Origin of the sequence: Paraburkholderia caffeinitolerans, assembly GCF_902859945.1 — a bacterium.
Taxonomy (GTDB): domain Bacteria; phylum Pseudomonadota; class Gammaproteobacteria; order Burkholderiales; family Burkholderiaceae; genus Paraburkholderia; species Paraburkholderia caffeinitolerans.
On the sequence record NZ_CADIKL010000018.1, the window covers coordinates 56,893 to 114,563 of the forward strand.

The 57,671-nt window shown below is 63.6% G+C and carries 47 protein-coding genes and 6 riboswitches (1 of these 53 running past the window's edge); of the genes, 38 read left to right on the forward strand and 9 right to left on the reverse strand.

Annotated elements, in window-relative coordinates; all coding sequences use genetic code 11:
* Both HV773_RS18855 and HV773_RS18860 read left to right on the forward strand, forming a co-directional pair.
* Positions 1-102, forward strand: the final stretch of a protein-coding gene (locus HV773_RS18855; protein ID WP_129564012.1) for a MutS-related protein. It extends 1,434 nt beyond the left edge of the window; 102 of the gene's 1,536 nt are visible here — the last part of the coding sequence; the start codon falls outside the window, past its left edge; its stop codon occupies positions 100-102.
* Positions 99-1,655 carry a MutS-related protein gene (locus tag HV773_RS18860; protein ID WP_129564013.1) on the forward strand — a complete coding sequence of 519 codons (1,557 nt, stop codon included), beginning with the start codon at positions 99-101 and terminating at the stop codon, positions 1,653-1,655. Before HV773_RS18855 ends, HV773_RS18860 begins: the two co-directional genes overlap by 4 nt.
* Before the next feature lie 55 nt (positions 1,656-1,710).
* Here the strand turns inward: HV773_RS18860 and HV773_RS18865 are convergent, their stop codons facing one another.
* Positions 1,711-3,807, reverse strand: coding sequence for a dynamin family protein (locus HV773_RS18865; protein ID WP_160113492.1), 2,097 nt, complete (start codon positions 3,805-3,807; stop codon positions 1,711-1,713).
* A 14-nt stretch (positions 3,808-3,821) separates the two neighbouring features.
* Complete coding sequence (locus tag HV773_RS18870) at positions 3,822-4,538, reverse strand: hypothetical protein (RefSeq protein ID WP_160113493.1); 717 nt, start codon at positions 4,536-4,538, stop codon at positions 3,822-3,824.
* A 76-nt stretch (positions 4,539-4,614) separates the two neighbouring features.
* Positions 4,615-4,682: riboswitch (Fluoride riboswitch) on the reverse strand.
* A gap of 100 nt (positions 4,683-4,782) precedes the next feature.
* Between HV773_RS18870 and HV773_RS18875 the strand changes: the two genes are divergently transcribed.
* Positions 4,783-5,229 carry a hypothetical protein gene (locus HV773_RS18875; RefSeq protein WP_129564016.1) on the forward strand — a complete coding sequence of 149 codons (447 nt, stop codon included), beginning with the start codon at positions 4,783-4,785 and terminating at the stop codon, positions 5,227-5,229.
* A gap of 74 nt (positions 5,230-5,303) precedes the next feature.
* On the opposite strand, the gene HV773_RS18880 is transcribed toward HV773_RS18875, so the two are convergent.
* Positions 5,304-5,774: an HAD family hydrolase gene (locus HV773_RS18880; protein ID WP_129564017.1), complete on the reverse strand. Its 471-nt coding sequence runs from the start codon at positions 5,772-5,774 to the stop codon at positions 5,304-5,306.
* A 121-nt stretch (positions 5,775-5,895) separates the two neighbouring features.
* Positions 5,896-5,962: riboswitch (Fluoride riboswitch) on the reverse strand.
* A 148-nt stretch (positions 5,963-6,110) separates the two neighbouring features.
* Positions 6,111-6,182, forward strand: a riboswitch (Fluoride riboswitch).
* A 172-nt stretch (positions 6,183-6,354) separates the two neighbouring features.
* Between HV773_RS18880 and HV773_RS18885 the strand changes: the two genes are divergently transcribed.
* The 15 genes from HV773_RS18885 (at position 6,355) to HV773_RS18955 (ending at position 23,711) form a co-directional block, all read left to right on the forward strand.
* Complete coding sequence (locus tag HV773_RS18885) at positions 6,355-6,684, forward strand: DUF190 domain-containing protein (protein ID WP_129564018.1); 330 nt, start codon at positions 6,355-6,357, stop codon at positions 6,682-6,684.
* Positions 6,684-7,220: an inorganic diphosphatase gene (ppa, locus tag HV773_RS18890; protein WP_129564019.1), complete on the forward strand. Its 537-nt coding sequence runs from the start codon at positions 6,684-6,686 to the stop codon at positions 7,218-7,220. The genes HV773_RS18885 and ppa overlap by 1 nt, the downstream gene beginning before the upstream one ends.
* An 84-nt stretch (positions 7,221-7,304) precedes the next feature.
* Positions 7,305-8,609, forward strand: coding sequence for a phosphopyruvate hydratase (gene eno, locus HV773_RS18895; RefSeq protein ID WP_129564020.1), 1,305 nt, complete (start codon positions 7,305-7,307; stop codon positions 8,607-8,609).
* Between the two features lie 33 nt (positions 8,610-8,642).
* On the forward strand, positions 8,643-9,935 hold the full coding sequence (gene eno, locus HV773_RS18900) for a phosphopyruvate hydratase (RefSeq protein ID WP_217481923.1): 1,293 nt from the start codon (positions 8,643-8,645) through the stop codon (positions 9,933-9,935).
* 542 nt (positions 9,936-10,477) lie between these two features.
* Positions 10,478-10,846: a DUF190 domain-containing protein gene (locus HV773_RS18905; RefSeq protein WP_129564021.1), complete on the forward strand. Its 369-nt coding sequence runs from the start codon at positions 10,478-10,480 to the stop codon at positions 10,844-10,846.
* Between the two features lie 50 nt (positions 10,847-10,896).
* Positions 10,897-10,969: riboswitch (Fluoride riboswitch) on the forward strand.
* A gap of 232 nt (positions 10,970-11,201) precedes the next feature.
* Positions 11,202-12,149 (forward strand): respiratory chain complex I subunit 1 family protein, encoded by a 948-nt coding sequence (locus tag HV773_RS18910; RefSeq protein WP_129564022.1) that lies wholly within the window; start codon positions 11,202-11,204, stop codon positions 12,147-12,149.
* Positions 12,127-12,834, forward strand: coding sequence for a hydrogenase (locus HV773_RS18915; protein ID WP_227875441.1), 708 nt, complete (start codon positions 12,127-12,129; stop codon positions 12,832-12,834). The genes HV773_RS18910 and HV773_RS18915 overlap by 23 nt, the downstream gene beginning before the upstream one ends.
* 2 nt (positions 12,835-12,836) lie before the next feature.
* A complete protein-coding gene (locus tag HV773_RS18920; RefSeq protein WP_129564470.1) occupies positions 12,837-14,315 on the forward strand; it encodes a proton-conducting transporter transmembrane domain-containing protein in 1,479 nt (492 codons plus the stop codon).
* On the forward strand, positions 14,312-15,799 hold the full coding sequence (locus HV773_RS18925) for a hydrogenase large subunit (RefSeq protein WP_129564023.1): 1,488 nt from the start codon (positions 14,312-14,314) through the stop codon (positions 15,797-15,799). The genes HV773_RS18920 and HV773_RS18925 overlap by 4 nt, the downstream gene beginning before the upstream one ends.
* Positions 15,800-15,829: 30 nt before the next feature.
* Positions 15,830-16,639, forward strand: coding sequence for an NADH-quinone oxidoreductase subunit B family protein (locus HV773_RS18930; protein WP_129564024.1), 810 nt, complete (start codon positions 15,830-15,832; stop codon positions 16,637-16,639).
* Positions 16,629-18,623 (forward strand): proton-conducting transporter transmembrane domain-containing protein, encoded by a 1,995-nt coding sequence (locus tag HV773_RS18935; RefSeq protein WP_227875442.1) that lies wholly within the window; start codon positions 16,629-16,631, stop codon positions 18,621-18,623. The genes HV773_RS18930 and HV773_RS18935 overlap by 11 nt, the downstream gene beginning before the upstream one ends.
* 161 nt (positions 18,624-18,784) lie before the next feature.
* A riboswitch (Fluoride riboswitch) is annotated at positions 18,785-18,855 on the forward strand.
* Between the two features lie 77 nt (positions 18,856-18,932).
* A complete protein-coding gene (locus HV773_RS18940) occupies positions 18,933-20,249 on the forward strand; it encodes a voltage-gated chloride channel family protein (RefSeq protein ID WP_129564025.1) in 1,317 nt (438 codons plus the stop codon).
* A 24-nt stretch (positions 20,250-20,273) separates the two neighbouring features.
* Positions 20,274-20,630, forward strand: a complete 357-nt coding sequence (locus tag HV773_RS18945; RefSeq protein ID WP_129564026.1) for a DUF190 domain-containing protein — start codon at positions 20,274-20,276, stop codon at positions 20,628-20,630.
* A gap of 109 nt (positions 20,631-20,739) precedes the next feature.
* On the forward strand, positions 20,740-21,954 hold the full coding sequence (locus HV773_RS18950) for an MFS transporter (RefSeq protein ID WP_227875443.1): 1,215 nt from the start codon (positions 20,740-20,742) through the stop codon (positions 21,952-21,954).
* 83 nt (positions 21,955-22,037) lie between these two features.
* The gene (locus HV773_RS18955) at positions 22,038-23,711 is read left to right on the forward strand and encodes a dynamin family protein (RefSeq protein WP_129564027.1); all 1,674 of its coding nucleotides are present in this window, start codon (positions 22,038-22,040) and stop codon (positions 23,709-23,711) included.
* Positions 23,712-23,977: 266 nt separating this feature from the next.
* On the opposite strand, the gene crcB is transcribed toward HV773_RS18955, so the two are convergent.
* Positions 23,978-24,370: a fluoride efflux transporter CrcB gene (gene crcB, locus HV773_RS18960; RefSeq protein WP_129564473.1), complete on the reverse strand. Its 393-nt coding sequence runs from the start codon at positions 24,368-24,370 to the stop codon at positions 23,978-23,980.
* A 60-nt stretch (positions 24,371-24,430) separates the two neighbouring features.
* Positions 24,431-24,494, reverse strand: a riboswitch (Fluoride riboswitch).
* Positions 24,495-25,045: 551 nt separating this feature from the next.
* Here crcB and HV773_RS18965 point away from each other — a divergent pair.
* The 3 genes from HV773_RS18965 (at position 25,046) to HV773_RS18975 (ending at position 28,948) form a co-directional block, all read left to right on the forward strand.
* Positions 25,046-26,122, forward strand: coding sequence for a DUF1254 domain-containing protein (locus HV773_RS18965; RefSeq protein ID WP_227875444.1), 1,077 nt, complete (start codon positions 25,046-25,048; stop codon positions 26,120-26,122).
* Positions 26,123-26,184: 62 nt separating this feature from the next.
* Positions 26,185-27,651 carry a DUF1254 domain-containing protein gene (locus tag HV773_RS18970; RefSeq protein ID WP_129564028.1) on the forward strand — a complete coding sequence of 489 codons (1,467 nt, stop codon included), beginning with the start codon at positions 26,185-26,187 and terminating at the stop codon, positions 27,649-27,651.
* Between the two features lie 181 nt (positions 27,652-27,832).
* Entirely contained in the window at positions 27,833-28,948 is a 1,116-nt protein-coding gene (locus tag HV773_RS18975) for a porin (RefSeq protein WP_129564029.1), read from the forward strand.
* Positions 28,949-28,999: 51 nt separating this feature from the next.
* Here the strand turns inward: HV773_RS18975 and HV773_RS18980 are convergent, their stop codons facing one another.
* Complete coding sequence (locus tag HV773_RS18980) at positions 29,000-29,155, reverse strand: hypothetical protein (protein WP_160113494.1); 156 nt, start codon at positions 29,153-29,155, stop codon at positions 29,000-29,002.
* 190 nt (positions 29,156-29,345) lie between these two features.
* Positions 29,346-30,923 (reverse strand): class I adenylate-forming enzyme family protein, encoded by a 1,578-nt coding sequence (locus HV773_RS18985; protein WP_129564030.1) that lies wholly within the window; start codon positions 30,921-30,923, stop codon positions 29,346-29,348.
* Between the two features lie 281 nt (positions 30,924-31,204).
* Between HV773_RS18985 and HV773_RS18990 the strand changes: the two genes are divergently transcribed.
* From HV773_RS18990 to HV773_RS19000, 3 genes are read left to right on the forward strand one after another with little or no spacing between them, the layout of a single operon-like run.
* Positions 31,205-32,341 (forward strand): acyl-CoA dehydrogenase family protein, encoded by a 1,137-nt coding sequence (locus tag HV773_RS18990; RefSeq protein ID WP_129564031.1) that lies wholly within the window; start codon positions 31,205-31,207, stop codon positions 32,339-32,341.
* Between the two features lie 58 nt (positions 32,342-32,399).
* Positions 32,400-32,855, forward strand: a complete 456-nt coding sequence (locus HV773_RS18995; RefSeq protein ID WP_129564032.1) for a MaoC family dehydratase — start codon at positions 32,400-32,402, stop codon at positions 32,853-32,855.
* A 39-nt stretch (positions 32,856-32,894) separates the two neighbouring features.
* Positions 32,895-34,049 carry an acyl-CoA dehydrogenase family protein gene (locus HV773_RS19000; RefSeq protein WP_129564033.1) on the forward strand — a complete coding sequence of 385 codons (1,155 nt, stop codon included), beginning with the start codon at positions 32,895-32,897 and terminating at the stop codon, positions 34,047-34,049.
* A 107-nt stretch (positions 34,050-34,156) separates the two neighbouring features.
* On the opposite strand, the gene HV773_RS19005 is transcribed toward HV773_RS19000, so the two are convergent.
* Positions 34,157-36,877: a winged helix-turn-helix domain-containing protein gene (locus HV773_RS19005; protein WP_129564034.1), complete on the reverse strand. Its 2,721-nt coding sequence runs from the start codon at positions 36,875-36,877 to the stop codon at positions 34,157-34,159.
* A 256-nt stretch (positions 36,878-37,133) separates the two neighbouring features.
* Here HV773_RS19005 and HV773_RS19010 point away from each other — a divergent pair, with 256 nt between their 5' ends.
* The 3 genes from HV773_RS19010 (at position 37,134) to HV773_RS19025 (ending at position 40,103) form a co-directional block, all read left to right on the forward strand.
* Positions 37,134-37,910 (forward strand): enoyl-CoA hydratase/isomerase family protein, encoded by a 777-nt coding sequence (locus HV773_RS19010; protein ID WP_129564035.1) that lies wholly within the window; start codon positions 37,134-37,136, stop codon positions 37,908-37,910.
* Positions 37,911-37,988: 78 nt separating this feature from the next.
* Positions 37,989-39,233: a thiolase family protein gene (locus HV773_RS19015; RefSeq protein ID WP_129564036.1), complete on the forward strand. Its 1,245-nt coding sequence runs from the start codon at positions 37,989-37,991 to the stop codon at positions 39,231-39,233.
* Between the two features lie 198 nt (positions 39,234-39,431).
* Positions 39,432-40,103, forward strand: coding sequence for a TetR/AcrR family transcriptional regulator (locus tag HV773_RS19025; protein WP_129564037.1), 672 nt, complete (start codon positions 39,432-39,434; stop codon positions 40,101-40,103).
* A 35-nt stretch (positions 40,104-40,138) separates the two neighbouring features.
* On the opposite strand, the gene HV773_RS19030 is transcribed toward HV773_RS19025, so the two are convergent.
* Both HV773_RS19030 and HV773_RS19035 read right to left on the reverse strand, forming a co-directional pair.
* A complete protein-coding gene (locus HV773_RS19030) occupies positions 40,139-40,954 on the reverse strand; it encodes an SDR family NAD(P)-dependent oxidoreductase (RefSeq protein ID WP_227875445.1) in 816 nt (271 codons plus the stop codon).
* Positions 40,955-40,982: 28 nt separating this feature from the next.
* Positions 40,983-41,777 carry an enoyl-CoA hydratase/isomerase family protein gene (locus HV773_RS19035; protein ID WP_129564039.1) on the reverse strand — a complete coding sequence of 265 codons (795 nt, stop codon included), beginning with the start codon at positions 41,775-41,777 and terminating at the stop codon, positions 40,983-40,985.
* 320 nt (positions 41,778-42,097) lie between these two features.
* Between HV773_RS19035 and HV773_RS19040 the strand changes: the two genes are divergently transcribed.
* From HV773_RS19040 to HV773_RS19090, 11 genes are all read left to right on the forward strand, one after another.
* On the forward strand, positions 42,098-42,895 hold the full coding sequence (locus tag HV773_RS19040) for an enoyl-CoA hydratase/isomerase family protein (protein WP_129564040.1): 798 nt from the start codon (positions 42,098-42,100) through the stop codon (positions 42,893-42,895).
* Between the two features lie 85 nt (positions 42,896-42,980).
* Positions 42,981-44,162, forward strand: a complete 1,182-nt coding sequence (locus tag HV773_RS19045) for a lipid-transfer protein (protein WP_129564041.1) — start codon at positions 42,981-42,983, stop codon at positions 44,160-44,162.
* 12 nt (positions 44,163-44,174) lie between these two features.
* Positions 44,175-45,383, forward strand: a complete 1,209-nt coding sequence (locus HV773_RS19050; protein WP_129564042.1) for an acyl-CoA dehydrogenase family protein — start codon at positions 44,175-44,177, stop codon at positions 45,381-45,383.
* A gap of 18 nt (positions 45,384-45,401) precedes the next feature.
* Positions 45,402-46,553 (forward strand): CaiB/BaiF CoA transferase family protein, encoded by a 1,152-nt coding sequence (locus HV773_RS19055; RefSeq protein ID WP_129564043.1) that lies wholly within the window; start codon positions 45,402-45,404, stop codon positions 46,551-46,553.
* A gap of 40 nt (positions 46,554-46,593) precedes the next feature.
* Entirely contained in the window at positions 46,594-47,397 is an 804-nt protein-coding gene (locus HV773_RS19060; protein WP_129564044.1) for an enoyl-CoA hydratase/isomerase family protein, read from the forward strand.
* Positions 47,398-47,594: 197 nt separating this feature from the next.
* The gene (locus HV773_RS19065; RefSeq protein WP_129564045.1) at positions 47,595-48,503 is read left to right on the forward strand and encodes an SDR family NAD(P)-dependent oxidoreductase; all 909 of its coding nucleotides are present in this window, start codon (positions 47,595-47,597) and stop codon (positions 48,501-48,503) included.
* Between the two features lie 198 nt (positions 48,504-48,701).
* Positions 48,702-50,270 carry a class I adenylate-forming enzyme family protein gene (locus HV773_RS19070; protein WP_129564046.1) on the forward strand — a complete coding sequence of 523 codons (1,569 nt, stop codon included), beginning with the start codon at positions 48,702-48,704 and terminating at the stop codon, positions 50,268-50,270.
* A 347-nt stretch (positions 50,271-50,617) separates the two neighbouring features.
* Positions 50,618-52,390 (forward strand): DUF1302 domain-containing protein, encoded by a 1,773-nt coding sequence (locus HV773_RS19075; RefSeq protein ID WP_129564047.1) that lies wholly within the window; start codon positions 50,618-50,620, stop codon positions 52,388-52,390.
* Positions 52,391-52,417: 27 nt separating this feature from the next.
* The gene (locus tag HV773_RS19080) at positions 52,418-53,791 is read left to right on the forward strand and encodes a DUF1329 domain-containing protein (RefSeq protein WP_129564048.1); all 1,374 of its coding nucleotides are present in this window, start codon (positions 52,418-52,420) and stop codon (positions 53,789-53,791) included.
* A gap of 99 nt (positions 53,792-53,890) precedes the next feature.
* Positions 53,891-55,051 (forward strand): WD40/YVTN/BNR-like repeat-containing protein, encoded by a 1,161-nt coding sequence (locus HV773_RS19085; protein ID WP_129564049.1) that lies wholly within the window; start codon positions 53,891-53,893, stop codon positions 55,049-55,051.
* A gap of 31 nt (positions 55,052-55,082) precedes the next feature.
* Entirely contained in the window at positions 55,083-57,509 is a 2,427-nt protein-coding gene (locus HV773_RS19090; protein ID WP_129564050.1) for an efflux RND transporter permease subunit, read from the forward strand.
* Positions 57,510-57,671 lie beyond the last annotated feature (162 nt).

Here is a 57,671-nt window from a genome sequence, read left to right on the forward strand (position 1 = left end):
CGTGTTCGCAGGCGCCCGGCCGATGGACGGGCCTATGCGCTTTCCGTCGCCGAACAATATGGCCTTACCTATGAACGCATCAAGGAGCGTCTCGCATCATGAAAGCCTACCTGCTCCATGACGCGAGTGATTTTCCCTGGCGTCGCGACGAATACTGGAACGAACGGACACTCAACCAGGACCTGGAGCTGAACACCCTTTATCGGGCCATGGCGTCCGGAGACGAATATCTCTATGACACGGTCAGGAAAGTCGTTCCCGTTGGCCTGAGCGACGTCGACGAGATCCTGTACCGCCAGACGGTGCTCAAGGACTGTATCGAGCATGAGCCGGTTGTCAGGCAGCTTTACGCGATTGCAGTCGAGGCGCTGGAGGTCGAACGGAAAAGCTTCTACTGGGCAATGAGTGCTTCGGCAAGCAGCGTCCTGCACAGCGCGCGGGATCTGGTTCAGGCAATGCTGGGGGTGCTGGGAAAGCTACGCCGCGTGGCGGACGATAACGTCGGGCAGTTCCAGTCGGCAGGCTTTTGTCGCTTCTACGCAATGGTCAACGAGGAGCTGACAGACGAGTATTTCGCGACGATCACGCGGTGTCTGAAGGAGCTGAAATTCAATCATGGCGTGCTGATCAGCGCGCGTCCAGGAAAGGGGAACAAGGGTGAACACTATGTGCTCAGGAAACCCCATGAAAAAGATCCCAACCTTCTGAGACGCCTGCTTGCGAGGGGAGCCCCATCCCGTACCTTCCGTATTGCAGACAGGGACGAAAATGGCGCGCGGGCGCTCAGCGAGCTCGAGTCACGGGGCATCAACCATGTGGCGAACGCGCTGGCGCAGTCGGCCGACCACATCAAGAGCTTCTTCTTCATGCTTCGGGCGGAACTGGGTTTCTACCTTGGATGCCTGAACTTGCGCAATGAGCTCCTGCGCCGGGAGATGCCCATCTGCTTTCCTGTGCCGCACGCAACTGGTGAGCGGCGTCATCGGTACCAAAAGCTGTATGACGTCAGCCTCGCCCTACGCATGGAGCAGGCACCCGTGGCAAACGACGCGGATGCAAACGGCAAGGACCTCGTGGTGGTCACCGGCGCGAACCAGGGCGGGAAGTCGACCTTCCTGCGAAGCATCGGGATCGCCCAGATCCTGTTACAGGCAGGGATGTTTGTCGGCGCCGGGGAATTCGAGGCCAATGTCGCGCAGGCTATCTTCACGCATTACAAGCGCGAGGAAGACGCGACCATGCATGGCGGCAAGTTCGACGAGGAACTGAAGCGAATGAGTGAGTTGGTAGATCATCTGGTCGAAAACGGCCTGTTCCTTTCGAACGAATCGTTTGCTTCGACCAACGAGCGGGAAGGCTCGGAAATCGGCCGACAGATCGTTGATGCGTTGCTTGAGCATCATGTAAAGGTCTTTCTCGTGACTCACCTTTACTCGCTAGCGAAGGGCCTCCATGACGAGGATTCATACCCGAGGATGTTCCTGCGTGCTGAACGCCGGAATGACGGTGTCCGTACGTTCAGGCTGGTGGAGGCGGAGCCACTGCAGACAAGCTTTGGTCAGGACCTCTATCAGCAGATCTTCGGTGAGCCGCATAGCGAAACGGATGAAGACGTGCTGTCTTCGGGATCCCTGTCCAGGGCGGACGAAACTTGATACCTAGGTAGACATATCGATGCGCCACCATGTTCTCCGGCATCGCCAGGCGGCTTTATTTCCCGGACGAGTCACTGAGTTCCGCGGAGCGAAGACGCGCGATATCATCCCGCAGACATTGTACGGTGTGTTCCATCTCGGCTTCACCAGGGCCATGTTCCCTGTGAAGCCGCTCGATATGGTCCGTGAGTGTTTGAACCAGCGCGACGAGCGTACGCTGCTTCCACGCCTCCAGCAGTTCCAGATAGCTGTTGAGCGACCGTTCAACGACATACATGGAAGCGCTGTCCTCCAGGGCACTGCGTGCACTGAAGTAGAATCCCCAGCGCCCGAATATCCGACCCAATGATCGCGGCAGCACCATTGTCGGCAAGGTTTCGTGAAGGATGAAAGCGGGTGCGACGAAGGAAGCCGGAAGCGGGATGGTGAGTCGAAGCGTTCCCAGCGTGTCAGCCAGATGATGAAGGGCGACGCTCGCTCTTGCATGGAGTGTTTCGACCGTTCGCGTTGCCGCGCCGGAAAAAGAAAGGGCGCGTGCGTTCGCGGCGAGTTCAACGAGCCGCGTGGCGTCGAAGGACATATCGTGGGTTTCCGACCATAGGGCGGCAGCGTTGTGGGCAATTTCACTCATGAGACTGATCATGGTCCGTTCGATCGCTTTTGCAGGGTCTGTTTGCGAACGAATGGTCGCGTCAACCGCATCGCGGCTTGCCAGCAGGGCTCGCAGCGCGTCGTCGATCTGCCCGCTCGCATGGGTTGCCGGCGCATGCCACATCAGGTGAACCTCGAGTGCATCTAGTACGTCGCGACGTAACGTTGCAAGCTGGCGCTGCCGTATTTCAGTTTGTTGTTCGCGGCACTGCGCGAGCGCATCGGCAAAGGGGCCATCGATCCAGGCACGTCGCCACGGCGGGTCTTCCTCCCGTGTGCTGACCAGATAGACGGGAATGTCCAGGTGGGTGCTTTTCCAGAGGCCGCGCACGACATGTTCGTAGATTCGCCACCGGTCGTCTGCGGCCACAAGATCAATCTTCGTGACAAGCACCGCAACGCGTGCGCCGCGGCTGCAGAGCTGACGCACGAGCGCCGCCTCATGCAACGTGAGCGGCGCTGTCGCAGAAATAAGCACAACTGCGATATCGCACCACGGCGCTGTCGGTGGGCTCCCCTTCACAATGTCCCATTCTTCCCAGTCGACGCCCGGAGTGTCGATGAGGGTGATGCCACCGGAAAGCAGAGGAGCCGGGCTCTCGAACGTGATCCTTGTGACAGCCTTGGTGTTCTCGGGATTGGAATGCTCGTCGACAAATTCGGCGATGCGTGCGCGGTCGATGAATTCGATCTTCGTGGTGACGAATTCGACGGTACCCCGCTCCACTCTTCCGTGATGAATCTCGACGGGTATGGCAGTGGTTGGCAGCGCTGTAACAGGAAGCAGCGCGCTGCCCAGCAGGCTGTTAAGCAGAGAGGACTTTCCGGCACTGACGGCCCCGAACAGACCGACGACGATATCGGTCGAGCCGTAATGACGCGCGAAGTCCATGCTACGGCGGTGAAGATCGCCAAGTCCGTGCGACAAGGTAATGCGTTCGAGTTCCGCTACCAGCGGATGCGCAGGGGCGCCGGTTGCGGCCCGTTGCGAGCCGGCGGAAGGGGGCAGGGCTGCCAGCCTTTCTGACGGGGTGCCAATACCGATGTCCCTGGAGAGAGAGTCCTGAAGCGCGTCGAGCAGTCCCATCAGATGACCGACGAGTCGACTGGCATCTTCCTCGATGTCCTCGCTCAGGTGCTGATCGGCTGCCATGCTCGTCGCGCTCGCGGTGCGCGGATCCAGTTCCGATAGCGCGAGCATGGCTTCGCTGATACGGAGTCTGCAGGATTCAATGGCGCTGGTCGTGGGCGCGGGCAAAGAAATATGGTGACGCGCGGTAATGGTCTGCATGGCCGTACGAACCAGTTCCAGCTCATTCAGCATGAGTTGATGCTGGACCGGCTCGGCGTCAGCGAGGCGTATGGGAAACGGTGACTGCTGCACAACCGGATTGAGGTAATGCAAGGCATCGGTGAGGCAGGCATCGATCCGAACGAAAACCTCTCCTGCGCGTCGTGAGTAGGCGGGAGGGAATGTGTCATCTTTATCATTTCGCAACATGGCGATCTCTTCGTTCAGTGGGTGCCCAGCGTTTGCAGGATTTCGCACCAGCCACCGCACCAGCCAATGGCTGCGATGAGTGCGCCGCGATCCTCCGCAGAGTCCGTTCCGCGGCTGTCCCAGCGAAATGAATGCTCGAAGCGCCCGAGATGCACGGAGATACGGGAAACGGTCGCGCCATGGTGGCGCAGGACTGTCGCACCATCGTGCTCCATGGCTGCAATCAGGTGCGCGCGGCAAAGGACGCCGCTGCCATTTCCGGCGCATTGACCGCAGATATAAGGCAGCCATCCGTCGCGATTTTCGCTTGCGAACGCCCGCGCGTTCGCAAGATCCCGGCCGTAGGCAAGCCGCTCCGGTGGAGCGTTTCCTGACGATTCAGGGCCGTAGCCCAGGCTGCACATATGGCATGGGCCGGAAGGACGCAGCCGGTGTCGCGCCACCCCTGCCGGCGCCACGCTGTAAAGACCATGACCGCCCAGCAGGTGATCGGCGTGGTGCATCAGTTCGTTATACAGAATGGTGCTGCCGTGGATCAGATGCGGGCGAAAGGCCGCTTCGACGCAGAAGAAGGCAAGCGCATGTCGCGCGCACATCCCCCAATGCGCATTGAGACGGGCCCGGACGTCCGCGTCCATGATGCTGCCCTGGATAAACCACCACAGAAAATCAACCTCGCCGTCGGATAGTGTCAACGCGGAAGGAGGAGCAAGACCAGAAGGGGCGGGCACGGTGCACTGTCCGGTAAGCCAAACGGGGCGCAAAACCTGGACAGGGGCATTGAGATGACCCAGCAGCTCCCGACCAGGAACCGTAGGCATCATTAGCCGGACAACGCCGGCGGTTTGAGGAGGTATGCCATCTCCCTCAAGCACAGATTCATTTTAATGACGGCATTTCAGATTGGCAACGGTTCCGCCGAATTGATATCTGAGTTGTCCTACACTGTGGCTAGAGACATGGGAGGCGTAAGAAATGGCGGAACCATCGGAGAACACGAGACGGGCGCTGCGAGGACATCTTTGGCATCTCCTTGAACTCCTTGAAAAGGTGCGCGAAATAGGTGGGCCGCAGGAAAATAGCAACGTACGCCTCAATTATCTGCACCGGCCGGATGGCGAAAGGCTGCATGATGTCGAGCGCTTCCTTGAGAGTTTCAACGATGAGGTCAATCGGGCGGCAATCCGGTGGGGAATCGATATCGACAGGGAACAGATTGAAGCGATCCATGCGCTCTCAGTCTCACTGCAGTTCGTCGGCATCGCGCTTGAGGAGATGTCGCCGTCGCGTCTTTCAGGCTTTGGGGTGATTGATCCCGCGTTTGAGAAGGACTATGAAGCGTTTCTCCAGAGACTCCGTGGCCTCCTCGGCACGCTTCAGCGTGCACTCATGTCAAGCATGCCTGATCATCCATCAGCCTGAGCGGCTCGCCTCCTCGCATGCCGGAACCTTGCTGCATGCGCCGATGCCGTTGTAGTCCATCGTGGTTTCCCCCGTTAGCACCGTAGCGTTGCGATCAGCCGTTTCGGGCGCAGCAGAAGTCCCAGGCCGTCGACCGCGTGGCGAACGACGACATCGGCGACCTCCAGCGCGTCGGTGGCAAGCCCTTCAGACCCGAGCACGGCGATGCCCAGCGCTGCCTGTTCGAGCATGAACGCGTCATTGCGTCCATTGCCCATTGCTGCGACCCGGTCCGGGCCGAGGCGTCGTACGTAATCTCCTTTCGCAAGCGCCTGTCCCGTGGCTGGCAGGCAGAGGATTTCCACGGGGCAATTGCGCAGATGGTTGCGCGCATCGCCATAGGTGTTGCCCGTGACAACATGAAGGTCCAGTTCATTGGCGAGCGGCGCCAGACGTGACTCGACGCCGTCGAGAAGTCGCCCATCAACGGCGAGTGTTCCATTGAAGTCGAGAACAAGATGCTCGAGGTTCAGGGTGCGAAACCCTGGAATGTCTATGATGATCATCTGTCTCTCCTTGCGTGCCGCTGCGGGAAATCGGGCCCGCCACATTGCAATCTGCGATTGCACGAGCCATCGGAGCATGGGAAGACAGACGACATGCGCAACAGCGCGACCCGATGTCCGGACGGCTGCAGGCATCATTAGCCGGACGGCACCGGCGGTTGGAGGAGAATGCCATCTCCATCGATCTGTGTTCTCACTCTAGACAATGCCAGGAAGCTGCGCAATCGGGTTTTGAGGTGCGACAGATGGATGTTTCATCCGGATCGGGTATGCGGGGGGAGCCCGGAATGGCCGGCGGTGCGCGCAGTGACAGGTGCGGATTGTGCGTGCTACACTGCCCGAAAAGGAGATGGCATTCCTCCTTAACCAAACCGCCGGCTTTGCCCGGCTAATGATGCCTACGGTCCCTGGGTCAGGAGGTCGTAGGCATTGCCAAGGCGTCCTGCTGCCCAGATTGGTTCACTCTACGAATCTGGTTTTTCATGCGATCAGATCCTTTTCCACGCCGTACCGGGCGCGGTGAGTGCATGCGCTCAATTTCGCTCGATATGGCAGTCCGGTTGTCCTTGCGGAGGCGCCCATGAAGGGAAGCCAGCTTACCCTGTACGCCGCGAACCAGAGCCACCGTGTCAAGCACATGACGGTGGTCGACTGGTTGCTCGACGAAGCCAGACAGGCCGGCATCATCGGCGCTACGGTCGTTGAAATCGCGGAGGGAGTGGATGCCAGGGGCAAATACCATGCCGCGCGCTTCTTCGAACTCGTGGATCAGCCGGTCGCGGTCACGCTGATCGCTGCGGACGAACAGATTGACGCGATGCTCGCCCGGGTCCGCGAGGGAGGCATTCGCCTGTTCTACACGCGCGCGCCGATCGAATTCGATACCGTGGGCACAGAGGGGGACCAGTGATGGATTTCAATGCAATTCCCCCGGGCGACAACGTGCCTGTAGAAGTGAATGCCATCATCGAAATCCCCGCGCAGAGCGAGCCGGTGAAATACGAAGCGGATAAACGCCTCGGACTCCTGAGGGTCGACCGGATCATGAGCGCCGGTATGCGCTATCCAGCGAATTATGGATTTATCCCGAGAACGCTCGCGAGGGATGGCGACCCGCTCGACATCATCGTCATCGCGCCATTTCCCCTTGAGCGACTGTCCCTGATCACCTGTCGCCCCGTCGGCCTGATGAACATGACGGACCAGGCCGGCCCCGACGAAAAGGTGATTGCCGTGCCGACTGATGGCGTCTGTCCTTCGACCCGGGCCATCACGGAGCTGGATCATCTGGGCGAATACACCCTGAACCAGATCCAGTTTTTCTTTGAGCACTACAAAAAGCTCGAACCGGGAAAGTGGGTGCAGTTCGAGGGCTGGGCGAATATCGACGCCGCGTATCAGGCAATCCGCAGTGCGGTCGCCGCATTTCACGACGCGCATCCCTGAATCCGTCTATTTCCGGCATCAAGGGGGCCGCGTGCTGCAAACACCCGGCCACCGTCTGCGAGCGCAGAGGCAACGGGAGTCGCGATGAGCAACCATGCAGTGATTGACACGATACTGGCCGATGAAATTCTCGATTCGCGAGGCAACCCGACGGTCGAGGTCACCGTCACGCTCGGCAACGGGGTCACCGCGAGTGCCGCGGTGCCTTCAGGGGCGTCGACGGGCGAGTTTGAAGCCGTTGAACTGCGGGATGGGGATCCCGGGCGCTACGGCGGCAAGGGCGTGCTCAGCGCAGTCCGGCACGTGAACGAAGAGATCGCATGGGCGCTGACCGGTATGAGAGCGGACGACCAGCGACGTATCGACGAGAAGCTGATCGAGGTCGACGGCTCCGAGACGAAATCCGTACTGGGTGCGAACGCGATCCTGGGCGCCTCACTCGCCTGTGCGAAGGCAGGGGCGATTGCAAGCGGTTTGCCGCTGTTCCGCTATCTCGGCGGGACGAATGCTCATCTGCTGCCGGTTCCCATGTTTAACGTGCTCAATGGCGGCAAGCACGGGCATCAGGGCCCGGACGTCCAGGAGTTCAAGCTTGTGCCGCTTGGCGCGCCGACGTTTCGCGAGGCGCTGCGCTACGGCGCGGAGACGTATCACGCGCTCGGGGCCGTGCTTGCCGATGCCGGCGCGTCGACGAATGTGGGTGACGAAGGCGGCTACGTCCCGCAACTGGCTTCGAATGCAGAGGCGATGGAACTCATCCTGCGGGCGATAGAGCGCGCCGGATACCGGCCAGGGGAGGACATCGCGATCGGTATCGACGCGGCGGCGAGTTCGTTTTGTGAGGACGGCCGCTATCACCTGATCCGGGATAGCCGCGTGCTGACTTCAGCGGAAATGATCGCGTACTGGGCAGACTGGGTGAACCGCTACCCGCTGGTGTCGCTCGAGGATCCGCTTGCGGACAATGACTGGGACGGGTTCGCCGCGTTGACGCATGAGCTGGGTAGCCGAGTGCAGATCGTGGGCGATGACCTGTTCGTGACAAACCGTAAATTCCTGCAGCGAGGCATCGACGAGCACTGCTGTAACAGCATTCTGATCAAGCTCAACCAGATCGGCACGGTGACGGAAACGCTGGACACGGCGCAGCTCGCATTCTCAGCGGGATACACCTGTCTCGTCTCCCACCGTTCCGGGGAAACGGAGGATACGAGCATTGCTGACCTCTCGGTCGCGCTGGGCTGTGGCCAGATCAAGTCAGGCGCTCCGGCGCGCGGAGAGCGGGTGGCGAAGTACAACCGGCTGCTGGCCATCGAGAGAATGCTCGGCGATGACGCCCGTTTCGCGGGTCGTGCCGCGTTTCGTCAGTCCCGGCATGGCCAGATCTGAAACGATAGCCGCTATCAGCAGGAGAACGAAGAGATGGGTGCGTCCGCCTCGATCGCCCGCGTAATGGGGGCGGAGGTCCTGGATTCGCGGGGCAATCCGACCGTGCAGGTGACCGTCGTGCTCGACGACGGATCACTCGCCAGTGCAACGGTGCCTTCGGGCGCCTCGACGGGAGACGCCGAGGCCGTTGAGTTGCGCGATGGCGACCGGCGGCGCTATGGGGGCAAGGGCGTCCTGAACGCGGTCAGGCACGTCAACGAGTTGATTGGCCCCGCGCTCACGGGGCTGCTTGCCGATGACCAGTGGCGTATCGACGCCGTGCTGATCGAGCTCGACGGAACGGATTCCAAGAGTCGATTGGGCGCCAACGCCACACTTGGAGCGTCCCTGGCGTGCGCGCGCGTTGCCGCGCAAGCCTGTCACCTCCCGCTTTGCCGTTATCTCGGCGGCGATGCAGCGCATATTCTGCCCACGCCGATGCTCAACGTACTGGACGGCGGCATCCACGGGAACGGTGGTCCCGATCTGCAGGAATTCATGCTGGTGCCGCTTGGCGCACCGACGTTTCGGGAGGCGCTCAGATATGGTGTGGAAACTTACCATGCACTGCGTGAGCTGCTGGTCGAGCGCCGCACTGTGACCAATGTGGGCGACGAGGGGGGCTTCGTGCCCGTGCTCTCATCTAACGGAGCCGCGCTCGATCTGATGATGCAGGCCATCGAGCGTGCCGGATACCGGCCCGGGGAGGACATCTCGCTGGCCCTCGACTTTGCGGCGACAAGCCTGTGGCATGACGGCCGTTACCGGCTGGAGCGGGAAGGGCGCAGCCTGTCTGCGCAGGAAATGACCGGATTGTGTCGCGAGTGGGGCGAGCGGTATCCGCTTGTTTCTGTCGAAGACCCCCTGATGGACAACGACTGGGATGGCTACGCCGAGCTTACGCGTGAGCTCGGTGACCGGATGCAGATAGCGGGCGATGACCTGTTCGTCAGCAACCGGTCCTTTCTTGTGAAGGGCATCGCGCAGCGGTGCTGCAACTGCGTCGTCATCAAACCCAATCAGGTCGGCACCGTCACGGAAACCCTGAACACCGCGCGCATGGCACTCGCCGCAGGCTATTCGTGCATGGTGGCACACCGCTCCGGTGAGACGGAGGACACCAGCATTGCGGATCTGGCCGTCGCGCTGAACTGTGGCCAGATCAAGGCCGGGGCACCCGCCAGAGGTGAGCGCGTTGCCAAATACAACCGCCTGTTGACGATCGAGGGCAGTCTTGGCGAAGGCGCACACTTTGCCGGGCGCGCGGCATTCCAGCGCAAACGCTAACCGGCGGCGCGCCGTGTTTGGACAACGGAGAAGGGCGTGGACAGCAGGCCCAGGCTACTCCTTGAAAGGGATCTTTTCGAGGCGCTACTGCTGCGCGTCAGGGCGCTCGACGATGCGAGCTGCGAAGGGGCAGTCTACCCGGTGGTTTTTCATTGACCGTCGGGTCGTTTTCTGTGTGTACGGGAGTGGTATAGGGATCAGGCTGCCAGCGAACGACGCGTAGCTCCTCGTCGAGCGTGGAGAAGCCGTTTACTTTCTGCCATATGAACAGACGGTCATGCGTGAATGGGTGGAGATGCGTGTTGCCCGCGACCGGCTGCAGGAAATCACACCCGTGCTGGGCGAAGCGATTCGCTTTGTGAGGGCGCTTGAAGGTAGTGCCTGACGAGGTCTGGCGTCCGTTAGTCTGTGCCCGCATGTTTCGCCGCGCCGCAGCATGCGTCGGGCCTGTCGTCATGCACTAGAATGGCTTTGAGGGGCCGCCGGTCCCTGGAGCAGTCATCCTCGTGACGGCATCCTGGTGTCGTTTGACGGAGGCGGACATGAACGGCTACCAGCTCACTTTCTATACCGAACAGAATCGGCGCCACGGTCATCATACGGTCACCGAATGGTTGCTTCATGAGGCGAAGCAACTCGGCATTCACGGCGCCACGGTCATCAATTGCGCAGAGGGAACGGGGCATGCAGGCGCGCATCACGTCGCGCATATGCTTATGCTCACCGATCAACCGGTCCAGATTATCCTGGCGGTTACGGAAGACGAGGCTGACCGGATGCTTGACGCGGTGAAAGCCGGGCACGTGCACGTTTTCTATACCCGTTCGCCGGTGGAGTTTGGAGTGCTTGGCGACGATGGCCACGAAAGCGCCACGAAGCATTTTTCTCTCTTTCACCGGCGGGCGCACTAGCAGAAGTTTGCGGGCTTGCATGTACCGGGGTGTCTCCTATACTCGATACTGTTGTTTGCGGAGATGGCATCCTCCCTTAACCGCCGCGTCCTCCTCCTCGCGGCTAATGATGCCTGCCAGTCCCCGGTAGCCGGGGCCGGCAGGCATGTTTGGCCGGCTCGCATTCACGAGCATCCCGGGCATATCAATGCCAGAAAAAAGCGAAGAACATGGGATGCACCGGCGAGTTTTCATGGCGAATTCCCTTCGGCGTTGATCTTTGCAACTCCCTGCGTGCCAGGCATCCGTTGTTGGCGTATGGGCGTGGCATGCTGAAGATCGACGTATATGACCCTGGCTGGGCGGGAGCGCGGCCATGAGTGCGCGCGACGTCCTTCTGCAGATCGCACAGGTGGTCGCCGTGCTCGTCCTGTCGCCGTTGCTGCAGGGGGTGATCCTGCAATGGGAGGAGCGCATCCAGCGCGGGCGCGGGCCGGGGATATTCCAGCCCTACCGGGATCTGCGCAAATTTTTCCATAAGCAGATGGTTGTGCCCGACACCGCGTCGTGGATCTTCTGGTGCGCGCCAATTGTGGCGTTCACCTGCATGATGACCGTGCCCATCCTGATTCCAGTCCTCACCGATTTCCCGCTGCCGCTGTCCGATATGGGCGACATTCTGGGCGGCGGGCTCATTCTCACACTGGGTTCCTTTGCAATCGTTCTGGCGGGCCTCGACTCGGGAAGCGCCTATGGCGGCATCGGGTCGAGCCGTTCAGTGATGCTCGGCATCCTGGCCGAGCCGACGTTGATCCTCGTGCTCGTGGGCATCACGTTGCTCGCCAAGTCGATGCTGCCGTTCGTGGTCAATCACCTGCTCGTTCAGCAGCCCTCGGTGTACTGGAGTCCGGCGCATCTCTTTCTCGTTTTCGCTTTCTTCGTGCTCCTGCTTGTCGAAACCGACCGTCTGCCCATCCATTCGAGCACGCATATCGAGGTGTACATGATCGAGGAGGCGCGCATCCTCGAATATTCGGGTCCACTCCTGGCACTGCTGAAGTGGGCGTCGATGATGAAGCAGTTCATCCTGTTCACGATCTTCTGCAACGTACTCACCTTGCCATGGGGACTTTCGCAGCACGGTACGGCGATCGGGGCGCTTGGCGCCGCAGCGGGGTTGTTCGCCCGGATGCTCGTCGTGGTGCTGGCGATCGTGCTCGTTGAGACGGCGCAGTCGCGTCTGCGCTTTTTCCGCTACCAGGAGCCGCTCGCCGCATCGTTCATGCTCGCGGTGCTGGCGATTGCTGCAAACCAGCTACGGTGACCCGATGCTCCTTGCCCACCTGAGTCCTCTGGCGGCTTCCCTGTTCAGCCTTCTGGCAATCGGCAGTCTGTTGCTCGCGTTCGTCATGCTCGGCTCCCGCTGGCTCAAGGATTACCTGCTGGCCTTCACGGCGCAATCGTGGCTGATCGCGATTTTGTCCGGCACGGTCGGCTACTACGGCAACTACCACGAACTCTACCTCGTAGCCGTGCTCACTGCGCTCTTTCGTGGGCTTGTCCTGCCGTACCTGGTCTGGCGGATCATCGCGCGCCTGTCCGTTGAACGGGAACTGCACCTCACCCTGCAACCGAGTTCGTGCCTTGTGCTCGGCGCGCTGCTGGTGCTCTTCGCCTTTGTCGTCTCGAATCATCTGGGCAACGCACTGGGTCTGGGTGGAACCGTCGTCGTGCTTGCGCTGACGGTCATGCTGTCGATGAAGCTCATTGGCTTTCTGATGCTTGCAGTACGACAGGAGGCGATCAGCCAGGTGCTGGGCCTGCTGGTCCTTGAAAACGGGATTTTCCTCGGCTCGCAGATTCTGGTTCCTGGAATGCCGCTCCTGATCGAACTCGTTCTGCTGTTCGATCTGCTCGTCATTGTGGTGAGCTTTGGTGTGCTCGTTCGTTATCTTGTTGCCCACGTGGGTAGCACGAGCAGCCGTGAGCTCCGGCGCCTTGTGGGGTGATCATGGTCGAAGCGTGGCTCGTTATCGTTGTGCTCGCACCCGTGCTGTCCGCCGTGATTGCCGGCGCGAGCCAGCATGGGCGCGTCGCCGAGCATGCCAACCTCGCGGCGGCCATCGTGTGCCTCATTGCGTCCCTTTGGTTGGTGACCCATGTGGACGGTGTCAGGACCTTTATCAACGGTTACGTGCTGTTCGATGCGCTCGGTGCCTGGACTCTCGTGTGTACGTGCGTGGTCTATTGTCTTGCCTCGATCTACGCCGTCGGTTACATGCGCCTGCTCCGGGAGGAGGCAGCGCGCTTGCCCGGCTTTTACGCCCTGTTTGCGCTATTTGCCGCAACGATGATCTGCGGGCCGCTGATGAACAATATCGGCGTCTACTGGATCGCCATCGAGCTGACGACCCTGGTGAGCACATTCCTGGTCGGTTTCGAGCGGGGGCAGGAAGCGATCGAGGCGGCCTGGAAATACATTATCGTCGTGTCGGCTGGCATCAGCCTGGCACTGCTGGGCACGGTGCTCTTTTACTGGTCGGGCAGTCTCGTGCTCGGTCCCACCTACGATATGACCTGGGACACCCTGCGTCACGCAGCGCCCCGCATGAGTCCCGCGCTCACGCAGATGGCCTTTCTGCTCGTGCTGGTCGGATATGGGACCAAGGCCGGGCTGGCGCCCATGCACACCTGGTTGCCTGACGCCCATAGCGAAGGGCCGGCGCCGGTCTCGGCCATGCTCTCCGGAGCGCTTTTGAACACGGCGATGCTCGGCGTCGCACGCTTCCTGACGATTACGGATGCAGCGAGCGGATCCATGCTCCCGCGGACTGTTCTCGTCGCGTTCGGCGCCTTCTCGCTGCTCGTCGCCGCGCTGTTCATTGTGCGGCAGGAGGGGATCAAGCGGCTCATGGCGTATTCGAGCGTCGAGCATATGGGGGTGCTGGCACTCGGATTCGGGTTCGGTGGCCCGCTCGCCATCGCCGCAGTGCTGTATCACATGCTCAACCATTCGCTGAACAAGTCACTCATGTTCTTCGGCGCTGGCAACGTGATGCGGGTTTATGGAACCAAGGACATCGATGCTATCCGGGGCGTCTGGTCCCGCTTTCCGGTGACGGGGGCCTTGTGGATCGCGGGGGCGGTCGCGATCACAGGCGCGCCACCCTTTGGTCTCTTCCTGAGCGAACTGGCGCTGATGCGCGCGGGGTTCGCCACGCCCAACGCCTGGGCCGTTATCGTGCTGTTGCTGCTCCTGATCGTGATCTTTATCGGGTTCCTGAATCACTTTCGGACCATGTACTTTGACACCCGGACGCCGCTTGCCGCTCCCGCGCCCGTCACCAACGGTGTCGAGGTGAGCACCTGGATGACCTTGCCCATGTGGATGGCGTTGCTGCCCGTATTCGTGCTCGGCGTCTGGTGGCCACAGGCATTGTGGCGCTATTTCGAGGTCGTCGCAGCGAACCTGGGTGGGGGCACGCGATGAAGAACTGTGCGTACGTCACGCTGCCGGTAGATGAGCTCGCTGCGCGTGCGCGGGCTCTGGTCGCTGCCGGCGGGCGATTTCAGGGCGTTTATGCGTGGTTCCCGCCTGCATCGGACGCAGAACTCCGCTACGTCGCCACCTTGCCTGGCCAGGAGACGTTCCATGGCTGGCGCGTGCAGGTGAACGGGCGTCCGGCGCCAAGCCTGGCCGCGATCAGTCCGCTGTTGGGCTGGCACGAGCGCGAAGTTATGGAAATGAGCGGCGTCGCGTTTTCGGGCCACCCTGAGCCGGAACGGCTGCTTACGGCGTTCCTGCCACGCACGGACCGCGGCCCCCTCGAGCCCGCCGCCGCACAAGGCGACAGCATTGCGGCAAAGCTGCCCGCACCGTCCCTGCCGGCGGTATCGGGCAAGCATGTGCAACTGCTGCCCTTCGGGCCGGTGCGGGCCGACGTGCTGGAGTCCGCGCAGTTCATTTTCTACTATCTGGGCGAAGGGATCCTGCACTATCACCCGAACCTGTTTCTCAAGCATCGGGGCATGGAAAAGCAGTTTGAGGGCATGGACGTTGGCTCGGCCACCTTGCTTGCGGAACGGGTGACGGGTATCGACAGTGTGGCGCACACGATCGCCTACGTCCAGGCCATCGAGGATGCTGCGGAGTGCGAAGTGCCACACCGGGCCCGATGGATCCGGCTGATCGTGGCGGAACTCGAGCGCATCTACAACCACCTCCACTATCTGGGCCACCTGTGCCATACGACCACACTGAAGGTTGGCGAAGCACAGGGCAAACTGCTTGAGGAGCGGGTCAAGCAGATCAACGCTCGCGCCAGCGGTAGCCGTTTTCTGCGCAGCCTCGTGTGGCCAGGTGGTGTGCGGCATGACCTGGATCTCCAGACAGTCAATGAAGGACTGGAGGCATTGAAGCCGCAGATCAATCAGTACATCGGGCTGATTGAAAGAACCACCAGTCACCTGGATCGCCTGATCTCCACGGCGCCATTGAGCCAGAAGCTCGCATTCGACCAGGGTGCGACCGGGCCCATCGAGCGCGCCTCAGGCGTGGATCGCGACTTGCGGCGGGACCATCCGTATGCGGCGTATCGTACGCTGCAGCCCGAGGTTGCGGTGGCGCAGGAGGGCGATGCTGCTGCGCGCATGAGGGTTCGCATCGCCGAGCTGCGCGCGAGTATTGCGCTCGTCGACAAGGCCATTGTCGAGGGCCTGCCAGAGGGCCCGTTGTCTGCCGCATGCGTACCCCCGACGGGCGCAGAGGGAATGGGGTGGTCGGAATCCCCGCGCGGTACGGTCCTGTATGCCGTGCATCTCGACGCGCAGGGGCGGCTGCTGCGCGTGAAGATCAAGTCACCATCGTTCGCGAACTGGCGTGTTTTTCCGTCGACCGTGCACGACAGCAACATGATGGACTACGCCATCAATGAAGCAAGTTTTGGCCTGACGATTTCGGGTTGCGCCCGCTAGCCGGTACTGGCATTTCGAGGAACGTGCACCATGTCACTCTGGACCTGGTTTGGACTCAAGGAAGGCAGCGCGAGCACGGACTGGCCGTTAAAGGGCAGCGAGGACGGGCAGCAGGGCGTGCTGGGCATGCCACGCTATGACCCGTCGAAATGCAGGCCGCACTGCGACGCGTGCGCGCTGGCCTGCGTGACTCACGCCATCAGCCTCAAGCCAGCGGAGAACTCGACAGCGACTCCGGAAGTCGACTGGGGACGCTGCATCGTGTGCCAGCGCTGCACGGAAGTGTGCCCGACAGGAGCCTTTACGGAATCGGCGGACTGGGCCTTGGGCGTCAGCGAACGGCTCGACCTTGAATGGGACGAGGCAATGAGCGAACGGATCCCCCGCGAGGTCGTGGAGCACGGGCGTCGCGCCTTCGGTCGCAGTTTGCATGTCCGGCACGTGGACGCGGGGTCGTGCAACGGCTGCGAGTCCGAGCTTCAGGCGTTGAACAATCCCTTCTACAACCTGCACCGGCTGGGCATTTTCTTCACACCGTCTCCCCGTTTTGCGGATGTGTTGCTGGTCACGGGACCGGTCACGAAAGCGATGCACGGACCCCTTCTCGAGACATGGGAAGCGATGCCGCAGCCCTGTTGGGTCATCGCAACGGGTACCTGCGCGGTTTCGGGGGGCGTTTCAGGCGGAAATTACGCTTCGGGCAACGGACTTGACGGTGTCGTGCCTGTCGATATCTATCTTCCAGGTTGCCCACCCAATCCGGCAGCGTTGATTCACGCACTATTGATGATCGTCGGGCGAGCGCAACAGCGAATGAGGGGAGGCCGGATTGAATGCTAACTCGTTGCTTGGCCTGGCTGTCGCGGTGTGGGCGCTGGCCGCCATTCTGTCTCCGGTACGGGTCATGCACCGCACGGTGCGTGCACTGCTTGGCGCGGGCTGCCTGCTCGGCATGCTCGCCTGCATTGTCGCCTTGCCGCTGGGCACGTCGCCCGCAGTGCTGGGCATTTCGCTGGCGTCTCATCCCGTCTCATTCGCAGTCGAACCGTCTGGTTTATGGCTGCTGGGCTTCGGTCTTGTCCCGGCGATCTTCGCCTGCTGGCTGGGCTCTCCGCTCGCGGGTCGCTCAGGGCGGTGGTATGCCGGCGCGGCATTCAGCCTGCTCGGCGCACTCGGCGTGGTTGGCCTGCAGGACGGCACTTCGCTGCTGGTGGCCTGGGAGGTCATGAGTCTCGGCGGCGCACTGATGCTTGCGGGAGAACGAGCAGAGGAGAACGAAGCGAAGCCGATCCTGCTGATGCTCGCGCTTCTGGAGGTGGGGGCAGTCGCGCTGGTCTTTGCGATCATCCTGCTCGACCATGCGGCAGGTGGCATCGGGTTTGGGAGTTTCGCCGGCGGCGCGACGACATCCAGCGATGTGGTGTCCTGGTTTGCGGGCATTGCGCTTCTGGTCGGTTTCGGCGCGAAGCTCGGCTTGATGCCCTTCTACGAATGGTTTCCGCGGGCCTATTCAAGCGGCAGCGGTGCAACGGGCGCACTGTTCTCGGGCGTTGTGCTCAATGCTGCGTACTTCGCCTTGAGCCGCGGCTGGAACATCTGGCTCAATGTGGCCGTTCACCCTGATACGGCGTTCGGCCTGGGCGTGATCGCCATTGCAGCGGGCGTCATCAGTGCGATCCTTGCGGTGCTCTTTGCGTTCCAGCAGGATGACTGGCGCGCGTTGCTGAGCTACTCGTCGGCGGAGAACGCCTCGATTGCCATCGTCATGCTTGGCGTCACGCAGCTTTTTCGTGCCGACCATCTGCCGGATCTGGCAGGGCTCGCGTGGACGGTGGCGCTACTTCATCTTGCGGGTCACGCGCTGGCCAAGGGCGCACTCTTCCTGACCGCGGACGGTGTTTTCCTCGCATCGGGCAACTACGACATCGTCCAGCACGGATGGCTCAAGCGTAGCGGTTTTCTCCTCGGGCTCGGTGCCGTGTTTTCGGTGATGAGTCTCGCGTCGATTCCGCCCCAGGCCGGCTTCGTCAGTGAATGGTATGTGTTCCAGTCCGTGTTTCAGGGCTTCCACCTTTCGTCGTTTGTCGGACGGCTGGTGCTGGTGCTCGCCGGCGCCGGGCTCGCGCTCGCTGCGGCCGTCGCGCTGGCAACCTTCGTCAAGCTGTTCGGGCTGGGACTGCTGGGATTGCCGGATGTCGACGTCACGCCGCTGGTGCCTCGGACAAACGCGATCTCGGTCGGCATTTTGGGCCTTTGCGTGCTTGCGGTGGCCGTCGGCGCACCCCTCTGGCTGAATGCGCTCGCAGCGGACGCCCAGGCGCTGTTCAACGCCAACAGCCCACAGGCGATGGTCGCCGGGTGGTTGCTGGTTCCCCTGACTGACAAGTTCGCCTTCATCTCGCCGTCGAAGCTCATCATCGTGATGCCGCTGCTCGCCATTCTGCCTGTCGCACTGCTATGGCTGACGAGGCGCCGCGCAGTCAGGCGTGTTCCAGTGTGGTTCGGTGGCATGACGACGAATCCGCGCGACGCCATGACCACCGCACTGACGTTCTCGAATGCCATGCGCACGTTCTACAGCTTCGTGTATCAGCCCACCATCAGTACGACGCGCGAGCATGAGCAGCGCGAGTACTTCATCAAGCGCCTGGTGTTTGCCGCAGGCGTGACGGATCTGTTCGAACGACACCTGTTCGACCCCGCGGTACGGATTGTGAACCGATGCGCGGAGAAGCTGCGCGCCTTGCAGTCGGGCAACCTGAATTTTTATCTCGCATTGATAGGAGGATTGCTGATCGCGATCCTGTTTCTCACGCTCCTGTAGCGTCGTCCGCCCCAGGCCCCGCCGCCCAGCCCGATAGGGTGGGCTCGCCATTCTGCTCTGGGGGCCCTTTAACCGTGCGCAATCGGCGCGCGGCGGGGAGGCTACCGCGTCCTTTTTGCGACAGCCGGGTTGCAGGAGGGTACATCGTCATCTACAATCGCCCGGCTTTCGGAGATGGCATGCCTCCCTTAACCGCCGCGTCCTTTTAGCGGCTGATGATGCCTACGAGTTCCTGGGTGAAGGAGGTCGTAGGTCGTCCGTGCGGTGCCCCCGTCGCCCAGGTTTGATGACGTTTCAAACCTGGAAAACATGAAAAACCTGAAGTCTCTCGAGCAGGTCGCGATGCTGCCGTACATGGCGCGCTGGCTGCTCCTGTCCTGCATACTCGGTGCACTTGCCGGCACCGCATCCGCCGTTTTCCTCTACGCGCTTGATCACGCAACCGATATCCGCCTCGACAATCCGTGGCTGCTATGGCTTTTGCCGTTGGCGGGCTTCGCCATGGGCTGGGTCTATCATCGTGTGGGCAAGTCGGTCGAAGGTGGTAACAACCTGCTGATCGACGAAATTCACGATCCGCAAAAGATCGTTCCGAAGCGCATGGCTCCGCTTGTGTTGATCGCTACGGTGGTCACTCACCTCTTTGGTGGATCCGCGGGCCGTGAAGGAACGGCTGTCCAGATGGGCGGGGCGCTCGCCGATCAGGTCACGGCCCTCTTCGGACTCGATCGCGAGGAACGCCGGATTCTCCTGATGGGCGGCATCGCGGCGGGCTTCTCCTCCGTATTCGGCACCCCGCTGGCCGGCGCGATCTTTGGACTCGAGGTGCTGGCCATCGGCCGCTTGCGTTACGACGCGCTGCTTGCCTGTATTGCATCGTCGCTCGTGGCAGATCAGGTGTGCCGTGCCTGGGGCATCCATCACACCGTGTACAGCATTCCGGTCATTCCTCCAGTGACAGCGCTGGGCGCGGGTTCAGTCATCGTTGCGGGCATAGCCTTTGGTGTGGTGGGCATGCTGTTCGCAGACTCGACGCATGCCTTGTCCGCCCTCATCAAGCGCAAGATTGCCTATGCCCCGGCGCGACCGCTCGTGGGTGGGGCAATGGTTGCCGTGGCGGGCGTCGTCCTGAACGTCCCGCAGTATCTGGGTCTGGGTATCCCCACGATCGTCCAGGCGTTCAACGGACCGCTGCCGGTCTACGACTTCGCTGGCAAGTTCGCCTTTACGGCTGTGACACTCGCGTCCGGCTTCAAGGGCGGCGAAGTGACGCCGCTCTTCTATATCGGCGCGACGTTTGGCAACGCCCTGGGTCATGTGCTCGCATTACCGATTCCGGTGCTCGCGGGTCTGGGTTTCGTTGCCGTGTTCGCCGGTGCTGCGAATACGCCGATCGCGTCAACCATCATGGCCATCGAGTTGTTCGGCTCGGACATCGCGGTCTACGCGGCGCTTGCCTGTGTCGTGGCCTATCTCTTCTCCGGGCATACGGGCATCTATCGCGCCCAGCGTGTCGGCCACGCAAAACACCCGCTGCTGCCGGCGGGAATGCGTCTTTCCGACATTCCTGCGCTTCGGCGCGCACGTCGTGCAGTGGTTGAGCCTGCTTCGCCGACGCAGCCGTGACCCCAACACTATTTGCTGAATATCATGTCCGGACTCATTTCGCTTCGCCTGTATTTTCATCATTCCGAGCGCGCGAATGCGCAACATCCGAAACGCTTCTGGCAGCGCCTCACGCGCCCAAGTCTCGCACGCCATCTGCTGAATCACGCGAAGCGCGCGGGTATCGAGCAGGCCGTGCTGCATCGTGTCCATGCGGGTTATCTGAACGGAGACTGGCTCCATCATGAGCATGTTGAGGCAGCGCATCACCGCTTTCCGCATTGCATCGAGCTGATCGACCTGGAGAGCAAGGTGAGGGCGTTCTGGAGCACGCATGGCCAAGGCCTGCAGAACGTGCGCGCCGTGTTTCTTCCCTGTGAAAAAGCGATGGTCGAGAGTTGAACCGTTGTCCGGGGCCACTGGCTCGTGCTGTTGCACATCCAGTTACACCCGAAGCGGCGCCGTTGCGAAGGACTGGCACGGTATTCACCCGCGATTTGTGGAGGCAGATGTGAAGGACACCCCTGGAGGTCTGGCGGCGAGGCGCGCCATGCGCTTCGTCCTTCTCGTCGGTGTCCTGAGCTTTTTCGCGGACTTCACCTACGAGGGTGCACGCAGTGTCCTTGGCCCGTGGCTCGGCACAATGGGGGCGTCGGCCACGATCATCGGGATTGTCGTCGGCTTTGGCGAACTGCTGGGTTATGGTTTGCGGGTGGTATCGGGGAGGTTGGCCGATGCCTCGCGCCAGTTCTGGCCGATAACGATCATCGGCTACGTCGTACAGATGAGCGCGGTCCCGCTCCTTGCCCTGGTTCATAGCTGGCAACTCGCCGCAGTCCTGATCGTGCTGGAGCGCATGGGCAAGGCCATTCGCAATCCGCCGCGGGACGTGATGCTTGCAAGCGCCGCAAAGCGCATCGGCGGATTTGGCTGGGCCTTCGGGATTCACGAGGCATTCGACCAGTTTGGTGCGATGGTGGGGCCGCTCGTTGTCGCTGGCATCATTGCCGCACACGGAGACTATCGTCTCGCGTTTGCCGTGCTGGCCATTCCCGCCTTCATCAACCTGTGCTTCGTAGGGCTGGCGCGCATCGCGTTTCCCCGACCCCAGTACCTGGAAGAGCGCGAGGCAGACGAAGTGCTCGTCGATCGTTTTCCCGTCGACTACTGGGTGTATCTTGCGGGGGCGGGCCTCGTCGCCGCAGGATTTGCGGACTACCCGCTGATTGCGTATCACTGGTCGATTCATCGCGCGATCGCGGTTGACTGGGTGCCTTTGCTCTACGCAGTCGCCATGGCAGTCAGTGGAGGCGCCTCCCTTTTTCTCGGACGTCTCTTTGACCGGTACGGCTTTCGCATCCTGATCGCGCTGACTGTCGTTGCAGCGGCCTTCGCGCCACTCGTGTTTCTTTCCGGCCACATTGAATACGCGGTCCTCGGTGCTGCGCTCTGGGGTATGGGCATGGGCGTTCACGAGTCCATCATTCCCGCTGCCGTGGCGCCGATGGTCAGCCGGGCGCGACGGGCGTCCGCGTTTGGCATGTTCACGGCAGTCTATGGTGTGTGCTGGTTTGCCGGTAGCGCGTTGATCGGCTGGATCTATGACAGTTCAATCATGGGTGCAGTTGTCTTTTGTGTCGTTTCGCAGCTATTGGCGCTTCCGGTATTCGGGTGGGTGAGCCGTCGGCGTGCCTCACTTCAGCATTCAGGAACAGACAGAGAGTAGGGAGTCCGTCTTGTCACCAACGTTTTCGGGGAGCCCTGGCGTGGCTGGGATGCCCTTGTCTTCGCGAATCGGAGGGAAACCCGATGAACCTGCGTGAGTACGAGAACGCAAAGTTTGAGCTCGCCGGAATGCTGCGCGCCTTGTCGGAGGCAGCAAAGGACAAGGGTGAGCCAACCGGTGAGAGGATTCGGGATCTGTTCGTCCGCATCGCGGAAGATCGGTTCAACCTCGCCGTGGTCGGTCGCTTTGGGCGCGGCAAGAGTTCACTGATGAATGCCCTGATCGGCATGGAACGCTTGCCAACAGGTATCCTGCCGCTCACATCGGTCATCACCTCCGTTGTCTATGGCAGTACTGAGAAAGTCATCATCCACTACGAAGGACGGCATCTGGCGACGACTATTGAGCTCGACGAGCTTCCGCAGGTCATTACTCAACGCACCAATCCGGGCAATGTACGCGGCGTCAGGATTGCGGAGGTGCAGTTGCCGGCTGAACTCCTGCGGCGAGGGTTCCATTTCGTCGATACACCCGGTTTGGGGTCAGCCATCACCGAGAATACGCGCACGACCGAGTCCTTCCTCCCGGAAGCCGACGCGATGCTGGTAGTGACCAGCTACGACAGTCCGCTGTCGGAAGAGGAATTTGCAGTCTTGCGCCTGGCCGCCCGGTACGACCGCCACGTATTCATGGTGCTAAACAAGCAGGACACCGTGACGCAGGCGCAGCGCGAAGAAGGGCTCGCCTATGTGAACGAACAGTTGAAACGGGTCCTTGGACCACATACCTCGCCGCCTTTTTCCGTTTCCGCGCGTGATGGCCTTTCCGCCAGGCTCCGGGGCGATCTCGAGGCACTGCGGGAAAGCGGTATGGCTGAACTCGAGGGCGCCCTGGTCGGCTTTCTGGTGGAGGGCAAGCGGCGTGCCTTTCTGGCGAGCTTTTGCGAACGGATCCTGGATGTCACACGAATGGACCCATCGGACGCGGAATTTGCCGCAATAGCGCTGCAGATTCAGGAGTACCACCATCGGCTAGAAGCTGACAGCGGTATTGTGCGCCGCCCACGTCCACGAGCTCCCGATTCCAACATTGACCTTGGCTCGTTGCACACGCTCCGGCCCTGCGAAATCTGTGAGCGCATCCAGTCCGTCAGCTTCGACTTCTTGTGCCGGTACCAGTATGAATTGAGCGTCAGCGCGCAGTCGCAGGCGCGACATGCGCAGACGAAGGGCCTCTGCGTCACGCACACACGACAGCTCGCGGCGCTTGCGTCACCACGTGGCGTCGCGATTGGTTACCCCGCGCTGCTCGGGGCACTGTCCTCAACGTTGGAGCGTGCGGCGCGGGCGTCGTCGGGTGGGCTGCAGGACGTGCTCGATCGCAAGGACGTTCTGCCCGATACGCGCGAATGCGCGCTGTGCCGACTGTGCATGGCGACGTTGCAGACGACGATCAAGGAGATCGCGGGCCGTCTGGCGCAGGACACCACGCATGGCGTTGATTCATTGTCCGGCATCTGCATGGTGCACCTCCCAGCCTTGATAGCAGGGCTGAGTGCCGCTGTGCTAACGGAGCGAGTGCTCGCGCGCGAAGCGGCAATCCTGTCCAGGCTGGCAGACGATCTGAGACGTTATGCGGCGAAGCATGACGCGATACGCAGGCAGCTTGCCAGTGCCGAAGAGACAGAAGCTGCGGAAAGAACACTCAAGTTGATCGCGGGGCTGGTCAATGTGCACGTGCCGTGGACCGACGAGTGAGCAGGGGCGGCATAACACGATGTGCGAATTCGACGACACCCGCGATTTGCGTGATCACGTAAGGGGCACAATGAAATCGGCTGTCCGCATGCGTCTCATCGGTTGTTCGGCAGCCTTTTGAATTTCATTATGCACAACTGAGATTATGGCGATCATGCATCTTCTCTTTTACCCGACGTCGGCTGTCATTTACGGCGTCTTCGGTGCATTGATCACGGTGCTGATATCGGGCTGGATCACCGCAGATATTAGCCCGGGCTGCGCGATCATGCGAGCGCTATCCGCGAGAATACGCCGACGGTCGCAAAGCCCAGTAATGTCATGATGATCGACGCCGAAAGATGGATGGCAATCTCCCCGGCGGCCCAGGCAAACCGGCCTTGCTGGAGATCGCCCACGACTTCAGCGGAAAACGTCGAAAAGGTAGAGAGGCCACCCATCAGTCCTGTCGTGACGAACAGGCGCCATTCTGGTGGTATCTGGGGTAAGCGCGCAAAAAACGCAATGGCTACTCCGATGCTGTAGCCAGCAATGACGTTTGCTGCAAGCGTGCCGAGCGGGAGGTCGGGATACAGTCCGTTCAGACGTATCCCAAGGAACCAGCGGAACAGGGAGCCGAGTGCTCCGCCGATGGCAACTGCCAGAGCCGATTGAAACATATACGATGCCCCAGTCTTTGAATTGACCTCGACGAAGGCCAACATATGACATTCGTCTGGCGGGTTATAGGCATCATCGGCTCGTCATGAGCGGTTAAAGGAGAATGCCATCTCCTCAGGCCATTCTAGCATGGCTCGATAGAGCATCAAGGCGTTGGCCCTCCCCGAAGGACGCTGCTTCCGAGAGCCCCCCATTTAATATCTTCATTCCCGCACTCACAGGTGGTCGCTTATGCGCCATGTCCTGTCGCGATCGTGCGTAACCGTGGCGATGGTCCAAAGAGGCATCGCTGAAGCCGGGCGTAGTGCGTAGCGATGGGAACTACTACGTGGGCTTGATGGTTGCCGATGGATCTGGCTCGGAGCATGCGGGGCACGCCCTGGGTCCTCGAAAGTATCCACCGCAATTGCCGCAGTGAAGCGTGGCCCGACGGTGGATGCCCAGAGCCCCTTGACGTTCACGCCATTCTTCCAGACTCTTCAGCTTGCTCATCGCGGGTCATCAGTTCGTTTTGCTCCGACAACTCTAGCCGATTCGCCGACCTTATTTGCACCAGAGCCAGCGCAGCCGGGTCCGTCCAAAAGGGAGGGGGAAGCGGGCATGCGCGGCGGCTAGACTTTCCAGTGGATCGCCCGGTACGGGCGGGCACATCGGGGGAAATCCCAGGAGGAAACGTGAAGCCGAATTCTCGTCGGCCATTCATCGCGAACATGGCGCTCACGGCGCTCATGGCGGCCGTGACCGCCACGTCGCATCCGTGCGCAGCGCAGACGAAGCCGCTCACACACGACCCCATTCCCGTGACGGTCGATAATTTTGTGCGGGCGGAATCCGATATGTACTTCTCCGCGGTCGCGCACCAGGGTGGATTCGGCAAACTCGTCCACTACCGCGAACTCATGCCGATTGACAAGCAGGCTGTCGTGCGCGCCAACCGCGATACCTTGTATTCGGTGGGGATCTTCGATCTCGACGCTGGCCCGGTGACGGTCTCGCTGCCGAATGCGGGCAAACGCTTCCGCTCGATCGCCGCCATCAGCGAGGACGAATACGTGCCGTTCGTCGCCTATGGCGACGGCCCCTATACGTTCACGCGCAAGCAGGTCGGCACGCGCTACGTCATGATCGGCGTGCGCACGCTGGCCAATGTGGAGGATCCCGCCGACATGCAGGCGGCGCACGTTCTGCAGGACGGCATTGCCTGGCACCAGGCCGCGCCCGGGCGCTTCGAGGTGCCGGATTGGGACAAGGCCAGCCAGAAGCACGTGCGCGATGCGCTGATCGAACTGGGCAAAACCCTTCCCGACCTGAGCGGCGCGTTCGGCATGCCGGACACGGTTTCGCCGATACACCACCTGATCGGCGCGGCCATCGCGATGGGCGGCAATCCGGAAAAGGATGCGCTCTACCTGAACGTCACGCCGCGCCACAACGACGGTCACACGGTGTATCGCCTGAGGGTGGCGAACGTTCCTGTGGACGGGTTCTGGTCCATCAGCGTCTACAACGAAAAGGGCTATTTCGAGCCCAACGCAATCGGGGCGTACACCGTCAACAATGTCGTCGCCAGGAAGGATGCCGATGGCGCAGTGTCCGTCCAGTTCGGCGGCTGCGATGGCTCGGTCCCGAACTGCCTGCCGATTACGTCCAACTGGAACTACATGGTTCGCATGTACCGTCCGCGTACCGAGGTACTCGACGCTCACTGGACGTTTCCCAAGGCCCAGGTAGTTAGCGCCGCGGCCAGGTGAACCGGCGCTCGACCCGAATCCAGCTTCTTCACGTGACTTCGCGAATCAATAACGAGGGCTTCATGTATTCCATGTCCGGACCCAGGCGTTGGCGGCTTTCCAGTCTGCTCGGAGTGGCCGCCGCATTGTGTTTTCAGACCGTCGTCGCTCAGGAGGCGGCAGCACCGGGATCCACCGCTGCCGCCGTTCCGGCATCGACGCACACCTTGCGCAGCGCTGCCTTCGATGCCGCTGTCTGGGGCATGCCGATCGTCAGCTTCGACGCCATGCGCGAGGCCTTCTTCCGCGATGCGGGCGCACGCTATGACGACATCGTCTATTGGAGCCGCCCAGCGGACTGGAAGAACCAGACCACCACGCCCAACTCCTCTGCGCTTTACGTCTACTTCAACTACAACCTGAAGGACGGTCCGGTTGTCGTGGATATTCCCGCAGAGAACGATGTGGTCGTATTCGGCAGCCTGCTGGACGCATGGCAAGTGCCGCTCGCGGATGTGGGACACGAAGGTTCGGACGAGGGCAAGGGTGGCCGATACCTGTTGCTGCCACCGGGGTTCAAGGGTAAAGCGCCGGCCGGCTTCATACCTGTACAGTCGAAGACCGACAACGGTTACGCGCTGATCCGCGTCACGCCGAGGACGCTGTCGCGGGACGATCTCGACAAGGCAGGCGCATGGATCCGCACGCTTCATGTAGCGCCGCTGCGCGAGGCATCCAATGGCGCGCGGCAACGCTTCGTCAAAATGGACGGCAAGCTGTTTGATGGGATTGTCCGCTTCGACGATAGCTACTTTGCCCGTCTCGCGCGCATGGTGAGCGAGGAGCCGCCCGCGCCGGGCGATGCAGATGCCTACGCGCGTCTGCGTGCGCTCGGCATCGAGCAGGGTAGGCCCTTCACGCCGGACGCTTCCACGCGCGCGTTGCTGCGCACCGCTGCACAGGATGCGCACGCAACCTTCCAGCAAACCCTGCTTTCCGGGCAGCAGCCATGGTGGCCGGGTTCGCAGTGGGGCACCAGCGCGTCGGTCAGGATGGGCGTCAAGACCCACTTCACCTTCGACGAAGGGCAGCATCTCGACGCGGACATGCGTGGCGCGGTCTACTTCCTTGGGTATGCTCCGCCGCTCAAGCTTGGCAAGGCGACTTTCTACCTGACGAGCTGGCGTGACGACCACGGCCAGTTGTTCGACGGTTCGCGCCACTACCGTTTGCACGTGCCGCCGAATGTGCCAGCGCGCGAATTCTGGGCCGTCAATGTGTACGACAACGAGACATGCGGCTTCATACGCAAGGCGCCGCGTATCGGCGCGGATTCGTACGACACGGCGCTACGCCGCAATGCGGACGGATCGGTCGATCTCGACTTCGGGCCGCAACCGCCGTCGGACAATACCGCTAACTGGATCTACACGGCGCCGGGCAAGGCGTGGTTCGTCGCGTTTCGCTTCTATGGACCCGAGCCGGCGGTGTTCGACAAATCGTGGACGCTGCCCGATGTCGTGGCACTGCCTGTTCGCGGCGGCGGATAAAGATCGTGAATGAAGCAGCACGCTCCGTCGCATGGGTCCGCGATGGAGTCGTGTGGCCAGCCGTTGAATCGCCGTTGTTGAAGCTACCAAAAAAGATCATCGAATCCCTTGTGCCGAAACGTACTTTCAAATGCGTCCAGGGGAGATCGTGGCCGAGACGAGACGTATCTGGAGGAGTTGCATGGGTTTCAACAGACAGGGTATTGGCGCGGCGGTCATGATGCTGGCCGTGCAGGGTGCGTGGGCGCAATCGTCGGTGACGCTCTACGGTACGGTCGACAACTTCGTGCAGTACCTGGGCAATGGGTCGACGCATTCGTTTTCCGAGCGTAGCGGCGGAAACAGCGGTTCGAGCCTCGGCATCAGGGGCGAGGAAGATCTGGGAGGCGGCCTGAAGGCGAAGTTTGTGCTGGAGAGCGGCTACAACACGAACAACGGCACGTTCTTCGTCGACAGTTCGTCGCTGTTCTATCGTCAAGCCTGGGTCGGGCTGTCTCACGAAAAATATGGATCACTAACGTTCGGGCGGCAATATCAACCCACGTTCTGGGCCATCTACTATACCGACCCGTTTCGCGGCGACGAAGTGCTGTCGCCAATCGCAGCGGTCGCGGTCGACGTCGATCGCAATACGCTCGCCACGCAGGCTGCTTCCGGGCGCACGAGCAATTCGATCGAATATCAGTCGCCGGTGGTGGGCGGGTTCAAGCTCTATACGATGTACGCGTTCTCTTCGAGCGCGACGCAGCCGGTTGTCCAGAGCATCGGCAATCTGTTCGATGTCGCCGTCTCGTGGAGCGGTTACGGGCTGTATGCAGGGCTGGCCTATCAGAACCAGCACGCGGGATCGGAGATGGTGCCGGGTTTGCCCGCTGCACTGAACCTGCTTGGCACCGAACGGTTTACCGGCTCGCTTGCCTACCGCATCGGCATCGTGAACCTGCAGGCGAACTACACGTACAACCGCTCGAATGACGCGCCTGCCGGCTCGATGGCCGCCATGCTGAACGCGGCGCACTCGTACAGTTTCGCCGAGGTGGGCGCGACCGTTCAGGCGACGTCGGCCGATGCCATCGAAATCGCTGCCGTCGAGCGCAACGCGCGCGGCGTACACGACAACGCATGGGGTGTCGAGCTCGGCATCGATCACAATATCTCCAAGCGTACCCAGATCTATGCGCGCGCGGGCTACATCAAGAACCACGGCACCTCGATGATGAGCTGGCCGGCCGTGACCGTGACGGAGCCGGATTCGTCGCAGCGCCTCGTTGCGCTGGGCCTGCTGCACCGCTTCTGATGCGGTATGGGCCGCTGCCTCCGGCTTGGGGCCGAGGGCAGCGCTGGCCGTTCAGACCACCCGGTACCAGGCGACGCCGTCGTCGTCTTCGTGAGCGCGCGCCATCCCCCGGTTCACCAGATAGTTTAGGTATGCGATGCTTTCGCCGGTGGCGAGGCCATACATCACCGGTGCAACACGGCTGCCGCGCAGTTGTGCAGCTTCCACTTGTATAGCGCTTTTCCCGCGCTGTCCCCTTTCGTTTGGAGGGGGTGAGCGCTGTGCCGCGCTGCGGCTTCGGACTGGCGAGGCGAGCGGAACCTTGACGAGGCTGCCCGGCGCCGGTTCCGTGGGTTTGTGCGTCTCGCCTTTTGCGGGGCGGTGTTCTGCTTCGGCGAGCTGATCTCGGGCTCCATCGTCACGACACGCGCCGCGGCTCGTTCGTCCAGTACTTCTCGCGCACGCGCCGGCGCAGCACTTTACCGACTGCGCTCAGCGGCAGCGTCTGGACCAACGTCAACGTCTTGGGCGCCTTGAAGCGTCCGAGCGTTTCCTTCACGTGCTCGATCAACGTCGCAGGCTCGACCGCCGCGCCCGGCTTGAGCACGACTTCGGCGTGCACGGCCTCGCCCCACTTGTCATGCGGCACGCCCACGACGGCCGACATCTGCACAGCCGGATGCGCGTTCAGCGACGCTTCCACCTCGGCCGCATAGACGTTGAAGCCGCCCGTGATGATCACGTCCTTCTTGCGATCGACGATGAACACGTAGCCCGCGTCGTCGATATAGCCAAGGTCGCCGGACTTCCAGAAGCCATCGGCGAACTCGGCTGCCGTGCCCTCGGGATTGCCGTAGTAGCCGCCGATCGTGCCGCGTCCGCGCAGCCAGAGCTCGCCGGTCGTGCCAGGCGCGACGTCGTTGCCGGCGTCATCGACGATGCGGATTTCGATGCCGATGGTGGGCCGGCCTGCCGAAGCAAGCCGCCCCGTTTCGAGCGCGCCGAGATGATCGGCCGGGGTGAGCGTACAGACGGCCTGCGCGCATTCGGTCGCGCCGTAGAGCTGGAAAAAGATGTTGCCAAAGCGTGCCTGCGCCTGCGCGAGCTTGGCGGGGCTCATCGGCGCCGCGCCGTAGTAGAGCGTGCGCAGGCTGGAGAGGTCGTGGCGCATAGCTTCGGGCTGATCGAGCAGCCAGTTCACGAGGGTCGGCACCATCAGCGTGGTCGTGACCTTTTCGGTCTCGACGTTGCGGCACCAGGCTTTGAGATCGGCTGCATTCTGCGTGAGCGTGCAGCCGCCGCGAAAGAGCGTGGGCAGAAACGAGAGGCCCGAGCCGTGGCTCACGGGCGCGATATGCAGGTAGCGCGTGTGGCTGTTGAGCGCGATGCTCTGCTGCTCATCGGCATACATGGTGTCGCGTGCGGCGAGCCAGTTGTCGATCGTGTACTGGGCGCACTTGCTCCTGCCCGTGGTGCCGCCCGTGAAGCGGTAGATGAGGATGTCCGCGTGTGTGTCGGACTGGATGCCGGGATCGGTGTCGGGCATGCCTTCGATCAGATCCCAAAAGCACTGCACGCCTTCGTACGGCGTCGCGGGCGCGTCCATGCACACGATGCTCGCGCCTTGCTCGCGCAGCATGTCGGCGTAGCGCGGGAGCAGGGCCGTTTCGATGAAGACGGCCTTCGGTCTGATGAACGCCATCTGCCAGCGATGCTCGTCCAGTGCGTCGCGGATGTTGGTATGTGCGAAAGCCGCTTCGCCCTTGAAGGCCGTCCAGGCGTGCAGCAGCGAGAGGTTATCGTTTTCGAGGATGCAGAACGCTACGTCGCCGCGCCGCAGGCCAAGGCGGCTCCTCATCATGTTCGCGATGCGGTTGGTCAGCCTGTGCAACTCACGGAACGTGTAGCGGCGCTCGCGCTCGATGTTGACGAGGGCCTCCTGGTCGGCGAACTGCATGGCGAGCTGCCCCATGATCCGGGCGAAATTCATTTTCATTGCTGTCTCCGCGGGAGTGTTCCTGTGTCTGCCGCAGGCAGTCTAGGACCGTGAGCCGATGCGCTGCCCCTCCCCGGAGGGGAGGGGCAGCGAGGTCACGGGCCACGGGAAGCGTGGCGGCCCGGACACAGGCGCCGCCCAGGCGGATGCGCCGCCCCTGCAAGAAAGGGAGGGGAACAACGCACGGCGCCTCTCTAAGATGGGCTCACGTCAATAAACCCTGCATGGACCGCACGCGCTCGCCACGAGGGCGATGCACCACTCCTGAGAGTAGAAAACGCATGGATTTCGATCTGAACTCCGAACAGCAGATGTTGCAGGACAGCGTGCGCCGCTTCATCGAGAGGGCCTACAGCTTCGAGGCGCGCGCCGCATTGCTTAAGGACGGCGGCAACGGCAGCGAGGCGAACTGGCGGACCTTCGCGGACAACGGCTGGCTGATGGCGGCCATTCCCGAGGAGGACGGCGGTCTGGGCGGCACGGTCATCGAAACGGCGATCATCGCGCAGGCGCTTGGAGGCGCGTTGGTGCTCGAGCCCTGGCTCGGCTGCGCCGTGCTCGCCGCCCAGACGCTCGTGGCCGGGGGAACGGCCGCGCAGCGGCAACGCCTGCTGCCGCAGATGGCCTCCGGGTCCGTGCGCCTCGCGCTCGCGTACAGCGAGCCGGCCTCGCGCGGCTTGCCCGAGCCGGTGTCGCTGTGTGCGCGGCGCGAAGGCAATGGCTACGTGCTCGATGGCCGCAAATCGCTCGTGCTGGGCGCCCCCGGCGCGGATGCCTTCATCGTTTCTGCCCAGGTGCCGGGCGTGTCCGGCCTCACCCTGCTGCTCGTCGATGGCGGCGCACCGGGGCTGAACCGTCAGGCGCTGCCGCTGCATGACGGCACGTGGGTCGAGGAGCTGAGCTTCGATGGCGTGTGGATGGCCGCGGACGCGGTGCTGGGCGCGCCCGGCGCGGGCCTGCCGGCGCTGCGCGCGGGCCTCGCGCACGGCACCGTGGCGCTCTGCGCGGAGCTGATCGGTATGATGGAGAAGACCCTCGAAATGACGGCCGGCTATCTGAAGATGCGCGAGCAATTCGGAGTCCAGATCGGCTCGTTACAGGCCTTGCAGCATCGCATGGCGGACATGGTGGCCGAACTCGAGGTGGCGCGTTCGATGTTGCACGTGGCGTTGGCGTCGCTTGCCAACGACGACGCGCAGACGCAGCTCAGGCGCCTCGCGGCCGCGAAGATGTTGATCGGCCGGGCGGCGAAGTTCGTTTGCGGCCAGGGCATTCAGTTGCACGGCGGCATCGGCATGACCGAGGAATACGCCGTTGGCCACTACTACAAGCGCGCCGTGGTGGCGGATCTGCTGCTCGGCAGCGCGGATAGCTGCGAAGCCGTCTGCGCCGAGGCGCTGCGGGCGGCGGCTCAGTGACACCCCGAGCATACGAGGCCGCCCGACTCAAACCATTCAGCAAAAAGCGAGACAAAGCATGAACACCTATGAAACCGTGGCCGAACTGCAACCCCTCGTGGGGGAGGTCGTGGGCACCAGCGACTGGATTCTCATCGATCAGCCACGCATCAACACGTTCGCGGACGCAACCGGCGACCACCAGTGGATTCACATCGACCCGGAGCGCGCGGCGGCCGGTCCGTTCGGCACCCCGATTGCTCATGGCTTTCTGACCCTGAGCCTGCTGCCGGTCTTTTCCCAGAACGCGTTCACGATTCGCCAGTTCAAGCTGGGCGTGAACTATGGCCTGAACAAGGTGCGCTTTCTGAAGCCCGTACCCGTGAACAGCCGACTTCGCGCCCAGTTCAGGTTGCAGCGCTACGAGCCGCTCGAGAACAAGGGCGCCCAGCTCACCTACGAGATGACGGTGGAGATGGAAGGCGGGGACAAGCCGGTATGCGTCGCCGAGTCCATCGTGCGCGTGTTCGACTGAATGCAGTGAGCCACCCAGAAGATTGAATAGAGGAAGACAATGAGCGAAACATCTACCGTACTCCTGAACGAGCAGGAAGTCATGATCCGCGATGCTGCCCGCAAGGTGGCGCAGGAAGTCGTTGCCGCTACGGCCGCTGAGCGCGACCGCACGGGCGCGTGGCCGCGCAGCGAACTGGCGGCCGTGGGCGAACTCGGATTTCTCGGCATGCATATTCCCGAGGAATTCGGCGGTTCGGCGGCGACGTTCCCGGAATACTGCCTTGCCATCGAGGCGTTTGCCGCGGCCGATGCCGGATTCGCGACCATCATTCATGTCCACAACGGCCTCGCGGGCTGCGTGGCCCACGCCGGCACTGAAGCGCAGAAGCGCAAATACTTGCCGGACATCGCTTCGGGCAAGACGATCGTGGCGGGTCTCCTGACCGAACCGCAGGCCGGCTCCGACACCGCCGCGTTTCGCACCACGGCGCGCCGCGAGGGTGAGCACTACGTCCTGAACGGCAGCAAACAGTTCATCTCGAACGGCAACGAGGCCGGCGTGGGGCTGGCCATCGCGGCGGTGACCGAAACGCCGGACGGCAAGAAGGGGCCGAGCCTATTTATCGTCGATCCGCGTGCACCGGGCTACAACGTCACACGCATCGAAGAAAAGCTGGGCCAGCGTTCGGCGCATGTTGCCGCGATCCAGCTCGAGGACCACCGCGTGCCGCTGGAAAACCTCATCGGCGAGGAGGGCTCAGGCTACAAGCGCGTGATGGGCATGCTCTCCGAAGGGCGTATCGGCATCGCCGCCGTGGCGTGCGGTGTCGCGCGCGCCGCGCTCGAAGCCGCGGTGCAGTACGCCAAGGAACGCGAAGCGTACGGCAAGCCGATCATCAACTTGCAGGGCGTGGCGTTCGATCTTGCCGACATGGCCATGCAGGTGGACGTCGCGTACCAGTACATGCTGCACGCGGCGCGCCTTCAGGCGGCCGGCGTGCATTGCGCGAAGGAGGCCTCGATCGCCAAGCTGTATGCGAGCGAAATCGCGGAGAAGGTGTGCTCGGACGCGATCCAGATTCACGGCGGCTATGGCTACCTCACCGACTTCCCGGTCGAGCGCTACTATCGCGACGCGCGCGTGACGAAGATCTACGAGGGCACGAGTCACATTCAGAAAGTCATTATCTCGCGCAGTCTCGCAGGGCGCTGAGCGCACGCACGAGCCGGGCTTTCCCGGCGCAGCGTGATGAACCCGCAGGGGAGCCATGGGCTCCCCTTTGCGTTGTGTGAGTGCGTTTGGAGGCCCGCTGCCGCAGGCTACTTCAGGAGCCCGCGCTGGCGGGCGAGCGCGATGGCGTCATAGCGGCTCGAGACGCCGAGCTTCGCGAGGATGTTCTTCACGTTCCACTTCACTGTGCCGAAGGTGATGTTTAGCGTCAGCGCGATGCGCTTGTTCGACATGGCCTCGGCGATCAGTGTGAGGATCTCGAGTTCGCGCGGCGTCAGCGTACCTCGCTGGCCTTCTGGATTGTTCCGGCTGGCCGTCGCCGCCGCGCCGCTCGTCTCGGCAGCCTCAGGCGCAAGCGCGCCCAGTGTCATGCGTGCGAGCAGGTCGTCGAGGTAGTGCGCGACAGCGGGCGGCAGGCTGCCTTCGTCGTGCAGAAGCGACAGCAGATGGCCGATCTGGTCCTTCAAATCAAGAAGCGTACGCATGAGCCCGAGCTTCGCACCAAGCGTGAGCGCCTCCGCGAGGCGGCGCATTGCTTCGGTATCCTGCTGAAGTGTGTGGTGCGCGGCGGCGGCCAGCAGGCCGGCCCGGACCACGAGGCGCCCGCGTCCATACGCTTGCCCGAAGCGTTGGACTTCGACCAGTGCGTCGAGCGCCGCCGCCGGATCGTGATCGGCCATGGCGACGCGCGCACGCGCGACGGCTGCAATGGCTGGAATTTCGGCGCAAGCGCCCGTTGCGCCCGCATGGAGCTTGCGAAGGCCTTCGAGGCGCTTGACGAGTTCAAGTGCGCGCGGCTGCTCGCCGACGGCAAGCAGAATATCGACCTGTTCACCGAGCATGTGTGCAAGGGCGCGGTCCAGCCCCACGAGATGGAAGTGCGATGCCTGCGCTTCGAGGAAAGCGAGCGCCGTTTCCGGCGCGTCCAGCAGGAAGTCGAGCCGCGCGCGGCACAGCGAGGCGCGCGTCATCACGTCGGGCCATGAGGTCTGCACAAGACCTGTGCGATTGGCCAGCACTTCGCGAGCGTCGTCGACGCGATCCAGTTCGTACCAGGCGTCGGCGAGCGTGGCGGCGCACAGGTTCGCCGCGACGGAGCCGCGTCCGAACGCGGCTTCGGCGCGCTGCAGAATGCCGACGCCAAGGCGCTCGGCCTCCCTGACTTCGCCCGCGACTAGACAGCTTTGCGCGCGAAAGCTTTCGTACACCATTGCCATGTCGTTGTCGCGGTCTGCCGGCGCAACGGGCTTTTCGTCGAGCAGGCGGTGCGCATCGGCGATGCGGCCGAGCGCGAGGTAGGCCGCCGCGAGCCCGGCGAGGCAGATGTAGCGCAACGTCGGGTTGTCCATCGGCACGTTCAAGGTCGGCTCGAGCAGATCCACCACGCGCTGCATGTCGTCGCGCTGCACGGCGATGGCCGAATCCGTGATGAAGAACTTCGAGGATATCGCGGGAATCTTCGCCGCTTCCGTGCGGCGGATCTGCTCAATCCAGCGTTCGGCCTTGTCGTGCCGGCCCGTGAACGCGCAGGTCAGGCAGCCGAGAAAGAACAGGCGCGGATGTGAGAAAAGCGTGTCCTGCGGCAGCCGGTCGAGCAGATGCAGCATGGGGCTGACATAAGCCATGTTCCATGTCGATCGTGCGGCCGCTTTTTCCATGGCGTCCGCGGCAAAGTCGAGGTCGCCGCCCTGGCTTGCGTGCCGCACGGCCTCGACCAGCAGCCCGTGGTCGGCGAACCAGCCGCTCGCGCGCCGATGCAGCGCCTCGACGCTTGCCTCGCCCTGCTGCGCGAGCCGCCGCGCGAGGAATTCGCCGAACAGCGGATGGAAGCGATACCAGGGCGAAGCGTCGTCGGAGTCTACACGGTAGATGAGCAGGTTTTCGTCTTCGGCGCGCTTGATCAGTTCGGCGGCATTGGGGTCTTCGGTCGCCCAAGCGGCCAACTCCGCGTTGAAACGCCGGAAGATCGACATCTTTTCCATGAACGCCGTGAGCTCGGGCGGCAGCCAGGCCACGACGTCCTCGGCCAGATACGACTGGAGGTCCGTCGATTTCCAGAGCAGCGCGCGCAGGTTCGCGCGTTTGGCGGGCCGGATGCGCAGCATCGTCGCGATCGGCTGGAGGCTCGCCGGCCAACCGCTCGTGAGATCGTGGATCAGGCGCACTTCGTCGGCGCTCAGTTTCACGGTGCTCAGATTCTGTTCGAAGAAGGCGCGCGTTTCCTCCAGATCGAAAGGCAGCGCCGCGAAGTCGATTTCATGGACCTGGCCCTGCATGCGCAGACGGCCGAGGCTGAGCGGCGGCATGGTGCGCGAGGCGATGACGATATGCAGATTCGCCGGGCAGTGGTCGAGCAGCTTCTGCATGAGCCGGTGAGCCGCGGGCGCCTCGACGTGATGGTAGTCGTCGATCATCAGGTAGAGCTCGCGGTCGACTTCTTCCATGGCGCTCGTGAGCACGGCCGCGAGCGCGTCGATGGATGGCTCGCTGCCCGTGGCATGCGGCATCACGCTATCGGAGGGCATGCCGAGGCGTTGCAGCGCGCCAAGCAGGTAGGTGCAGAACTGCGAGAACTCGCGATCGCTGTGGCCAAGCGAGAGCCAGGCAACGTCGATGCCGGCCTTGATCAGCATCTGGCGCCACTGCGCGAGCAGAACCGTCTTGCCGAAGCCGGCGCCGCCCGTGACCAGCGTGGCGCAGCAGTACTTCGTTTCGGCGAGGCGCGCGAGCAGGGGTTCGCGCGCAATGTGGCGCGGGCCGATGCGCGGCGGCGAGAACTTGGTTGCCACGAGGAGGGTGTCGGAATGCATGGCTCTGGCCTGTTTGATCGGTTGCGTCAGCCGCGAGGCGATGCGGCTGCGTGGTCGCCCTTCAGAACGAACTCGCCGGCACATTATGACGTTTCGAACGCCCGTTTGGAAAGTCGCTGGCGGGCAGGGGTGCCGTTGTCCGCCGCGCGTGCCGCTCACGTCCGCAAGGGGAGGGGCAGGGGCATCCTCGACTCGCGTACCTTGGCATCCGGCAAGCAATATTGTCTGCATCTGGATTCTGGAACAAGGAGAGGAGATGAACGAATCCGTGTCTTTCGAAGTGAGGGGCCAGGTCGGCTGGATTACGCTGACGCGGCCCGAAGCGCGCAATGCGCTGAGCCGCGAGATGGTGCTCGCCATGACGACGCAACTGCGCGCATGGCGCGAGGACGCTGGCGTGCGCGTGGTGGCGCTGACCGGCACGGGCCCGGCCTTTTGTGCAGGCGCCGACCTCAAGACGGCGGGTAGCCCGGCGCAGCCAGGAGAAGCGGATTTTCTCGACACGCTCGTCGTTTTCTTCGACCTCCTGCGCGCATTCCCGAAGCCGGTGATCGCCGCGGTCAACGGTCTCGCCGTGGCGGGCGGGCTCGAAACGGTGCTCGCCTGCGACTTCGTGATCGCGGCGCAGAGTGCCCGCTTTGGCGACGCGCACTCGAACTTCGGGGTCTTCCCGGGGGGCGGGGGCGCAGCCGTGCTGCCTCGCAAGGTGCCGCACAACGTGGCGAAGTATCTGCTTTTCACCGGCGATTCGCTGCCGGCGGACGAGATGAAGACCCACGGCCTCGTGAGCGAGGTGGTGGCCGATGCCGAGCTCGTGGCGCGCGTCCAGGCCATCGGCGAGAAGCTCGCGAAGAAAAGCCCGCTCGTGCTGCGCCGCATGAAACAGGTGGCCGACGAGGCGCCCGACAAGTCGGTGGCCGACGCCCTGCGCCACGAGCTGCTGGAGTTGCGCAACCATCAGCGCTCGTACGATATCGCAGAAGGGCTGCGTGCATTCGCGGAGAAGCGCGCGCCGGAATTCAAGGGCTACTGATTGATCGGGCCGGGCGTCGAGCGCTGCCGCACAGTCGCGCCGCTCGTGCCCGCCAGGACATCGCATCGGAAAATGACTATGGAAGATATCTACATCGTTGGCGTCGGCATGACGCCGTTCGGCCGCCACGCGGACAAATCAGTCAAGCAGCTTACGGCGTGGGCCGTGGAAGATGCGCTCAAGGACGCAGGCTGCGATCGCCAGTGGGTTCAGGCTGCATTCTTCGGCAATTGCACGCAAGGCCATTTCGATGGCCAGCACATGATTCGCGGGCAGGTGGCGCTGCTGCCGCTCGGCTTCGACGGCATTCCCATCTTCAACCTGGAAGGCGCGTGTGCTTCGTCCAGTCACGCGTTCAACCTCGCCGTCACGCAGTTGCGCGCCGGGGCTGCCGACGTGGTCCTCGCGGTGGGCGCCGAAAAGATGTTCTATAGCGACAAGGCGAAGATGTTTTCAGCCTTCGAATCTGCCTGGGATATCGAAACATTCGAGGAGAACAAGCAGCACCTCGCGCAGATGGGCAAGGCCATCGTGCCGCCGCCCGGCTCGCAATCGGAGAAGCCGTACAGCCCGTTCATGGACGTCTATGCGGCGCTCGGGCGCGGCGGGCTCATGGAGCGTTACGGCATTACGCAGCGTCAGCTCGCGGCCGTGGCGTCCAAGAATCACGGGCATTCGGTGCACAACGAGCGCGCGCAATACCGCAATGCGATGACGATCGACGAGATCCTCGCCGCACCGCCCATTACTTATCCGATCACGCTGCCCATGTGCTCGCCCATTTCGGACGGTGCCGCCGCCGTCATCGTCTGCACGGGCGCCGCGCTGAAGAAGTACGGGTTCGAGCGCAAGCGCGCGGTGCGCGTGTTGGCGAGCGTCGTGCGCTCGGCCTCGGCGCGTGCAGCGGACGCGTTCGACCAGGGCTGCACGCATCTGGCCGGCAAGGCGGCCTTCGAGCAGGCCGGCATCGCACCGAACGAAGTCGACGTGGCCGAGATTCACGACGCCACGGCCATCGGCGAGCTGCTTTCGATGGAATCGCTGGGCCTGTGCGAGGCGGGCGCGAGCGGCGAGCTTGCCGAGCGTGGCGAAACCACGTTGGGCGGCAGGCTCCCGATCAACCCGTCGGGCGGCCTGGAGTCGAAGGGGCACCCGATTGGCGCGACCGGCATCGGGCAGATTTTCGAGCTCGTGGAGCAGTTGCGTGGCGATTGCGGCAAGCGCCAGGTCGAGGGCGCGCGCATCGCGCTCCAGGGCAACGGCGGCGGCCTCTGGCGCGTGGAGGAGTCGACCGAGCATGTGGGCATTTTCGGGCTCGCCTGAGCGGCCCATGTGAAGGCCGAAGGAATCAGGAAAGGGGCCGCGAGGCCCCTTTTCCCGTTCAGTCCACCTTGACGTCGCGTAGCGACGCCATGTCGATCACGAAACGGGACTTCACATCGTTGGCCTGCATCCTCCTGAACGCCGTGTTGATGTCGTGCACGTCCACGATTTCTCCGTTTCACCTCCGGAATAGCCGACATGTCTTCGCGCAGGATGCCTCAAGCGCCCGAAACCCTGCAGATCGAAGTTCCCGCGCAGCCGCGCAAGCGTCCGAAGCAGGAGCGTTCGGTTGTGCTCGTCGATGCGCTCAAGAGAGCCGCGTGGGAAATCCTCAGGAAGGAGGGGCGCAACGCGCTTTCGCTCGAGCGGCTGTCGATGCGCTCCGGCGTGGCCGTCAGTTCGATCTACGAATATTTTCCGACGATCGAGTCACTTGTCTTCGTCATTTTCGAGGACTTTCGCGCACAGGCGCGTCAGCGCCTCGTCAGCGAGCTGCGCGCGTTGCCGCCGTCCAGCACGTTGTACGAGGGCATTGCATTGCTGCTGCGGGTCGGCATTCCGATGCTGCACGAGTGGGTGCAACTCGACCGCGAGGGATTCGTGAAAGCTTCGCAGTACGACGAACTCGTCCGGCTCGATCTCGTGAAGCCGACGCAGTATTGGACCTCGATGGCAACGGACGCCCTGATGGAGCGCTTTCCCGACGAAATAGCGGTGCGCGACCGGGTAAAGGCGCGCTTCATGGCGTTTCACGCCATCCTCGCGCTGCCGCGCGCCATGGCGCTTATGCAGCCGGCCTATCTGGCCGACACGCATACCCAGGTGCTGATGGCGCGCATGCTGCATGCGCTTCTGACTACGCCGGGTTGAGCGCGTAGCCGCATCCCGCCCGGCGGGCGCGCCGCCTAGCCGCGCGACGCGTGGCCGTCGGCGCCGAAGGCGGTCCACCCGCCATCGACCGGCAACGTGACGCCGGTCACGTACGACGCCCAGTCGGAGGCAAGAAACGCCACCGCCTGCGCGACTTCGACCGGATAGCCGAGCCGCCCCATCGGCGTGCGGCGCTCGAGCGAAGTCGTGTCGAGCCGTCCCTCGCGCGTCATGGCGTCGAGTGGCGGCGTGCGAATGATGGCTGGTGCCACGCCATTCACGCGGATGCCCTTTTGCGCCCATTCGCAGGCCAGCGAGCGCGTCAGCATCACGACGCCCGCCTTCGAAGCGGTATAGGCGCCTATGCCCGGCCCGCCGCCGAGCCCGTAGATCGACGCGATGTTGACGATGGCGCCGCCGCCGCGAGCGAGCATATGCGCGCCCACCGCCCGCGACATGAGCCATGTGCCGGTGAGGTTGATGTCGAGCGTGCGTTGCCACACCGCGAGCGCCTGCCGGTCCGTGCGCGCTCCCGGTTCGAGCACGCCGGCGTTGTTCACCAGCACGTCGATGCCGCCCATGCACTCGACCGCTTCAGCGCTCATGCGCTCGACGTCCGCCTCCGAAGACACGTCGCCGCGCAACATCGTCCATGCGGGGGCGTCCGCAGGGGCATTGAGGTCCGACGCGCAGACCACGGCGCCGGCCTCCGCAAAGAACGCGGCCACCGCCGCGCCGATTCCGCTTGCGCCGCCCGTGACGAGGACCCGTTTGCCGCTGACGTCGAGGCGCGGGCCGCTGCGCAAGGCGGGGTTCGATTCGGGGTTCGAATTACTGCCAGGAAGATTCACGATGATTGCCTCCATCCGCACGCTGGATTCACTTGCCCGTGAACACGGGCTTGCGCTTTTCGAGCATGGCGTTGACCGCTTCGCGGTGGTCGTCCGACTTGCTCGCGAGCCATTCGTACGAGATGCAGGTATCCATGATCGAATGCGCGAGCTGCTTGAGGCCGATATTGGCGGACACCTTGGTCCAGCGGATGGCCTGCGAAGCGCCTGCGGCGAGACGGTCGGCGAACTGGTTGACGCACTCATCGAGTGCTTCGGCGGGCACGGCATGGTTGATGAGGCCGATGCGTGCGGCCTCGCCGGCGCTGATCGGCTCGCCCGTCAGCAGATATTCCTTGGCGCGCGCATAGCCGATCAGTTGCGGCCAGATCACGGCGCCGCCGTCGCCCGCCACGAGCCCCACGTTCACGTGCGGGTCGGCGATCTTCGCCGTGTCGGCCGCGAAGATCACGTCGCAGAAGAGAGCGATGCTCGCGCCAAGCCCGATGGCCGGCCCGTTCACCTTGGCGATGATCGGCTTTTCGCAGTCGAGCTGGGCAAAGATGATCTGCTTCGCTTCGCGCGCCGTCACGCGGAAGGCGGCGGGGTCGTCAAACGAAGCCTTCACGGCTTCGAGGTCGCCGCCCGCCGAAAACGCGCGGCCCGCGCCGGTCAGAACGATGACCTCGGAGTCGGGGTCGTTGTTCGCGTCGATGAAAACCTGCGCCATCTCCGCGTGCAGCCCGGCGTTGAACGCATTGAGCTGTTCGGGGCGATTGAGGGTGATTTCGAGCACACGGCCGCGCCGTGCGAATCGGATGTGCCGGTAGGCGTTGAAGTCCATGGTGTCTCCACGTTGTGGTCGATGCGAACGTCCGGTTGCGAACCTCGGGTTGGAACCTCTGGTACGGACGATAGCCAGCGCGTTTTCCGGGCGTCCCCCCTCCCGATGGCAGGGGCGGCCGTGCGGGCGCGGGCACGCCGCTGTGCAGCGCGGGCTGCATCGACAACCTGGGACGTGCGCAGTGTCACGCGGCGGGGTGGTTGCATCCCGGCCCCAGCCAACCGCCGACCGCAAAAAAGGGAGGGGCGAACGCGCCGCCGTCCTCCCTACCATGCTTCAGCAAGTACGCATCGGAACACTTTGCTGGAGGGAAAAACGGGATGTCTGAGAACACTGTGGTACTGGAGCGCGTGGGCGGCACGGCCGTCATCACGCTGAACCGGCCGCACCGGCGCAACGCGCTCGACGACTCCATCAGGACCGGCATGAGCGCGGCCCTCGATGCCGTCCGTCGCGACGCCGGCGTGCATGCCGTCGTGCTCACAGGGGCGGGCGGCCACTTCTGCGCGGGGGCGGATCTCGGCAACGGCGAGGGCGAGGGCGAGCGCGGCGCCTTCGTGCGCGAGCTGCTGCTCGACCACGACCGCTGGTTCACCGACCTGATCGATCTGGAGAAGCCGGTCATTGCCGCCGTTGATGGTTTCGCAACGGGCGCGGGGCTTTCGGTCGCGCTGGCCGCGGACTTCATCATCGCGAGCGATTGTGCGCGCTTCGTGTCCAGCTTCGCGCGCGTGGGCTTCATTCCCGATCTGTCGCTGCTCTACACGCTGCCGCGCCGCGTGGGCCTCGCGCGTGCGAAGGAGATCGTATTTTCCGCGCGCGAAATCCTGCCCGACGAGGCGCTCGCGCTCGGACTCGCCGACACCGTGGCGCCGGCCGCGCGCCTGCGCGAAGCCGCCGTCGAATTCGCGCAGCGTTTCGCCGACGCGCCCACTCAGGTGCTCGGCATGGCCAAACGCATCATGAACCGCACCTTCGAAACCGACCGTCATGCGCTCGCGCAACGCGAAGCCACCGTGCAGGGCCTGTGCGCGGCAGGCCGCTTCAACGCCGAAGCCATGCGGCGCTTCTTCGCCAAGGAAGCGCCGCTCTACGCGGGAACACAGCGTCTGTTCTGAGCGGTCCGCACGCGTTCCCGTGCGCAGCAAACCGAATCAAACCGAATCAAGCGATTTGCAGCATTCATCATTCAAGGAGAAAGACATGACGCACAAAGTCGTCGTTGCCGGCGTGGGCATGATCCCGTTCAAGAAGCCTGGCCAGAGCGACCCCTATACGGTCATGGGCGCACAGGCCGTGCGCCTTGCCCTAGCCGACGCGGGCGTCGGCTACGAGTCGATCCAGCAGGCGTATGCGAGCTATGTGTTCGGCGACTCCACGAGCGGCCAGCGCGTGCTGTACGACGTCGGCATGACCGGCATTCCCGTCATCAACGTCAACAACAACTGCGCGAGCGGCTCCACGGCGCTGTTCCTCGCCAATCAGGCCATCGCGAGCGGCATGGCCGATATCGTGCTGGCCTTCGGCTTCGAGCAGATGAACCCGGGCGCGATCACGACGCCCTGGAACGACCGCCCGGCGCCGCTCGATCCGTTCCAGGCGCAGTGCGCCGACATCGTCCCCGCCGAGGTGCCGACCGCGCTGCGCCTGTTCGGCGCCGCCGGCCAGGAGCACATGAAGCGTTTCGGCACGCCACTCGAGACGTTCGCGAAGATCCGCGCGAAGGCGAGCCGCCACGCCGCGAACAATCCCCTCGCGGTGTTCCGCAAGGTCATCACGCCCGAGGACGTGATGGCCGACCAGGTGATGTGGCCAGGCATCATGACGCGCCTGATGGCCTGCCCGCCGACCTGCGGCGCGGCGGCCGCCGTGCTGTGCAGCGAAGCCTATGCGAACAAGCACGGTCTCGACTCCCGCGTCTGGATCGCCGGCCAGGCGCTCACCACCGATGGCCCGGAGACCTTCAATTCCGGCGACATGCGCCACCTCGCGGGCTTCGGCATGTCGCGCGCGGCGGCGGGCAAGGTGTACGAGATGGCCGGCATCGGCGCGGAAGACGTCGATGTGGTGGAACTGCACGACTGCTTCGCGCAGAACGAGCTGTTGACCTACGAGGCGCTCGGACTGTGCCCGGAAGGCGGTGCCGAAAAATTCGTCGACGCGGGCGACAACACCTATGGCGGCCGGTACGTCGTCAATCCGTCGGGCGGTCTGCTTTCGAAGGGGCATCCGATCGGCGCCACGGGTCTCGCGCAGTGCACCGAGCTCGTCCAGCAATTGCGCGGCCGCGCCGAGCAGCGCCAGGTGGAAGGCGCACGCATCGCGTTGCAGCACAACGTGGGCATTGGCGGCGCGGCGGTTGTCACGATGTACCGCAAGGACTGACAGGGGGCGGGCATGGACTTTCGGGCTGATCCGGGGCTGGAGGCGTTTCGCGAGACGGTGCGCCAGTTCCTTCGCGAGAAGGTGCCGGCAGACCTTCTCGGGCTGCCGCGCTGCACGCGCTCGCCGCGCGAGCAGATCATGCGCTGGCAGAAACTCCTCAACGCGCACGGCTGGGGCGCGCCGTACTGGCCGAGGGAGCATGGCGGCACGGGCTGGTCGGTGGCACAGATGCTGATCTTCGACGACGAATGCACGGCGGCCGGCACACCCACCCAGGACGGCTTCGTGCAGAAGATGCTCGGTCCCGTGCTGAACGCGTTTGCCACGCCTGAACAGAAAGCCGAGCATCTGCCGGCCACGCTCGACGGCGAGCGCCTCTGGTGCCAGGGATTCTCCGAGCCCGGCGCCGGTTCGGACCTCGCTTCGCTGCGCACGCGCGCCGTCCTTGTCAAAAGCAGCGACGGCGATCACTACGTCGTCAACGGCCAGAAGATCTGGACGAGCTATGCGCACCACGCGGACTGGATCTTCATGCTCGTGCGCACCGACACGAGCGTCAAGAAGCAGGCCGGCATCAGCTTTTTGCTGGTGGACATGAAGACGCCGGGCATCACCGTGCGGCCGATTCGCAGCATCGACGACGCCCACCACCTGAACGAGACCTTCTTCGAGAACGTGCGGGTGCCCGCGAAGAACCTGATCGGCGCGGAGGGCGCGGGCTGGAGCATCACCAAGTTCCTGCTCAACAACGAGCACGCGACCACGGCGGACCTGCCCGACATCAAGCGCTACATGCGCGAGCTGAACCGTATGGCGACGACTTTGCGGGCCGGCGAGGGCCGCCTGATCGATCAGCCGGCGTTCGCGCTGAAGCTCGCGCGCTTGACGGCCGAGCAGGAGGCGATCGGCATGTTGGTGCAGCGCGTGGCGAACCTGGAGATGCGGCACGACCCCGCGTCGCACGTGCTCGGCTCGATGCTCAAGGTGCGGGCCACGGAATTGCAGCAACGCATCACTGAAGCCCAGGTCGAGGCGCTGGGCGACTATGGCGCGCTGGCCTATGCGCATCCGCACGAGGCGTCGCCTGTGCCGCCGTACCCGCTGCAGGACATGGCGCGCGGCGTCGCCAACGACATGTTCCTGCGCCGCGCTGCCACCATCTACGGCGGCACTAGCGAAGTGCAGCGCGGCATCATCGCGAAGCTGCAATTCCAGCTCTGAATCCGAAGGGAGGACACCGTGGTTTCGAATGGAAGTGGACCTTTACAGGGACTGTGCATTCTGGAGATCGCCGGGTTGGGACCCGCGCCCGTCGCTGCGATGCTGCTGGCCGATCTTGGCGCCGACGTCGTGCTGGTCGACCGCAAGACCCCTGGCGCCGAAGACCTCGATATTGGCCGGCACGCCATCCAGAATCGCGGCAAGCGCTCGATTGCCGTCGATCTCAAGACGCAGGAGGGCGTGCAGACGGTGCTCGAACTGGTGCAGCACTGCGACGCCATGATCGAAGGCATGCGTCCCGGCGTGATGGAGCGGCTTGGCCTCGGCCCCGATGTCTGCCTCGCGCGCAATCCGAAGCTCGTGTATGGCCGCATGACCGGCTGGGGGCAGGACGGGCCGCTCGCGCAGGCGGCGGGCCATGACCTGAACTATGTCGCGCTATCCGGCGCCTTGTGGTGGTCCGGCCAGCCTGGCGAAGCGCCGATGTCGCCGCCGAGCCTCGTCGGCGACATCGGCGGCGGCGCCCTGTATCTCGTGGTCGGCCTGCTCGCGGGCATCATGAGCGCGCGCGAGAAAGGCCAGGGCCAGGTGGTCGATGCGGCGATCGTCGATGGCAGCGCGCACATGCTCAATCTGCTGCTCGGGCTCAAATCGGCCGGCCAGTTCGTGAACGAACGCGGGCGCAGCCTGCTCGATGGACCGCACTGGTATCGCACCTATCGTTGCGCCGACGGCAATTTCGTTTCGATCGCCGCGGCCGAGCCGCGCTTTAACAAGCTGCTGCTGCAAAAACTCGGACTCGCCGACGATCCCGCGCACGCCGCGGCCTACGATCCGCAGGCGTGGGCGCAACTGCACGAACGCTTCGCGGCCCTGTTCGCCACCCGGACGCGCGACGAATGGTGCGCGCTGCTCGAAGGCACTGACGCCTGCTTCGCGCCGGTGCTCAATCCGGACGAAGCGGCGGCGCATCCGCACATGGCGGCGCGCGGCGTGTACAGCGTGATCGACGGGGTCCTGCAGGCGAATCCGGCGCCGCGCTTTTCCGGCACGCCGGCAGGGCGGCCGCGTGCGGTGGCCTCGCGTGGTGAGGATGCCGAATCGATACTGAGTGACTGGTGTGGCTCGGGCAACGGTACGGCGGCGCATCGTAGCGCCGAGGTCCAATAGCCATTATCGCTGCCGTTTCCGCCGTTCCAAGGAGAGAGACATGAGTGAAAACAAGGTGCTATTCGAGAAGGTCGGAAAGACGGCCGTCATCACGCTCAATCGCCCGCAGCGGCGCAATGCGCTTGACGAGGAGGCCAAGGCCATGCTGGCCGCTGCCATCGGAACCGCGCGCGAGGATCGTTCGATTGCGTCCGTGGTGCTGACGGGAGCGGGCGGCCACTTCTGCTCGGGAGCGGATCTCGGCGGTGGCGGCGGCGACGAAGAGGGCGAGATGCCGTTTATCGTGCGCGATGCGCTGCTGGGCGCCCACCGCTGGCATGCGGAGCTGATGGATCTGGAAAAGCCGGTGATCTCCGCCATCGACGGCTACGCCGTTGGCGCGGGGCTATCGCTCGCGCTGGCGGCGGATTTCATCGTCGCGAGCGATCGGGCGCGGCTCGTGTCGAACTTCCCGCGCATCGGCTTCGCACCCGACCTGGGGCTCATGTATATCCTGCCGCGCCTCGTCGGCCTCGCACGGGCCAAAGAAATTGTGTTCTCCGCGCGCGATGTGCTGGCCGACGAGGCGCTGGCGATCGGCCTCGTTCACGCCGTCGTGCCGGCCGAGCGCTTGCGCGAGAGCGCCATCGACTTTGCGCGGCGCTTCGACAACGCGCCGACGCACGTGCTCGGCATGGCCAAGGGCATCATGAACCGCACGTTCGAGACACCACGGCACGCCATGGTGCAGCTCGAAACGGCGGTGCAGGGCCTGTGCGCGGCGAGCCGCTACAACGCCGAAGCAGTGCGGCGCTTTTTTGCGAAAGAGGCGCCGCTTTATCCGGGCGCGCAGCGGCTCTTCTGAGCGGCCGGCCATCCACAAGGGGAGGGGAAGCGCTGCGCGGCGACGCCGTATCGTGTCACGCAGGCGGCCGGGAGCGCCTGCATCGGCTGGCGCTGGCGCGTTCTGCCAGGTCTTCTGGCGTTATTCAGCAACGGGCGTGCGGGGTAGGCCGAGCTCGCACCGCCTTTCATCATCATTCAGGACTTCGAGGCAATACCATGACGATTCGATTTGACGGCCGGGTGGCCATTGTGACGGGCGCAGGCAACGGCCTTGGCCGAATCCATGCGCTGGAGCTGGCAAAGCGCGGCGCCAAAGTGGTGATCAACGACTTCGGCGGCAGCCGTGACGGCCGGGGAGGTTCGTCCGACGCGGCGCTCGCCGTCGTCGAGGAAATCCGCAAGATCGGTGGCGAGGCCATCGCCAACGGCGCCAACGTCGCCGATTTCGAGCAGGTCACGGCGATGGCGGAAGAGGCCAAGGCGAAGTTCGGCCGCATCGACATTCTCATCAACAACGCGGGCATCCTGCGCGACAAGAGCTTCAGCAAGATGGACATGGCTGACTTCCGCGCGGTGGTGGACGTTCACCTGATGGGCTCGGCCTACTGCACGAAGGCCGTGTGGGACATCATGCGCGAGCAGAACTACGGCCGCGTGCTGATGACGACCTCGGCGGCGGGCCTCTTTGGCAACTTCGGCCAGGCCAATTACGGCGCGGCGAAGATGGCCGTGGTGGGCCTCATGAACATGCTGGCCATCGAAGGCAAGAAGAACGACATCCGCGTGAATACCCTGGCGCCCATGGCCGCTACGCGCATGACCGAAGACATCCTGCCCGAAGCCATCCTCAAGGCCACGGGCCCGGAGCAGGTGACGCCGGGCGCGCTCTTTCTCGTGAGCGAAAACGCGCCGAACAAGGTGGTGCTGGGCGCGAGCGGCGGTGCGTTCTCCGCCGTGCGCATCGTGGAGACCGCGCCTGTCGTCATTCAGGCCGGCGCGGTTTCGGCCGAGGCGGTGGAGGCGCATTTCGGGCAGATCGAGGACTGGAGCACGTCGGCATATCGCGACGACGCGAATCAGCAGGTGCATGCCTTCGTCACCGCGATGCAGCGCGCCGCCGCGTAAGCCGGCGGTTCGCATCAGCAGGACCGGAGGAGGCCTCGACGCTTTCGTCCTGGCGCAGGCGTATCGAGGGAAGTGACGCGGCTGCCGGCATGGCGAGTGCCGGCAATGCCGTTTCTCAGGTCTGCCACAATATAAAGGGCGCCCGCAGGCGCCATACCGCGATGCCTTGCCCGACCGGCATCGCCCCAGGAGACAACCTTGAAAACCAGCTTCGCCCGTCTGTTCGGCAATCTCGTCCTGCGCTTCGGGGACCGGGAGGCGCTCGTCAACATCGAGCGCAATCGCCGTTATACCTACCGTGAGTTCCACTCGCTGACCAACCGCATCGTGAACATGATGCGCGATCGCCTGGCGCTTGCGCGAGGCGACATCTGGCTGTGCCTGCTTGAAAACGACAATATGGCCCTGCTGCACTTCTGGACCGCATTGAAGGGCGAGGCCGCAGGCGCATACACCAACTTCCGCGATTCGTTCGAGGAGCATTGCCGCCAGGCCGAGTACATCCGGCCGAAGGTGGTCTTTGTCGAGACCGCACTGCTGGAGCGCTACTTCGAGCCGCTGCGCGCGCTCGGCGCCACCGTCGTGTGCATGGACCCGCCGCCGGTGCAGCGCGAGGGGCTGCTCTATTTCTGGGACCTGCTCGAAGGCGTGCCGGACCATGATCCCGGTGTGGAAAGCGACGCCCAGCACGACATTCTCGTCTACCGCTTCACGGGCGGCACGACCGGCGCCGGCAAGTGCGCGCAGTATTCGATGGACAACTGGCTCGCGTGCCGCGACACCATGTTCATGGAGCCCGACCAGTTCCAGTTGCCTGACACGCGCATGCTGCACATGGCGCCCATCAGCCATGGATCGGGCTTCGGTGTGCTCGCCACGCTGTTCCGGGGCGGCTGCACCGTCACGCAGAATTTGCCCGACCTCGCGCTGATGTGCAGGAACATCGAGGCCGAGAAGATCACGATGACCCTGCTGCTGCCGACGCTGATCTACCGTCTGCTGGAACTGCCCGAGGCAGCGCGCTTCGACCTGTCCTCGCTGCGCACCGTCGCCTATGGTGGCGCGCCGATGAGCCCGGCGAAGCTGAGGCTCGCGCAGCAGCGCTTCGGCAATATCTTCATGCAGTTCTACGGCGCGACCGAAAGTCTGCAGTCGGTGGGCATTCTCGGCAAAGCCGACCATTTGAGCGCGACGGACAAGCAACTCGGCTCCGCGGGCCGCCTGCAGCCCGGCGTGGAAGTGAGGTTCGTCGGCGAGGACGGCACGGATCAGCCGCCCGGCTCGATCGGCGAAATCTGGGTGCGCAGCCGCGGCGTTATTTCGGGGTACTACCGGAACCCGGAGGCTACGGCGGCCGAATTCGAGGATGGCTTCTGGAAATCGGGCGATCTCGGCTATGTCGACGAACAGGGGTTCGTCTATCTCGTAGACCGCAAGAAGGACATGATCATCACGGGCGGATTCAACGTCTATGCGGTCGAAGTGGAGGCGGCGCTCAGTGCGCATCCGGCCGTGTCGATGGCCGCTGCCATAGGCATTCCGCATGAGGAGTGGGGCGAGGCCGTGCACGCCGAAGTCAGGCTCAAGGAGGGCGAGCAGGTCAGCGCCGAAGCGCTGATCGAATTCGTCAAGGCAAAGCTTGGCCGATTCAAGGCGCCCAAGTCGATCGTGTTCGTCGATGCGCTGCCGATCAGCGTGGTCGGCAAGGTCCTGCGCCGCCAGGTGCGGGAGAAGTACTGGCAAGGCAAGGACCGCAACATCGGGTAACGCATCGCAGGCACGCCGGCGGAGCACCTCAGGCCCGCGTCAACCGTCGCTCGAAAGGCGGCGGTTGACGCGGGCTTTGTCGTTCGGAGTACCGCCTTTCCTGGGCCGCGACGATGCGCGCGGGCATGCGCGTGATTGCGCGCAGATACACAGGGATAGTCCCCATCCCCTCCATACCCCCTCCTTTTTATGGGGGAAAAGACGCAATCACCGGTGCTACCTTGGCCCTGGCTTAGCGGTGTCATCGGGATGTGCAACACGTTCTACTCATCGTCGAGGCGTTACTCCTCATCCCGTAGGCGCTCGTAGCCGATTCAGCTTCAAATAAAAAACAAGGAGACGAGGAGATGTTGCGCAAGAACCGGAAAGACCGCAGGCCCGTAACCCTGCCGCGCCTCACGGCGCTCGCCAGTTTGCTGGCGGCCATGATGCCGCTCCAGGCCCACGCGTTCAAGTTCGACACCGGCATGTCCGGCTGGGACGTCAACTGGGACAACACGGTCAGCTACAACCTCGGCATGCGTGCCGAGGGCGTCGATCCCATGATCGGCAATAACCCGAATTTCGACGACGGCGACTACAAGTTCAGCCACGCGGGCGACATCGTCACGAACCGGCTCTCGATCCTCACCGAGTTCACGGCCTCCTACAACGACTACGTGGGCTTTCGGCTGTCGGCCTCGGCGTGGAAGGACTTCGCGTACGGCAGCGGCGACGCGACCAACCCGGGCGTCTACGCGCCGGGCATCAGCTATCAGTCGCTGCGGGCCTATCCGAACGGCACTTACGGGTCGTTCACGAACCGCTACTACGTGCAGGGCGCGCAGCTGCTCGACGGCTTCGCGTTCTACAACACGAGCCTCGCCGGCCACGCGATCTACCTGAAGGCCGGTCAGTTCACCGAATACTGGGGCAACTCGCTGCTCTCGCCGACCCAGGGCATCTCCTACGCGCAGAGCGCGACGGACGGCATCAAGGCATTCAATTCGCCGGGCACGACAACGAAGGAATTACTGCTGCCGCGCCCGCAGATCAGCATGACCGCGCAGGTCACGCCGCAAGTCTCGGTTTCGGGCCAGTATGAGCTGGGCTGGATGTACAACCGGCTACCGACGGGCGGCACCTATATCGAGGCCAATGACGCCGTCGCCCAGGGGCCTTCGGGGCTCTTCATCACGACCTTGCCGGGTGCGCTGCGGCCGTTGCTCGGGATGCCGCCCGGCGGTGCGTTCGGCTATGTCGTGCCGCAGGGCAATGCCATCACGCCGCCGCAGGTCGACAACAACTTCGGCCTCAAGCTCGGCTGGACACCGCAGTTCATGCAAGGCGCCATGAACTTCTACTTCCGGCGACTGGACGAAACCCAGCCGTGGGTTCTCGCGAACTGGCGGGCGATTCCCGCGCTGCACACGGCCCTGCCGACCGACTATCACCTTGCCTACAACCGCGGCGTCCAGCTGTTCGGCTACAGCCTCGATACGACGCTTGGCGACGTGAGCGTCGGCTTCGAAGCTTCGTATCGGCACAACACCGCACTCAATACCGCGCTGAGCCCGGCCATCTTGAACCAGACCGAAGGTGCGAAGGGCGACGTCCTCAACATCGTGACGAACGCGATCATTCCGCTTTCGAAATCGCCGCTCTGGCAAACCGGTACGCTCACCGCGGAAATTGGCTATACGCATCTGCTCTCCGTCACGCAGAACGCGCAGCTCTACAACGGCGTCGGCTACGCGGGATGCCCGAGCAACGACAAGTGGAACGGCTGCTCGACGAAGGATTACGTGGGCTTTGGCGTCGTGTTCCAGCCGCAATGGCTGCAGGTCTTTCCGGGTATCGACCTGAGCATGCCTACCTCGCTCACGGGCGGCATTTGGGGCACCAATCCGATCAACCCCGGTCCGGCGGGCGGCGCCCAGGGCTTCTTCCAGTACTCGATCGGCGTGCAGGCGCTCATTCGCCAGCGGGCGACGCTCACGCTTTCGTACATCGGCTACCACTCGCACGTGAACACCACGGCGGTGACGCCCTCAGGCCTGCCGTACGCCAGCACGGGCAACGGTCTGATTGACCTGAACGACCGCCCGTGGGTGTCGCTCGCATTCCAGTCCTCGTTCTGAGACACAAAACACACAGGAGACAAGCTCATGAAACTTCTGCTTCAACTGGCCGCGGCAGGCCTCGTGACGTGGCATGCCGCCGGTGCGCTGGCCGCGGTTTCGGCCGACGAGGCCAAACAGCTGGGCACCACGCTCACGGAATTCGGCGCCCAAAAGGCGGGCAGCGCAGATGGTGCGATTCCCGCGTATACCGGCGGCCTCACGACGCCGCCCGCGGACTACGTACCGAACAGCGGCAAGTGGCCCGACCCGTACAAGGACGAAAAGCCGCTCCTGGCGGTGAACCCGGGCAACATGGGGCAATACGCAGACCAGCTGACGCCAGGCGTGCAGGCGCTGCTCAAGCGCTTCCCCGACTTCCGCCTCGACGTCTATCCGACTCATCGTTCGGTGTACTACCCGAAATGGGTGATCGACAACACGCTGAAGAACGCTACGAGCGCACACCTCGCCGGCAAGATCGAAGGCGATGGCGTAGAGGGCGCTTTTGGCGGCATTCCGTTTCCGATGCCGAAAAACGGCTATGAAGTCGTGTGGAATGCGCTGCTCAACTACCGGCGCACCGAATTCTCGGCCATCAATATGGGCGGCAACCTCGTCGATTCCTCGGGTGGGCGCACGGCGCTTCCCGTGCTCAACGTGACGGAGTATCGCCCCTACTACGATCAGAAGTACACGCGCGACACGTTCAAGGGTTCCTATGACCGTGCATGGATCCAGATCCTCACGCCGCCGACGCTCGCAGGCCAGACCGTGCTCGTCGACTACCCCGTCAACTACTCGGTTGCCGATCAGAGCACATGGGCCTACTTCCCGGCACAGCGGCGCACGCGCATGGCGCCCGACTACGAGTACGACACCCCGGCGTCGAGCTATGGCGGCGTGCTCTTCTGGGACGAAGGCAACATGTTCCAGGGACGCATGGACCGCTTCGACTTCAAGCTGATCGGGGTGAAGGAGATGATCGTTCCGTACAACAACTATCGTCTGTCGCAGCTCCCGGTGGATGACGTGCTCGGGCCGAAGCACATCAAGCCGGACGTGGTGCGCTGGGAGCGCCATCGTGTCTGGGTTGTCGAGGCCACCTTGAAGCCCGATGCGCGGCATGCCTATGAGAAGCGCACCCTGTACGTCGACGAGGACGGCTGGACCTTCGTGGAGGCGGACGGCTACGGGCATGACGGCAAGCTGTGGCGCGTGGGTCTGAACTACCATTTCCCGCTCTACGACGGTGGCGGCGTTTACGCATTCACCTACGGTTTCTACGACCTCGAGAAAGGCAACTACTTCCTCACCTGGATGACGGGGCAGAACGGCGCGCCCCTGTTGCGCGTCGCCGACCATCTGAGCAAGCCGAATCTGTTCACGCCCGCGGGCATGGCCGGCACGGGCTTGCGTTGACGCGCGGCGCGTCACTTCAGCGTGGGGCCGCGGCCTTGCCGGCATCCTGCCGGCAGGCATCGTGCGGTCCCCTTTGGATAGCCCCGATCGAGGTACACGATGCTTCATGACAGATACGCCGGAAGGGCGGCACGCGCTGCCTTCGTCTGGATCGCGCTGGCGAGTGCGGGCGCCGCGGCGTTTGCACAGGCGGGACAGGGGAGCGGCGCGGAGCCCCATGCGCCTGCCGCTTCTTCTGCGCTGAAAGACCCGTTCGTCGATCCACTCGACGCATCGGCGCTGAAGTACCCGCGCGTCGCGGGGCGGCCCGTGATGGCCGTCGCGCGCGCCGGGACGCGCCTTGTTGCCGTGGGCATGCGCGGTCTGATCGCCGTTTCCGACGACGAGGGCAAGACGTGGACTCAAGTGGGCGCGCCTGTACGCAGCGACCTGCTGGCACTCGCTTTCCCGAACGCAACGGACGGCTGGATCGTCGGCCACGACGGTGTGGTCCTGCACACAGCGGACGGCGGCCGCACGTGGACGCGCCAACTCGATGGCCGCATGGCGGCCACGACGCTCGCGGCGTACTACAAGCAGAAAATCGCCGCCGGCGACACGGCGCTGCAACCGTTTCTCGACCAGTTGATGCTCAACTACCGGGAGGGACCTTCGCTGCCGCTCTTGAGCGTAGCGTTTAGCGACGCCAGTCATGGCATGGCCGTTGGACCGTTCGGCATGGCAATCGCAACGGACGATGGCGGCAGGACATGGCGGCCAATGCTCGAACGCTTCGACAATCCGCAGTTCCTGCATCTGAATGCCGTATTCGGGTTCGGCGGCGAAGTTTATGTCGCGGCCGAGCAGGGTACCGTGTTCCGGCTCGACCTTGCGAGCGGAAGGTTCCTCGCGATCAAGACCGGCTATGCGGGTAGTTTCTTTGGGGTGACGGCCGACGAGCACACGCTGCTCGCCTTCGGGCTGCGCGGCACGATCTACAGGAGTACGGATCAAGGTTCGACGTGGACGCGTACCCCCAGCCCGCTGCACGGCGCGGTGACGGGCGCATCGCCTGTTGCGCCGCTGCACGCGTCGAACCACGCATTCGTGTTTGTCACGGCGGCCGGTGAAGCGGCGCTGTACGACGCAGGCGAGAACCGCTACAAGCTGCTCGATGTCGGGCGCCCGTCCGTGCTGACGGGCGTGCTTTCGCTGAGCGACGGCGCGCTTGCCGTCACCTCGCTGGCTGGCCCGTCCGTGGCCTCCACCTCCACGCATTAACCCTGACTGCACACCTAAAGAGAGCATCGGTATGAATCCCCATTCGGAGCGTGTCGACCCGAACCCGGTCGTGCAGAAAAGAGAGGATTTCGAGTCGACCTCGGGATCCCGGCTGGAACGGCTGATTTTCAATCATCGGCTGTGGATCGTGGCGGTTTGCGCGTTCGTCACCCTGTTCCTCGGCTTCGAGGCCACCAAGTCGAATGTCAGCGCAAGCTATGAACGCATGATGCCGTTGTCGAGCCCGTTCATCCGCAACTACCTGGCCAACGTCGATTCGTTGCGCTCGCTCGGCAATTCGGTAAGAGTGGTGGTCGAAAACCGCAAAGGCACGATCTACGACCCGCACTACCTGAAGATCTTGCGCGAGGTGAACGACCGCGTCTATCTGCTGCCGGGCGTGGACCGTGCCTTCGTGAAGTCCTTGTGGATGCCCGTCGTGCGCTGGACCGAGGTCACGGAAAGCGGCTTTCAGGGCGGCCCCGTCATGCCCGACAACTATGACGGCTCCAGCGCGAGCATTGCGAGGTTGCGTCAGAACGTGTCGCGCGCGGGCATCGTGGGGTCGCTCGTGGGCGACGATCTGCGTTCGAGCACGATCTTCGTGCCGCTGCTCGATCACTACGCCGACACGGGCAAGCCGCTCGACGCCCGCGCCGTGCACGACGCGATCGAGCGGATCCGTCACGACTACGCGCACGACGGCATCGACATTCACGTGATTGGCTTCGCGCAGCTCGTGGGCGACCTGATCCACGGGCTCATGAAGATCGCGCTCTATTTCGCGGCCGCGGCGGCGATTGCGGCAGCGGTGATCTACGGCTACACGCGCTGCGCGCGCAGCACCGCGCTCGTGATTAGCTGCTCGCTCGCGGCCGTTGTCTGGCAGCTCGGCATCGTGCGTCTGCTAGGCATCGACCTCGATCCGTATTCGATTCTGGTGCCCTTCCTGATCTTCGCGATCGGCGTTTCGCACGGCGCGCAGAAGATGAACGGCATCACGCAGGACATCGGGCGCGGTACACACCGATACGTGGCGGCGCGCTACACCTTCCGGCGTTTGTTTCTCGCCGGGCTGACCGCGCTGCTGGCCGATGCCGTTGGTTTTGCCGTGCTCATGCTCATCGATATTCCGGTGATTCGCGGGCTCGCGGTGGCCGCGAGCGTGGGCGTTGCGGTGCTGATCTTCACGAATCTGGTCTTTCTGCCGGTGATGCTCTCCTATACGGGGGTGAGCGCGAGCGCTGCGGCGCGCAGTCTTCGCACGCACGAGCGGCATGCGCTGGCGGCGTTGCTCGTGCCGTTCACGCGGCGCAAGCCCGCGTGCGCGGCGGTGCTCGTCGCGGGCGCTCTTTGCGCCGGCGGCCTGCTCGTGGCACAGCATCTGAAGATCGGCGACCTCGATCCGGGCGCACCCGAGCTGCGGGCGAACTCGCGCTACAACCTGGACAACGCTTATGTGACGCGCCACTACGCGCTCTCGACCGACCAGTTCGCGGTGATCGTGAAGACGCCGCCCGGCGGCATCGCCAGCTACGAGACGCTGATGGAAATGGATAACCTCGAGCAGGTGCTGCGCAACGTACCCGGCGTGCAGACCACCACGTCGGTCAGCGGCGTGAGCCGCCGCATCACGGCCGCCGACTTCGAGGGCGATCCACGCTGGATGACGATCAGCCGCGACCCGGCCATTGCGGCGGCGGCGGTCAACGATGCCTATGTCGCGAACCCGGAGATCGTCAACGGGGCCCGGTCGGTGGCGCCTGTCGTCGCGTTTCTCTCTGACCACAAGGCGAAGACGCTGGAGCAGGTCGTCAAGGCCGTTGAGGCCTTTGGCGCGCAGCACGACACGCCTATGCGCCAGTTCCTGCCCGCAGCGGGTAGCGCGGGTATCGAGGCCGCCACCAACATCGCCGTCGAGCAGGCGAACCGCACGATGCTGCTGCTCGTCTATGCGGCCGTGACCGTGCTGTGCTTTCTCACGTTCCGCGACTGGCGCGCCGTCGTTGTCGCGATGGTGCCACTCGTCATCACGTCGATTCTCTGCGAGGCGCTGATGGTGATGCTCGGCATCGGCGTCAAGGTGGCCACGTTGCCGGTCACGGCGCTCGGCGTGGGGATTGGCGTGGACTACGCACTGTATCTCGTCAGCGTTCAATTGACGCTGCAACGCCAGGGGGCATCGCTCGAAACGGCGTACCGCGAAGCACTGGGCTTTACGGGTAAGGTCATTGCGTTGATCGGCGTGACGCTCGCGGTTTCCGTGCTCACGTGGGCGTGGTCGCCCATCAAGTTCCAGGCCGACATGGGTGTGCTGCTCACGTTCATGTTCGTGTGGAACATGATCGGTGCGCTCGTGCTGATCCCGGCGCTGTCCCACTTCCTGCTGCGGAAAAAGACGCGCAAAACGGCGAGCCGCAGCGGGGACCTGGTCAAAAATACCGCCTGCCGGGGATGAGGCCCCATAACAGGGGCTGGGCCTGGACCGTCGCCCCCTGCATCGGGGAGGGGGAGAGCGCTTTAGATGCGGCGTATTCTGCTCTCACAACCGGATATCGGCGCGCCCTGCGTCTGCGGCGCGCCCGGACAGGAGAGCTTCGTGAGGATACTGGTCGCGGTG

Bases quoted from the DNA above. Each gene is read 5' to 3' on its own strand.
- HV773_RS19075 (WP_129564047.1), top strand. From the start codon at position 50,618: ATGTTGCGCAAGAACCGGAAAGACCGCAGGCCCGTAACCCTGCCGCGC.
- eno (WP_217481923.1), top strand. From the start codon at position 8,643: ATGGGTGCGTCCGCCTCGATCGCCCGCGTAATGGGGGCGGAGGTCCTG.
- HV773_RS19050 (WP_129564042.1), top strand. From the start codon at position 44,175: ATGGACTTTCGGGCTGATCCGGGGCTGGAGGCGTTTCGCGAGACGGTG.
- HV773_RS18925 (WP_129564023.1), top strand. From the start codon at position 14,312: ATGAAGAACTGTGCGTACGTCACGCTGCCGGTAGATGAGCTCGCTGCG.
- HV773_RS19010 (WP_129564035.1), top strand. From the start codon at position 37,134: ATGAACGAATCCGTGTCTTTCGAAGTGAGGGGCCAGGTCGGCTGGATT.
- HV773_RS19090 (WP_129564050.1), top strand. From the start codon at position 55,083: ATGAATCCCCATTCGGAGCGTGTCGACCCGAACCCGGTCGTGCAGAAA.
- HV773_RS18905 (WP_129564021.1), top strand. From the start codon at position 10,478: ATGAACGGCTACCAGCTCACTTTCTATACCGAACAGAATCGGCGCCAC.
- HV773_RS18875 (WP_129564016.1), top strand. From the start codon at position 4,783: ATGGCGGAACCATCGGAGAACACGAGACGGGCGCTGCGAGGACATCTT.
- HV773_RS19080 (WP_129564048.1), top strand. From the start codon at position 52,418: ATGAAACTTCTGCTTCAACTGGCCGCGGCAGGCCTCGTGACGTGGCAT.
- HV773_RS18985 (WP_129564030.1), bottom strand. From the start codon at position 30,923: ATGAAAATGAATTTCGCCCGGATCATGGGGCAGCTCGCCATGCAGTTC.
- HV773_RS19025 (WP_129564037.1), top strand. From the start codon at position 39,432: ATGTCTTCGCGCAGGATGCCTCAAGCGCCCGAAACCCTGCAGATCGAA.
- HV773_RS19085 (WP_129564049.1), top strand. From the start codon at position 53,891: ATGCTTCATGACAGATACGCCGGAAGGGCGGCACGCGCTGCCTTCGTC.
- HV773_RS19060 (WP_129564044.1), top strand. From the start codon at position 46,594: ATGAGTGAAAACAAGGTGCTATTCGAGAAGGTCGGAAAGACGGCCGTC.
- ppa (WP_129564019.1), top strand. From the start codon at position 6,684: ATGGATTTCAATGCAATTCCCCCGGGCGACAACGTGCCTGTAGAAGTG.
- HV773_RS19000 (WP_129564033.1), top strand. From the start codon at position 32,895: ATGAGCGAAACATCTACCGTACTCCTGAACGAGCAGGAAGTCATGATC.
- HV773_RS18970 (WP_129564028.1), top strand. From the start codon at position 26,185: ATGTATTCCATGTCCGGACCCAGGCGTTGGCGGCTTTCCAGTCTGCTC.
- HV773_RS18885 (WP_129564018.1), top strand. From the start codon at position 6,355: ATGAAGGGAAGCCAGCTTACCCTGTACGCCGCGAACCAGAGCCACCGT.
- HV773_RS18940 (WP_129564025.1), top strand. From the start codon at position 18,933: ATGAAAAACCTGAAGTCTCTCGAGCAGGTCGCGATGCTGCCGTACATG.
- HV773_RS18865 (WP_160113492.1), bottom strand. From the start codon at position 3,807: ATGTTGCGAAATGATAAAGATGACACATTCCCTCCCGCCTACTCACGA.
- HV773_RS19005 (WP_129564034.1), bottom strand. From the start codon at position 36,877: ATGCATTCCGACACCCTCCTCGTGGCAACCAAGTTCTCGCCGCCGCGC.
- HV773_RS18920 (WP_129564470.1), top strand. From the start codon at position 12,837: ATGGTCGAAGCGTGGCTCGTTATCGTTGTGCTCGCACCCGTGCTGTCC.
- HV773_RS18930 (WP_129564024.1), top strand. From the start codon at position 15,830: ATGTCACTCTGGACCTGGTTTGGACTCAAGGAAGGCAGCGCGAGCACG.
- HV773_RS18990 (WP_129564031.1), top strand. From the start codon at position 31,205: ATGGATTTCGATCTGAACTCCGAACAGCAGATGTTGCAGGACAGCGTG.
- eno (WP_129564020.1), top strand. From the start codon at position 7,305: ATGAGCAACCATGCAGTGATTGACACGATACTGGCCGATGAAATTCTC.
- crcB (WP_129564473.1), bottom strand. From the start codon at position 24,370: ATGTTTCAATCGGCTCTGGCAGTTGCCATCGGCGGAGCACTCGGCTCC.
- HV773_RS19015 (WP_129564036.1), top strand. From the start codon at position 37,989: ATGGAAGATATCTACATCGTTGGCGTCGGCATGACGCCGTTCGGCCGC.
- HV773_RS19040 (WP_129564040.1), top strand. From the start codon at position 42,098: ATGTCTGAGAACACTGTGGTACTGGAGCGCGTGGGCGGCACGGCCGTC.
- HV773_RS18995 (WP_129564032.1), top strand. From the start codon at position 32,400: ATGAACACCTATGAAACCGTGGCCGAACTGCAACCCCTCGTGGGGGAG.
- HV773_RS18955 (WP_129564027.1), top strand. From the start codon at position 22,038: ATGAACCTGCGTGAGTACGAGAACGCAAAGTTTGAGCTCGCCGGAATG.
- HV773_RS18880 (WP_129564017.1), bottom strand. From the start codon at position 5,774: ATGATCATCATAGACATTCCAGGGTTTCGCACCCTGAACCTCGAGCAT.
- HV773_RS18975 (WP_129564029.1), top strand. From the start codon at position 27,833: ATGGGTTTCAACAGACAGGGTATTGGCGCGGCGGTCATGATGCTGGCC.
- HV773_RS18945 (WP_129564026.1), top strand. From the start codon at position 20,274: ATGTCCGGACTCATTTCGCTTCGCCTGTATTTTCATCATTCCGAGCGC.
- HV773_RS19035 (WP_129564039.1), bottom strand. From the start codon at position 41,777: ATGGACTTCAACGCCTACCGGCACATCCGATTCGCACGGCGCGGCCGT.
- HV773_RS18860 (WP_129564013.1), top strand. From the start codon at position 99: ATGAAAGCCTACCTGCTCCATGACGCGAGTGATTTTCCCTGGCGTCGC.
- HV773_RS19065 (WP_129564045.1), top strand. From the start codon at position 47,595: ATGACGATTCGATTTGACGGCCGGGTGGCCATTGTGACGGGCGCAGGC.
- HV773_RS18910 (WP_129564022.1), top strand. From the start codon at position 11,202: ATGAGTGCGCGCGACGTCCTTCTGCAGATCGCACAGGTGGTCGCCGTG.
- HV773_RS19045 (WP_129564041.1), top strand. From the start codon at position 42,981: ATGACGCACAAAGTCGTCGTTGCCGGCGTGGGCATGATCCCGTTCAAG.